Origin of the sequence: Microbacterium sp. NPDC057741, assembly GCF_042798735.1 — a bacterium.
Lineage (GTDB): Bacteria > Actinomycetota > Actinomycetes > Actinomycetales > Microbacteriaceae > Microbacterium.
Window position 1 is genome coordinate 168,166 of sequence record NZ_JBHVJW010000002.1, and the last position, 55,586, is coordinate 223,751.

Here is a 55,586-nt window from a genome sequence, read left to right on the forward strand (position 1 = left end):
CCGGCGAGCGTGTCGATCGCCTCGATCACGGTCGACCGGGTCAGTGCGGTCGCGTTCATCGCATCGGTGGCGGTGAACGCACCGGCGCTCCAGGCGAAGTCGAGCACGGCTCCGACGCTCGCACGCCCGGCAGCGGAAATCGTCATGGGTCTTGACCCTCCTCCCTCTCAGAGGGTACCGTCTAGCTCAGTTGATTTGGTGACTAGATTTAATCAAGGAATCTAGCGCGACGGAAGGACGACGGTGTCTCGACGATTGACACGGATGCGGCGCATGGTCGCCGCGGGGGCGGTGATGGTCCTGGGCGGGGCCCTGCTCGCCGGCTGCTCGGCCGACGGCCGCGAGACCATCCGCTTCACGTTCAGCAAGCGTGAGGCGATCGAGTACATGACCGACCTCGTCGGAAAGTACAACGCCTCGCAAGACAAGGTGCGCGTCGAGATCGACACCTCGGGCGTGGACGTGGTGTCAGCCAGCTTCGTCCGCGGCAACCCGCCCGACATCATGCTCGCCAACTACAACATGGAGATCTCCCGCTTCGTCGAGCGGTGCGCCCTCAGCGACCTGGGCGACACCGCCGCGGCATCCGAGATCAAGGACGACTACCAGCCGCTGCTCGACCAGTACGGCGTCTGCGCCGGCCGCACCAGCGCCCTGCCGTACTCGGTCATGGCCGCCTCGGTGATCTACAACAAGCAGATCTTCGCCGACAACGGCGTTGAAGTGCCCCAGACCTGGGAGGAGCTGCTCGCGGCCTGCGAGAAGCTGAAGCAGGCCGGAATCACCCCGTTCGAGGCGACGCTGAAGGATGACTGGACCGTCGGCCAGGGCTGGTTCGACTACACGGTCGGCGGATCGCTCGACGTGATCGACTTCTTCGACGCGATGAAGGCCGAGGGCACCGACGTCGGCCCCGACTCCGAGACATCGTTCTCGAAGGATTTCGCAGAGCCGATGGACAAGATGCAGCACCTGCTGAAGGCGTACATCAACAAGGATGCCGCGAGCCGCGGCTACAACGACGGCAACCTCGCCTTCGCCCAGGGCAAGGCGGCGATGTATCTGCAGGGTCCGTGGGCGTTCAGCGAGATCGCCAAGACCGCGCCCGATCTCGAGCTCGGCACCTTCCCGCTGCCGATGACCGATGACGAGGACGATCTCGCGGTGCGCGTGAACCTCGACCTCGCCGCGCTGATCCCGGAGGGGTCGCGGCACAAGGAGGCCGCCCGCGACTTCCTCGAGTACCTCTACCAGCCCGAGAACATCGAGGGGTACAACGCCTCGCAGCTCGGGTTCACCCCGACCAAGGATGCTCCGGCGCCCGACGATCCCCGCATCGAGGGGATGATCCCGTTCGTCGACGGCGGGCGCATCTACCAGGGCCCGTCCGTGCTGGTGCCCAAGACCATCCCGGTCTTCAACTACGCGCAGGCCATGGCGCTCGGCGCGGACCCGGCATCCGTCCTCGCGACGATGGATGCGGACTGGGCGCGCGTGGCGTTCCGCGCCCCGGTGCTGAAGGGCGAGACGAAGGAGTCCGCGAAATGACCACCACGTCCACCATCGTCACCGCCGGCGACCGCACGGCGCGCCGGAGCCACCGCCGGGTCGAGCCGATCTACTACTTGTTCCTGCTGCCGAGCCTGCTGCTGTTCACGCTCGCGATCACGGTGCCGGGAGTCATCGGCATCTTCTTCAGCTTCACCGACTCGATCGGCATCGGCGAGTGGAGCTTCAACGGCCTCACGAACTACGTCGCATTGTTCAGCGATCCGGCCATCCTGCAGAGCTACCTGTTCACCTTCGGCTTCTCGATCGCGACCGTGATCGTCGTGAACGTCATCGCCTTCCTGCTCGCGGTCGGGCTCACCTCCCGCATCCGGTTCAAGGCCGGGCTGCGCACGGTCTTCGTGATCCCGATGGTGATCTCGGGCATCATCATCGCCTACGTCTTCAACTTCCTGTTCTCGAACTCGATCCCGGCCGCGGGCTCCGCGCTGGGCATTCCGTGGCTGTCGACCAGCCTGCTCGCGAACCCCGACCTCGCCTGGACGGCGATCGTCGCCGTGACCGCGTGGCAGGCGATCCCCGGCACGCTGCTCATCTACATCGCGGGCCTGCTGTCGGTGCCCGGTGAGGTGTACGAGGCGGCGGCGATCGACGGGGCGTCCAAGACGCAGCAGCTCACCCGCATCACCGTGCCGCTGGTCGCCGGATACGTGGTGATCAACGTGATCCTCGGGTTCAAGGGCTTCCTGAACGCCTACGACATCATCGTCGGCCTCACCAACGGCGGGCCTGGCACCTCCACCCGCAGCATCGCGATGACGATCATCGCGGGCTTCAACGGCGGCGACTACGCCTACCAGATGGCCAACGCGACGATCTTCTTCGTCGTCGCCATCCTCATCTCCCTGCTTCAGCTCTCGCTGACCCGCGGAAGGAACGCACTCTGATGTCAACGCAGACACTCATCGCGATCGAGGCCGAGGCCGCCCGCGAGGGCAGGACCGGCCGGGCGGGCCGTGCTCCCCGCATCCGGATGGAGCGGGTGAACTGGTCGGGCACCGTCATCCTGATCCTGTGCGCCGTCACGGTGCTGCTCCCGCTGTACGTCACCGTCTCGATGGCGTTCAAGACCACGAATCAGGCGGTCGACGGCAACGCGTTCTCGCTGCCGGCACCGTTCTCGCTCGACGGCTTCGTGCAGGCATGGAACCTCACGAAGTTCCCGGTCGGCGCGGGGATCTCCCTGCTCGTCACCGCCGGAACCGTGGTGGCGACGATCATCCTCGCCGCCTTCGCCTCCTACGCCATCGTGCGCAACTGGGATCGCCGGCTGTTCCGGTACTCGTTCTTCTACCTGCTCGCGGCGATGTTCATCCCGTTCCCCGTCGTGGCGCTGCCGCAGATCCAGCTGACCGGCCGCGTCGGACTGGACAACCCCTTCGGCGTGATCATCCTCGCGACCATGTTCCAGCTCAGCTTCAGCGTGCTGCTGTTCACGGCGTTCCTGCGGTCGATCCCACTCGAGCTCGAGGAGAGCGCACGCATCGACGGCGCCAGCACCTGGCAGACGTTCTGGCGGATCATCTTCCCGCTGCTGGGACCGATGAGCGCCACGGTCGGCATCTTCGCCTTCCTGTACGCCTGGAACGACTTCATGATGCCGTCGCTGATCATCTCCGATCCCGCGCTGCAGACTCTGCCGGTGCGGCAGAACCTGTTCCAGACCCAGTTCAGCAACAACTACAACGTGTCCTTCGCGTCGTACCTGATGGCCATGGCCCCGGCCATCGTCGCCTACCTGTTCACCCAGCGCTGGGTGATGGAGGGCGTCACCCAGGGCGCCGTCAAGGGCTGAGGCCCCGAACCGATCCCCGAAAGAAGGAGAATCACCCACTCATGACTGATGCGATCCTCACCCAGACCCGCACGACGGATGCGGCGGCCTGGTGGCGTCAGGCCGCCGTCTACCAGATCTACCCGCGCAGCTTCGCCGACGCGAACGGCGACGGGATCGGCGACATCCCCGGCATCCTGTCGCGCGTCGACTACCTCGCCGATCTCGGGATCGACGCGGTGTGGCTGAGCCCGTTCTATCCGTCGGCGCTCGCCGACGGAGGGTACGACGTGGCGGACTACCGCGATGTCGATCCGCGGCTGGGCACGCTCGCGGACTTCGATGCCATGGTCGCCGCGCTGCACCTGCGGGGGATCAAGGTCGTCGTCGACATCGTCCCCAACCACACCTCGAACCTGCACGCCTGGTTCCAGGAGGCGCTCGTCGCGGGCCGGGGCTCGGCGGCGAGAGAACGGTACATCTTCCGGGAGGGGACGGGGGATGCCGGTGAGCTGCCGCCCACCGACTGGCAGTCGACGTTCGGCGGGGGAGCGTGGGAGCGGGTGGATGACGGGCAGTGGTACTTCCATCACTTCGCCGTCGAGCAGCCCGACCTGAACTGGGCGAACCCCGAGGTGCGGGCCGACTTCGTGAAGACCCTGCGGTTCTGGTCGGACCGGGGCGTGGACGGCTTCCGCATCGACGTCGCACACATGCTGACGAAGGATCTCACCGAGCCCCTGCCGCAGACGGCCGAGCTGGAGGCGATCCCGCGGGACGGCAACCATCCGCTGTTCGACCGTGACGACGTGCACGAGGTGTACGCCGAGTGGCGGCAGGTGTTCAACTCGTACGACCCGCCGCGCACGGCCGTCGCCGAGGCCTGGGTCGAGACCCCGGAGCGCCGTGCGAAGTACGCGTCGGCGGAAGGGCTCGGGCAGGCGTTCAACTTCGATCTGCTCGTGGCCGACTTCGATGCCGCGCAGTTCCGGACGATCATCTCGGACAACCTCGCGCAGGCGAAGGCGACCGGATCGTCGACGACCTGGGTGCTCTCGAACCACGACGTCACCAGGCACGCCACCCGGTACGGACTGGCTCCGCTCGACGGCCGTCGGGTCAAGCAGGGGGCCGAGTGGGTGGCGGCCGGCGGGCCCGAGGAGACACTCGACCGTGACGGCGGACTGCGGCGTGCCCGCGCGGCCACCCTGCTGCTGCTCGGCCTGCCCGGCAGCACGTACCTGTACCAGGGCGAGGAGCTCGGCCTGCACGAGGTCGCGTCGATCGGACCGGACCAGCGGCAGGACCCGGCGTTCTTCCGCGGCGGCGAGTTCGACGGGCTCGGGAGAGATGGATGCCGTGTGCCGCTGCCGTGGACGGTGGCCGGGTCGTCGTTCGGGTTCGGTGAGGATGGCGCGCACCTGCCGCAGCCGGACTGGTTCGCGGCCCACGCGGTGGATGCCGAGGCGGCGGATCCCGCGTCGACACTGAACCTGTACCGCGAGGCACTGCGGGTGCGGCACGAGCTGCAGACCGGCGAGGAGCTGGAGTGGGTCGAGACCGGCCGCGCCGACGTGCTGCACTTCACGCGCCCGAACGGCTGGCAGGTGGTGACGAACTTCGGCACCGAGTCGTACCCGTTCGAGGGTGAGGCCGTGCTGGCCAGTGGGCCGACGACGCCGGGCATCCTGCCGGCTGAGACCACGGTCTGGGTGGCGCCGAACGGCAGCTGAGGGACGCCCTTCGTCACTTCGTCTCGCTCCGCTCGCTCAGCACGGCGCTCGCTCCGCTCGCTCAGGGCCCGGGGATGCTCCGCTCGCTCAGGGCCCGGGGATGCTCCGCTCGCTCAGGGCCCGGGGACTCCGAGTCTCCGGCTCCTGAGCGAGGAGCGCCAGCGACGAGACGAAGGGCGCTGTTCCGCCCCCGCTTTTGAGAATGATTCTCATCTCCAGTAGTGTCGTTGTCATGAGGAAGACGGCATGGGCGATTCTGGCGGCGGCGACCATCGGCGCACTCGCGCTGAGCGGATGCTCGGCACCTGCGGCATCCGACGACGGACGCGTGCAGGTCGTCGCATCGACCAACGTCTATGGAGACATCGCGGCGACCGTCGGCGGTGACCGCGTCGCGGTGCGCAGCCTGATCGACTCCGTGGCGAAAGACCCGCACTCCTACGAGGCCAGCGCTCGCGACATGCTCTACGTCAGCCGCGCCGACCTGCTGATCGAGAACGGCGGGGGATACGACGCGTTCATGGATGACCTGCGCGGCGACGCGGATGCTCCGGTCGTGACCGCCTTCGACTTCTCCGGTCAGGCCGAGGATGACGACGGGCACGCCGATGCGCACGATGGCCACGGACACAGCCATCTCGAGGGCGTCAACGAGCACGTGTGGTTCGACGTGCACACGATGATCCACGTCGTGGAGCAGATCGAGAAGGACCTGTCCCGCATCGACAAGGCGGGCGCTGCGGAGTACGCGAAGAACGCAGATGCCCTGATCGCCGACCTCGAGGGTGTCGAGAAAGAGATCGACGTGCTGCACGAGAAGCTCGAGGGTACTCCCGTGCTCATCACCGAGCCGCTTCCCGGACTGCTCGCCGCATCCGCCGGGCTCGACGACGTCACCCCCGACGGGTTCGCCGCGGCCGTGGAGGAGGGCAACGACGTCCCGCCCGCGACGCTGCTCGCCGCGGTGCGCCTCATCGATGACGGCAAGGTCGACGCGGTGCTCAGCACCGTGCAGACCGAGGGCGCCGAGACGGTGCGGCTCGAGAAGGCGGCGAAGGATGCCGGCATCCCCGTCATCCGCTTCAGTGAGCTGCTCGAGCCGGATCAGTCGTACTCTGAGTGGATGCGCGCCGCCGTCCAGTCACTCAGCGAGGCGCTGACCGCGTGAGCGATCCCGTCCTGCAGATCTCCGGCGCGGCACTGCGCCGCGCGGACCGCGAGCTGTGGTCCGGTCTCGACCTCGACGTGCACCCCGGCGAGCTCATCGCCGTGCTCGGGCCGTCCGGTTCGGGCAAGACCACCCTGCTGCGCGCCATCCTGGGCCTGCAGTCGCTCTCGGCGGGCGACATCCGCTTCGAGGGCTCGCCGATCCACACCGGCAACAAGCGCGTGGGGTACATCCCTCAGCAGCATCCGTTCCCCGCCGACACGTCGATGCGTGCGCGCGACCTGGTCGCGCTCGGCGTGCACGGTACGCGATTCGGGCTGCCGCTGCCGCACCGCGGCGATCGCGAGCGCGTCGACGAGCTGCTCGCCGCGGTGGGTGCGACCGAGTTCGCCGACCGCCCCGTCGGTCTGCTCTCCGGCGGCGAGCAGCAGCGGCTCCGGGTCGGCCAGGCGCTCGCCGACGACCCGGCACTGCTGCTCTGTGACGAGCCGCTGTCGAACCTCGACCTCGCCAACCAGAGTGCCGTGATCGACATCATCCACCGGCAGCGCAAGGAGAAGGGCGCCGCGGTGCTGCTGGTCACGCATGACATCAATCCGCTGCTCGGCAAAGTCGACCGGATCCTCTACATCGCCTCCGGTCGCTTCGTGCTCGGTCGCCCGCAGGAGGTGCTGCGCAGCGACGTGCTCACCGACCTGTACGGCACCGCCGTCTTCGTGCTGCGTGCGGGCAACCGCCTCGTGGTCGTCGGGGCCCCGGATGCCGAGACGCGGCACGAGCACGAACACGACCATGAGCACGAGATCGGCGACGTGCCGGGAGGCTTCGCATGATCCCGCTCGCGCTCGACTGGAGCGACGTCTTCTCGTTCCAGGACTACGGCGAGCTGGTCGCCCTGCTGTCCAACTCGATCATCGCCGGTGCTGTCCTCGGCCTGGTCGGCGGACTCATCGGCGTCTTCGTGATGCAGCGCGATCTCGCGTTCGCGGTGCATGGCATCAGCGAGCTGTCCTTCGCCGGTGCCGCCGCCGCTCTGCTGTTCGGCGGCAGCGTGGTGGCCGGGTCCATCGGCGGGGCGCTCGTCGCCGCGATAGTGATCGGACTGCTCGGCACGAGGGCGCGGGAGCGCAACTCCCTGGTCGGCGTGCTGATGCCGTTCGGCCTCGGCCTCGGCATCCTCTTCCTTTCGCTCTACGACGGTCGCAGCGCCAACCGGTTCACACTGCTCACCGGGCAGATCGTCGCGGTCTCGAGTCCAGATCTGGGCTGGCTGATCGGGATCGGCGTCGTGGTGCTCGCGGGACTGCTGCTGATGTGGCGGCCGCTGCGCTTCGACTCGCTCGACCCGGTGTCAGCGGCGGCGCGTGGCGTGCCCACCCGCCTCGTGGGCCTGCTGTTCATGGTGCTGCTCGGGCTGATCGTGGCGGTCGCGGTGCACATCATCGGCGCGCTGCTGGTGATGGCGCTGCTGGTCACCCCGGCCGCCGCCGCGATGCGCGTGAGCGCGGGTCCGGTCGCGGTGCCGCTGCTGGCCGCGCTGTTCGGGTTCGTCGCCGCCGTCGGCGGCATCCTGCTGGCGCTCGCCGGCACCCTGCCGGTGAGCCCCTACATCACGACGATCTCGTTCCTCATCTACCTCGGATGCTGGGCCGCGCAGCGCATCCGCGGACGGGTGCGCCGCACGGCCTGACCTGTCGCCCCGCGCTCACGCGGTCGGGTCGCCGTAGCGCTCCGCGATGTCCTTCGACGAGGGCCAGCCCTCATAGGTCGCGTGCTGCGGCCATCCGTCGGGCACGTCCTGCCACTCCTCCTGGCGGCCGTAGGGCAGCACGTCGGCGATCGCGAAGGTGAGCATGAACTGCTCGGCGCCGCGGCCGGTGGTGTGCCAGGTGCGGTAGACGTCGTCGCCGTCGCGCAGGAACACGTTGTAGGCGAAGCCCTCGCCGGGGCCCGCGTCCACATCGGCGCCGAACGGACTGCCCGCCGACGAGAACCAGGTCATCTGATTGCCGACCCGCTTCTTGTAGGCGAGGATCTCGTCCATCGGCCCGTTCGTGACCGCGACGAAGCGGACGTCGAGCGGCTCGACGATGTCTGGCCGGGCGAACTGCGCGGTTCCGCCGGTGCATCCGGGACACTGCCAGGTCGCCCCGTCCGTCCACATGTGGTTGTAGACGACGAGCTGGCTGTGGCCGTCGAACATGTCGGCGAGAGTGACAGTCGATCCGTCCTCGGCGGTCAAGTGGTACTCCGGCATCTTCACGGCGGGCATTCGTCGGCGTGCGGCGGCGATCGCGTCGAGCTCGCGCGTGGCGGCCTTCTCGCGCACACGCAGGTCGGCGAGTGCGTCTCGCCAGGTCTGCTCGTCGACGACAGGGGGAAGCGCGGTCATGATCACTCCTATGTTCACGGCGTCCACATCTGATATGTTCACACCGTACACATCGAACGGCGGGAGGGCAAGAGCGTGGCCTATCATCACGGCGACCTCGCAGCAGCTCTCGTCGACGCAGGCCTCGACGCCACCCGAGAGGGCGGCATCGGCGCGCTCTCGATCCGCGAGGTCACCCGCCGCATCGGCGTCTCGCCGAACGCCGCCTATCGGCACTACCCGAACCTCGCCGCGCTGCGCGAGGCCGTCGCGACGGAGATCCTCGAGCAGGTCGCGGCATCGATGGCCGCCGGCGCGACATCCGATCCCGCTGCGCGGCTGCGCACGATCGGCCTCGCGTACATCGACTTCGCCCTGCAGGAGCCGGGCTGGTTCTCGGTCGCGTTCTTCGGCGGGCGTGCCCTCGGGCCGGAGGACATCGCGACCACGCCCGCGTTCCGCGCGCTCGCCGCCGCGCTCGGCGACCTCGTCGCACAGGGCGCGCTGCCGGCGGATGCCGCACCCGCTGCAGCCTGGTCGTGCTGGGCGACCGTGCACGGCTTCGCCGAGCTGTGCCTGCACGGACCGCTCGCCGCGACGCTGCCCTCCGAGCAGCGCCGCCTCGCGGCATCCGCTGTCGACGCGATCATCGCCGGCATCCGCGTGTGAGGCGCGGGGGTGGCACCGGGGAACCGGATGTGGCCCAGGGCGAACCCTTCGCCTTCGACCGAACCTCGTCCCGTCGACGGAACCAGGTATCGACGTCGACAACTGGTGCGCTCGTACGCAAAGGGTTCACTCGGCACCGCGCCGGCCCGCCTGGCGCGCAGATCAGACGGCGCCGCAGCCCAGGCATCGCACACCCACGCGGCCTAGACTCGGAGCATGGCTCAGCGGAACACCTGGCAGCGGGAACGAGTGCGCGACGCGCTCGGCGACACGCAGGGCTTCGTGAGCGCACAGAGCCTGCACGCGGCGCTCCGCGAGGCCAACACCGGCATCGGACTCGCGACGGTCTACCGCGCGCTCGCGGGCCTCGCGGCATCCGGTGAGGCCGACTCGCTGCAGAGCCCCGAGGGCGAGGCGCTGTATCGCGCCTGCACCACCCAGGGCCACCACCACCATCTGATCTGCCGCTCCTGCGGCCTCACCGTCGAGATCGAGGCCAAGGACGTCGAGCAGTGGGCGCAGCGCACCGCTGCGCAGAACGGCTTCCGCGACGCCGAGCACGTCGTCGACATCTTCGGCCTCTGCGCCGACTGCGCCGCCCGTCAGGACGCGCGCGCGTGACGGCCCGGATGCCCCAGCGCACGGAGCCCGTCGCATGAGCGGCAACGGCGACGCCCCTCTGACCCGCGCGCAGCTGCGCGCCCAGCGCGAGGCCGCGGAGGCCGCGGCGAAGGATGCCGCCGGGCAGCCGGCGGAAGCTGCGGATGACGGGCTGCCTGCGGTGCCTCCCGCTGAGCAGTCGGTGCCTTCGGCACCCGCGCCGGGAGCGCCTGGGACTGGCATGCCCGCGACGGATGCCCCTGTGGCTGGAGCACCCGTGGCCGGAGCACCCGTGGCCGGAGCGCCTGTGGCCGGAGCGCCTGCGACCGGCACTCAGGCGACCGAGGCGCCCATGGCCGATGCGTCCGCGACAGGCGGACCCGCAGCGGGTGCGCCTGTGACCGGCGTACCCGCGGTCAGTGCCCCTGTGACCGATGCCCCCGTGACCGGAGGCCCTTCGACCGGCGCCGCGGCACCCGTCTCCGGCCTCTCTGCCCTGAGCGCATCCGAGCGCGCGAGCCGGACGCCCATCCGTCCCGAGATCATGGGTCCGGACCCCGAAGACGATGAGCCGGTCGCGCCGGCGCCCGTCGAGAGCGAGCCCGAGCGCGAGCCCCGCATCCCGGCGATCGTGCGACGCCGTGGCATGGGCGGCGAGCCCATCCGCCCCGAGGTCATGGATCAGGAGCCCGACGCCGCCTCGGAGACCGACCCGCAACGAGCCGCCGTCTTCGCCGCTGCCGCTGCTGCTGCCGCGGCAGCCGAGGAAGCCGCCGCCGAGACCGCTCGAGGCCCGCGTCGCTCCCCGGCACCGGGCCCGCGCCGGTCGTCGGCATCCCAGTCGGAGGCGGTTCCGCCCGTCCCCACGCCGACGTCCCCGGTCTCGCGCCTCGACCCGGTGCCGTGGGAGCCGTCCGCCGAACCGGATTCCGACGGGTCGGCGTACAAGCGCCGACGCAGGCTCTACATCGTGCTCGCCGCGGTCGTCGCCGTGCTGCTGATCGCCGGCGGAGTGTTCGCGTTCGTGTTCTCGCAGTCGCTGCGCGTGCTCGGCGTCGACTTCGATCCGTCCCGCGCCATCCAATCGCCCGGTGCGACGCTCACCTTCGACACGAATCACGACCTGGGCGAGATCGACGCCTCGCAGGTGTCGGTCGAACCGGCCGTGCCGTTCACCGTGAAGACGGACGGCAGCAGCCTCGGCGTCCGGTTCACCGACGCGCTCGACGACAAGACGAAGTTCACAGTCACGGTCAAGGATGCCGCGACGAAGGGCGGCAGCCCGACGGGCGACCTGACCACGACCTTCACCACGCCCGAGTCGCAGATCTTCATCCTGCAGCGGAACGCGAAGAAGGACGACAAGATCTTCACCTCCGACCTCTCGGGCGAGAACGGCGTGCCGGTGTTCGCCAGCCCGAAGATCGTGGACTTCCGCGCCACCCCCGACAACCTCGTCGTCGTGGTCGAGGAGAAGGGCGGTTCCCGCCTGATCGTCATGGACCGCAAGGGCGACAAGCAGCGCGATCTCAAGATCCCCGGCGACGGCTACATCACCAGCCTGCAGGTCTCCGATCGCGGCGGGCTGGTCGGCTACACGTACTCCGACGCCGACCTCACCGAGACCAGCGGGCGGGCCAGTGTGCTGGTCACCCAGCCGCTCGACGGCTCCAGCGGACCTTCGATCGTGCAGGTCGACGGCAAGGACGTGGGTGTCTCGGACTGGGAGTTCGTGCCGGACTCCTCCAAGGCACTGTTCGTGGACTTCTCGAACGCCTTGACGCTCGAGGATCGGGCGGGCGACTCCCCGTCGCAGGACTTCGGCCTTGTGGCCGAGCTGCTCGGCACCACCCACGACGCGGCGATCATCGAGCGCACCGAGGGCGCATTCGTCGAGCTCTCGTTGAAGGACGGCGCGGAGCAGCCGCTGCCCGCGACCGATCCCGACTACGGCACGCCCTCCGAGATCGTGCCGTTCCCCGGTGGCACCCTGCAGCACGTCGTGCAGAGCGACGATGCGGGGGTGGCGACCGGGCAGGCCGTCATCCGCGTCGATCCGGACGGCAAGGCGAAGCCGATCTTCGAGGTCGGTGAGGACGCCTCGATCATGCAGATGTGCGCGTCGCCGAGCGGGCAGTACGCCGCCGTCACTGTCGCGCCCGACATCGCGAACAACCTCTACGACGAGATGCTGCTGCCGCTGCCGAAGACGCTGCACACGACGCTGCTCGACCTGCGCAGCGGCAAGCAGCTGGTGACGCTGTCCGGCTTCGACGTGTCCTGGTGCAAGAGCGCGCCTCAGCCGTGAGTGTGCTGCGCCCGGCGACCCGTGCCGACCTCGCCGGACTCCCGGCCGATGTCGCGCCCGGGCTGCTCGGCGCCGAGCTGATCACCGTCGTCGACGGCGGTCAGGTGCGACTGCGCATCACCGAGGTCGAGGCGTACCACGGCAAGGGCACGGGGGCCGTTCCGGACCCCGGTTCGCACGCCCGGATGGGACCGACCGCCCGCAACGCCTCGATGTGGGGTGAACCGGGGCACCTCTACGTGTATCTCAGCCACGGCATCCACTCCTGCGTCAACGTGGTGTGCGGCCCCGCGGGCGAGGCGGGCGGTGTGCTGCTGCGTGCCGGCGAGATCGTCGAAGGTGCGGATGTCGCCGCTGTGCGCTCCGGTCGCACCGGCCGCGACCTGGCGCGCGGGCCGGGCCGGTTGGGGCAGGTGGTCGGTCTGCGGCATGGGCTGCACGACGGGATCGATGCGATCACCGGCATCCCGCAGCACGGCGCGACCGCCGCGCTGCTGCTCGGCGAGCGGCTTGCCGAGATCGCGGCAGGGCCGCGCGTCGGCGTCGCCGGGCTCGCCGGCACGGATGCCTACCCGTGGCGCTTCTGGATCCCCGGCGACCGCACCGTGTCGCCGTTCCGCTGGGGCCGCGGTGCGGCGGAGGCGCACGAGGCGCGCTGAGGGACGCCCTTCGTCACTTCGTCTCGCTTCGCTCGCTTCGTCTCGCTTCGCTCGCTCAGTACGACGCTCGCTTCGCTCGCTCAGGAGCCGAGGGCGGGGCGCTTGCTCAGGATCCGTCTAATCGCAGCCGCAGGAGCGGCGCACGACCAGCGTGGTCGTGAACGCCCGGTATCCGGGCTCCGCATCTCCCGCATGCAGCAGGCGGATCGCCTCCTGTGCCATCTCGGCCATCGGCTGTGCGGCCGTGGTCAGCGGTGGCCAGGTGTACTCCGCCTCGGCTGTGCCGTCGAAGCTGGCGACGGCGACGTCCTCGGGCACGCGCAGTCCGCGCGAGTGCAGTGCGGCCATGAGACCCACAGCGACCTGGTCGGATGCCGCGAAAGCGGCGCGTGGCCGTTCCGCGGCATCCGCCAGTGCGATCCCCGCCTGATATCCGCCCTCATAGGAGAACGGCGCGTGGATCCGGGCCCCCAGCGGAAGACCGGCCGCCGTGAGCGCGTCTCCCCAGCCGCGCTCACGGTCGTCGAAGATGCTCGCGCTGCCGATGAACGCGATGCTGCGGTAGTCGTGCCCGATGAGGTGCTCGACTGCCTTTCGTGCCCCGTCGCGGAAGTCCGCGCCGAGGGCGGGCACGCCGACCGCGCCCTGGTACTGGTTGATCAGCACCACCGGGATGCCGAGGTTCTCGACCAGAGCCTGCTCGGCGGCGGTGAGCAGATCGGCGATGATGAGACCGCCGATCTGGCGTGCGGTGAGGTCGTGGATCTGGTCGGCCGCGGAGGTGTGCTCACGATCGGTGTTCACGATCAGCAGCGACCGGCCCTGCTGCGCGGCGGCCTGTCCGAGCGAGTGGCATAGCTGCGCGAAGAACGGGTTGCGACTGTCGACCACGAGCATGCCGAACATGTCGGACGAGCCCTTCGACAGCGCGCGGGCGGCGGCGTTCGGCCGGTAGCCGAGCACCCTCACCGCGTCCTGCACGCGCTCCTTGGTGAGGGGCGCGACGGGCTTCGGTCCGTCGTTGAGCACGTAGCTGACCACGGCCGTGCTGACGCCGGCGTAGCGGGCCACGTCCGCGCGCGTCACCGTCCGTGCGCGGGTGGTGTGCTCATCAGACATCGGATGCTCCGGGCGCATCGCCCAGGTCGGGAATGATCAGTCGCTCGCCGCCACGGCGGGCGGACTCGTGCGCGATCACGCCGGGAAGTGTGAACCGTGCGGCCTGCCAGGCATTCACCGGCGGCAGCGTCCGGTCGACGACCGCGCGGACGAAGTCGTCCACCAGGAAGTGGTGGCTGCCCTCGTGCCCGTTGTGCAGCGAGCGGATCTCGGCGGGGATGCGCTCGCGGTCGTGCACGGCGGCGTAGCCCGACACGAATGCGTCGCGCAGCGCCGGCGCGACGTGCGCCAGCGATGGGTCGTCGGGGGAGAGGGATGCGTGGGTGTCGATCTGCGCGGAGATGTCCTCCACGCCCTCCCTGTTCTGCCACACGGTGGTCAGCGCGAGCTGCTCGAAGGAGCCCTCGGTGCCGAACCAGCGGAATCGGGACTCGCGCAGGTGCGATGGGTAGCCGACGCGGCGGAACTCGTTGATGCGCATCGACCCGCCCGCGGCGAGCTCGAACAGCGCGGTCGCGTTGGAGAAGTCGTTGTCGAACTGGCTCACGGCCCTGTCGAACACCCCGTCACCGCGGTCGTCCACGACGCCGACCGCCGTGACCGCCGTGGCGTGGGTGGGCCAGGCGCCGAGCACCCCGCCGATGGAGTGCGTGGGGTACAGCAGCGGCGGGTAGCTGGCGGTGGCCTTCCAGTTCTCTCCGCCGGAGTACTGATAGGCCTCGTAGAAGCCGAGGTCCATGTCGTGCACGTAGTCGCCCTCGCCGTAGAACAGCCGGCCGAACTCGCCGGCGGCGAGCTTCTTGCGGGCGAACACCGTCGCGGGGTTGTAGTAGCTGGTCTCGCCCATCATGTAGGTCAGACCCGTCTCGCGCACGGTGTCGATGATCTCGGCGATCTCCTCGGCCGAGATGGCCATCGGCACGGCGGAGTACACGTGCTTGCCGGCGCGCAGCGCCTTGACGACGAGCGGGCCGTGCGTCCAGCGCTGGGTGAAGATGGCGACCGCGTCGACGGGCGAGGCGAGCATCTCGTCGAAATCGGCGAAGGTTCCGGCGAAGCCGGCGGTGCGCACGAGCTCATCGGAGCGCTCGGCGAGCAGGTCGGTGACGTACACGGCTGAGACATCGGGGTGGTGATGGAAGAGCGTGGCGAACTGACCGGAGAACTGGCCAGCACCGACGATGCCCAGAGAGAACGACATGCACCGAGTGTGACACTGCAGTTCTACGCGTGTCAACTGAATCGGAGACGCGGGATTCCGCGGAATAACGAAGACTATCTACCTCTTGCGCTTCTCAGGTCTACGCGGGTAACCTGACCGGCATCCGATCAGTGAGGAAGAACGATGAAGTCCACCCTTGCGGGCGTCGCGGCTCTCGCCGCCATCGCCCTTGCGCTCACCGGATGCTCCGGATCAGGCGATTTCGGTGATTCCGGCGGCACCGCGAAGCTCGAGATGCAGACCAACTTCGGTGCGACGGATCCGTCGCTGAAGGTTCTGACCGAGATCACGAAGAAGTTCGAGTCCGAGCATCCGAACGTGAAGATCGAGCTGGTGCCGTCCACCGACACCTACGAGGCCGACATGAAGGTGCGCCTCGCCTCCGGCGACGTGCCCGACATCTGGGCCACGCACGGATGGTCGCTGCTTCGCTACAGCAAGTTCCTCGAGCCTCTCGACAAGCAGCCGTGGGCGAAGAACTTCAACGAGGCGCTCGCGCCGGCGATGAAGAACGACAAGGGTCAATTCTTCGCCATGCCGATCGACACCGACGTCGCGGGCGTCATGTACAACCGCGATGTCCTTAAGGCCAACAGCATCGACCCGGCATCGCTGAAGAGCTGGGACGACTTCGACGCCGCACTGAAGACGCTGAAGGATGCCGGGATCACGCCGATCTCGTCGTCGGGCAAGGACAGCTGGTTCGCCGGCAACATCACCGACTTCATCGGATCCGGGGACTTCACGAAGGCGCAGTTCGACGGCTTCAAGGACGGCACCTTCGATGAGGCCGGGTACACGGACATCCTCGACAACGTGGCGACCTGGCAGAAGGCGGGCTACTTCAACCCCGACTACTCGGCCGCCACGACCGACGATCTCGGCCGCGCGCTCGCCGAGGGCAAGACGGGCTTCGTCTTCGTGCAGAACTACTTGGCGGCGACCGCCCTCGGCTTCAACCCGAAGGCGAACATCGGCTACATGCCGATCCCGTCCAAGGAGGGTAAGCCCTTCCTGGTCGGTGGTGAGGGGAGGGCCTACGGGGTCGCCAAGGATGGCGCGCACAAGCAGGATGCGCTGGACTACATCGCCTTCCTGGCAGAGCCCGAGAACGAGTCGAAGCTCGCCAGCTCGATCGGCGGCATCCCGGGTCTCACGGACGCGACCAGCGACCTCGGCATCCTGACCGAGAGCTACGAGACGTTCGTGAAGCCCGGCGACTACCCGCTGATGCCCTACTTCGACCGGGTGTACCTGCCCAATGGCATCTGGGACACCATGGTCACCACCACCGACGGTGTGATCACCGGGCAGATGAAGCCGGCTGACGCCACCAAGCAGATGAAGTCGAGCTACGACTCGCTGCAGAAATGACTGCCACCGCCTCACTGACGGTGCGTAGACGCAAGCGGGGAGCCGGGGGGACTCCCCGCTTCGCGGGGCGCGGGCTCAACCTGTTGTATCTGCCCGCCGTCGCGCTGCTCGGCGTCTTCATGCTCTGGCCGCTCGTCAACGGGGTCATCCTGTCGCTGACCGACTGGGACGGCTACACGCCCGACCGCTCCTTCGTGGGTGCGGCGAACTACCTGCGGCTGTTCCAGGACGAGAACTTCCGCACCGCACTGTGGAACACCGTCATCTACGGCGTCGGTTCGACGCTGCTGCAGCAGATCATCGGCCTCGGCCTGGCGCTCGCTCTGGACCGGGCCATCCGCGGCCGCAACGTCGCGCGCGCCATCATCTACCTGCCCGTGCTGGTGTCGCCGGTGGTCATGGGCACGATGTACTACCTGTTCCTCTCCTACAACTCGGGCGGGCTGAACGACCTCGTCATCGCGCTGGGCGGGGAGCGCACGGCCTGGCTGGCCGATCCCGGCCGCGCCGTCATGCTCATCGTCATCGTCAACTCGCTGCAGTTCGTCGGCATCTCGATGGTGATCTACCTGGCCGGGCTCCAGTCGATCCCCACGATGTACTTCGAGGCGGCCACGCTCGACGGGGCATCCGCCTGGCAGTCCTTCCGGCATGTCACGGTGCCGATGCTGCAGCCCGCGTTCGCGACCAGCATCGTGCTGAACCTGATCGGCGGGCTGAAGCTGTTCGACGTGATCCAGGTGCTCACCGGCGGCGGCCCCGGCTACTCGACCAACTCGGTGTCGACGCTGATCGCCAAGATGTACTTCGACAATCAGAGCGCAGGCTACGCGTCGGCCATGGGCGTCGCGCTGTTCGTGCTGATCGCCCTGTTCACCCTGGTGCTGAACACCGTGCTGAACCGCCGCCGGCTGGAGCAGCTGTGAACCGGCGGCTGTCGCGCGGTGGAATGTCGCTCGGGGCGAGGCTCGCGATCGGTCTCGGCCTGCTGCTGGCCGTGCTGCTGCAGCTGCTGCCGTTCTACATCACCGTCACCACCTCGCTGAAGGCGAAGAGCGACCTGTCCTCGCAGTGGATCTTCCCGTTCGGTGACTGGTACCTGCAGAACTTCGCCACCGCCGTGCAGCAGGGCCACATCCTGCGCGCGATCGGCAACAGCGCGCTGGTCACCGTGGTCTCGACGGTTCTCGTGTGCGTGATCGGCGCGCTCGCCGCCTATCCGCTCGCACGCCGCGCCACGGTCGGCAACAGGCTGGTGCTGGCCGGCATCATCGGACTGATCATGGTGCCGCCGCTGTCGATCCTGGTGCCGCTGTACTCGATGCTCGTGCAGATGAAGGGCGTCAACACCTACTGGGGCACCATCCTCGTGATGACCGCCATGCAGCTGCCGCTGGCGATCTTCCTCTACACGGCGTTCATGCGCGGACTGCCGATCTCGATCGAGGAGGCCGCGTCGGTCGACGGCGCGAACGCGGTGCAGGTGCTGTTCCGCATCGTGTTCCCGATGCTGAAGCCGGTGACCGCGACAGTGGTCATCCTCACCGGCGTCGCGGTGTGGAACGAGTACGCGCTGAGCGTCTTCCTGATGCGCAGTCCCGAGATGCGCACGATCGCGCCGGCGATCGGCTCGTTCTTCGCGACATCGTCCAGCGACCTGGGCGCCGCGGCCGCGGCATCCCTCATCTCGGTGCTGCCGGTGCTGGTCGTCTACCTGGTGCTGCAGCGCTACTTCATCAAGGGCATGGTGGCCGGTTCCGAGAAGTGATCGGGGCCGTGCTAGGATTGCTCTTTGTCTGCGCGCTCTCCTGCGCGCAGTTCGTGTGCTGGTCGCCGACCGGCACGCAGACAAGGGATCTTGGGTGAGGCCGTCCGGCCTCACGGTATAGAAGGAGTCACAACATGGCAGCAGTGTGCCAGGTGACCGGTGCTGTTCCCGGCTTCGGTCACAACGTCTCGCACTCGCACCGCCGGACGAAGCGTCGCTTCGACCCGAACGTGCAGAAGAAGACCTACTTCGTTCCGTCGCTCGGCCGTAAGGTCACGCTGAACGTGTCCGCCAAGGGCATCAAGGTGATCGACGTCCGCGGCATCGAGAAGGTCGTCGCGGACCTCCAGGCGAAGGGTGTGAAGCTCTAATGGCCAAGAAGGCACAGGACGTCCGTCCGATCATCAAGCTGCGTTCGACTGCGGGCACGGGGTACACCTACGTGACCAAGAAGAACCGCCGCAACACCCCCGACCGCCTCGTGCTGAAGAAGTACGACCCGGTGGTCCGCAAGCACGTCGAATTCCGAGAGGAGCGTTGATCCATGGCTAAGAAGAGCAAGATCGCCAAGAACGAGCAGCGCAAGGTGATCGTCGATCGGTACGCCGAGCGTCGCGCCGAGCTGAAGAAGGCGCTCGTCTCGCCGAACTCCACCGACGAGCAGCGTGAGGCCGCCCGCGTCGGCCTGCAGAAGCTGCCGCGCAACGCCTCGCCGGTGCGCGTGCGCTCGCGCGACGTCATCGACGGCCGCCCCCGCGGTGTCCTCACGAAGTTCGGCATCTCGCGTGTCCGCTTCCGTGACATGGCACACCGTGGCGAGCTGCCCGGCGTGACCAAGTCGAGCTGGTAAGCATCAGCTTGTGAAGGGGCGAGGATCTTCGGATCCTCGCCCCTTTCGCATGTCCGGAAGCATTTGGCCGGTGATGCGCCCTCCCGTCCCTGCGCACGCCGCGGAGGAGAACGCACACCGCGGAGGGTCGGATGCCGCATCCCAACCTCCCTGGGGTGCGAAGTCCTCCCCGATGTGCGAAGTCCCCGCGCGTGCAGTGGGGTGAACGCGCCAGTGGCCTGCGCGCTGCCGTGCGGCCATGCCGCGCACGCCCGGGAGGAGAACGCACGCCGCGAAGGGTCGGATGCCGCGTCCCATCCTCCCCGGCGGGCGAAGTCCTCCCCGATGTGCGAAGTCCCCCGCACGTGCAGTGGGGTGAACGCGCCGGAGGCCTGCGCGCTGCCGTGCGGCCATGCCGCGCACGCCCGGGAGGAGAACGCACACCGCGGAGGGGCGGATGCCGCATCCCGTCCTCCCTGGCGTGTGAAGTCCTCCCGCGTGTGCGCGCGTTGCGGAGGAGCGGACGGCGGCAAGCTCTCGCAGCGGGTGGGGAACTCGTCCTACACAGCCGGAGTTCCACGCGAGTTGTCCACCTGCCGTGGAATTCCGGAGAGGTGGCTGCCCAGGGGTGGGACATCGTCGAAGGCATGGACGTTGAGACCGAACTGAGGTCACGCGGCGGTATCTCCTCGCTGACCGCGCTCCGCGAGACCGGCCTGAGTGACTATCAGCTTCGTCGCGCGAAGGAGACCGGACTGATCAGGACCATCCGTCCCGGATGGGTGGCATCCAAGGGTGCAGATCGCATGAAGCTCAAGGCGGTTCGCGCCGGCGTCGTGCTGAGCTGCGTGACTGTCCTCGCACGAGAAGGTCTCTGGGTGCGCGATGCCTCGACGGTGCATGTGGCGGCACCGCCGCATTCCGGGCACGTGCGGGCGGGCAACGCCGTGGTGCACTGGAACCGCCCGATCGTGCCGCGCGACCCGGACGCGTGCGAGGACAGCCTGGTGAATGCGCTGGTCATCGCGGCATCCTGCCTGACGCCGGAGGATGCGATGGCCGTGTGGGAATCGGCGATGAACAAGGACCGCGCGACGGCATCCGAGTTGTCGAGACTGCCACTGCCTGCGTCGGCGCGTGCCGTACTCGAAGAGGCACGGCCGTTCGCCGATTCCGGGCTTGAGACGTTCCTGCCGAGGCGGCTGCGCTGGATGAACCTGCCGATGGTCCAGCAGGCGTGGATCCTCGGGAAACCGGTCGACCTGCTGATCGGCGACCGGCTGATCATTCAGATCGATGGCGGTCACCATGTCGGCGAGCAGCGCACCAAGGACATCGAGTTCGACGCACTGCTGAAGCTGAACGGCTATCACGTGATCCGGGTGGGCTACGACCAGGTCGTCAATCGCTGGCCGGAGGTTCAGGCGATGATCATGGCCGCCGTTGCGCAAGGGCTGCATCTCGCCGTATGAGGTGCGTTCTCCTCCCCGCCGTGCGCACGCCGGGGAGGAGAACACCCGCCGCGGAGGAGCGGACGCCGCAGCCCTTCCTCCTGCGTGTGCGAAGTCCTCCCAGGTGTGCGAGGCCGGCATCTGCGGGGCGTGCGCGTGTGACAGATGTGACGAATGAGGCGCGACACACCACGAAAATCACCCGAAACCCGCGAAATGACGCGGAAAACACACGTCCGGTTGGTACTGTCGTCACGGTCGTACCGACCAACCGGGGGGCAGCCGCCTTCCGCACACCAACGAATGCGACGGATCTCGTCGCTGGAGGATGACATGGCTGACAAGTCCATCACCAAGACCGAGCTCGTCGCGAGCATCGCTTCCGCAACCGGCCAGAGCCAGGCCACCGTCTCCGGTGTCCTCGACGCGCTGTTCGCTTCGGTCTCCGACGCCGTCGCCAAGGGCAGCAAGGTCTCGATCCCGGGCTGGATCGCGTTCGAGCAGGTGGCGACCGCTGCCCGCACCGGCCGCAACCCGCAGACCGGCGCCGAGATCAAGATCCCGGCCGGCAAGCGCGTCAAGGTGACCGCCGGCTCCAAGCTGAAGGCCGCCGTCAAGTAAGACCGCTGCGTCGCAAGGCCGCCGTCCTCCGGGACGGCGGCCTTCGTGCATCCCTGCCCGGTCTGCCCAGACGGGCGTCATGCCTGCAGGCAGAGACGACGTCGGTGGGCCGAATCGGGCCATCCTCGCCTGCATCCGGTCGTCCTGCCCGCAGGCGTGACAGGGTGCAGCCGCTGTACCGGCGGCATCCGGGGATGCGGGGACAACTTAGGCTGGAGGGGTGAACTCCTACCGCCTCGCGGGCATCGCGACCCTGGTTCTCGCCGCCTCCGCGGCGCTGGTGGTCGCCCTCGTCCTCGGCGGCGGTGCAGCCGAGCTGGTCTTCGCCGATCCCGGCGCGCTCGTGCGCTGGGCGCTGCCCGCCAGCAAGATGATCGCGAACCTCGCCGCCGCGGCGATGCTGGGGCCCCTGGTGCTCGCTCTGTTCGCGCTGAAGTCGGGTACCAAGAACTTCGAGCTCGCCGTCGACACGGCATCCGTGGGCGCGGCGATCTTCACGATCGCGTCGGCCTTCGGAGCGTTCTTCACCTTCCTCGCCGCCTTCAACGCCAAGCTCAGCCTGGGCCCGCAGTTCGGTGAGCAGCTCGGCCGTTTCCTCATCGAGCTGCCGCTCGGGCAGGCCTGGCTCGTCACGGTGCTGATGGGCGCGGCCGTGACCGTGATCGCCTTCGCCGCGCGCGGGTGGACGGCCGTGTTCTTCACGGCGATCCTGGCTGCGGCATCATTCCTGCCCAACGCCACGCAGGGCCACTCCGGCGACGTCGCCGGCCACAACATCGCCGTCAACGCGATCCTGCTGCACACCGTCGGCGCGGCCGCCTGGATCGGCGGACTGCTGCTGCTGATCGTGCTGCGCGGGCGGGTGTCGGGCCTGGCCACCTTGGTGCGCCGCTATTCGTCCATCGCCCTCGCCGCCTACATCGTGGTCGCGGTCTCGGGCATCGCCCGCTCCGTGGTCGCGATCGGCACCTGGGACGAGCTGCTCAGCCCGTACGGCCTGATCGTGATCACCAAGGCCGTGCTGCTCGGCACGCTCGGCCTGCTCGGCGCGGGGTACCGCACGCGGCTGATCCCGCATCTCGAAGGGGAGAAGCCGCGGCGCACGTTCTGGATGCTGCTTCTCTGCGAGCTCGCCCTGATCGGCCTGGCATCCGGCGCTGCGGCGGCCCTGGCCCGCACACCCCCGCCCGTGGGCGAGGAGGCGGCCATCGATCGTACGCCCGCGGAGCGTCTGACCGACTCACCGTTGCCGCCCGAGCTGACGCCGATCCGCTGGATCACGGCCTGGGACATCGACATCCTGTGGCTGGTCGTGGCCGGCTTCGGCCTCGTGTTCTACATCTGGGGCGTCATCCGACTGCGCAAGCGCGGTGACCGCTGGCCGATCCACCGCACGATCTTCTGGGTGCTCGGCATGCTCATGCTGGTCTGGGTCACCAGCGGTGCGGTGAACGCCTACCAGGAGTACCTGTTCAGCGTGCACATGCTCGGTCACATGCTGCTGAGCATGGCGATACCGCTGCTGCTGGTCTCTGGCGCGCCCGTCACGCTCGCCCTGCGCACGATCCGCAAGCGTGACGACGGCACCCGCGGCGGACGCGAGTGGATCATGTGGGCGGTGCACTCGCCGTTCGCGCGTGTGATCACGCATCCGTTCGTGGCGGCCGGACTGTTCGTGCTGTCGCTGTGGGCGTTCTACTTCACCGATCTGGTGCGCTGGTCGATGTACGACCATCTCGGACATGAGTGGATGGTCATCCACTTCCTGCTCACCGGCTACCTGTTCGTGATGTCGCTGATCGGCATCGATCCGGTGCCCTACCGGCTGCCCTACGCGGGCCGGCTGATCACGCTGATCGCCGTGATGGCGATGCATGCGTTCTTCGGCATCGCGATCATGATGCAGACGGGGCTGATCGTCGCCGAGTGGTTCGGCTCGATGGGCCGCACCTGGGGTGCGACTCCGCTCGAGGACCAGTACGTCGGCGGCGGCATCGCCTGGTCGATCGGCGAGATCCCGACGCTGATCGTCGCGATCACGGTCGCGATCCAGTGGTCGCGGTCGGATGAGCGGATGCAGCGACGCCAGGACCGTCAGGCGGATCGCAGCGGTGACGCCGAACTGGAGGAGTACAACGCGAAGCTCGCGGCACTCGCCGAGCGCGACCGCCGAGAGGCCGAACGGGAACGCGCCGGGTTCTGAGCAGGCGTCAGTCGGGGTCCTGGCCGCCGCCAGGAGAGCCGACCCGGATCGACGCGGAGCCGTCGGAGAGGATCGTTATCGTCCCGTCGACGGAGAACGGCACGTCCTCGGACACGTGCTCGATGGAGCCGTCGAACAGCGACTGGATGTCGACCTCGATGTGTGCAACCGCGTCGGACGGCTCGATCTGCCAATAGGCGCCGTCCGGTCTGACGCTGACCTTCGGCTGGGTGGTGATCGACCACTTCGGCAGCGAGTCGGGTGCGAGCCTGTTGCGCACCTCGAGCCCGAACGGGCAGGCGGTCGGCTGCAGCACCTTCTGCGACGTGCATTTCGTGAGGAACTGCTCGACGCGCTGCTGAACGACGTCGCGGAACTCCTTCGTCGGCTGCGTCTGCAGGTCGACCGGGGTGTGGGTGAGCGGGGCGTCGGCGAGCACGCTGACGCCGGGGGAGGAGGCGATCGGGGTGTCGACCGTCACCGAGTACACCCCGGGCGTGAACACCAGCAGGTGCAGCGGCTCGAGCGGTGTGGCCTCGGCGCCGGTGATCGCCACCTGGCGCCGGTCGAGCTCGAAGCCGTTCACGGCGAAGGTGTCGGCGCCGCGCACGACGAGTTCGACCTCGGCGAGCGGGCTCTTCGCGAACCGCCAGTTCGGAGTCACCCCAACCCAGCCGTCCTGGACGATGTCGAACACCGTGGTGCCCTCATGACCCGCGGCCTTGTAGTCGGCGGTGACGTGGTACACGTCGCCGTCCTGCTCGGTCTCGAGATGGATGTCGGTGAGCGGTGCGAGCGCGGCACCTCGCAGCAGCGCCTCGGACGCGTTGCCGTCGATGCCCGCGGCCTCGAGAGCGCTGCGGTCGACGGCGACGCCTGGCACACGCAGCGCATCGGCCGCGCGACCGGAGGACAGCATTTCGAGGTAGCGTGAGGCGAACGCCGAGGGGCTGTAGAACTGCTGGTACAGCGAGACACCGCCGGCTCCGAGCGCGGCGATCAGCAGCACTCCCACGAGGGCCAGGATCGTCAGATCGACGCCGAGGCGCGCACGCCGCGGCGCGCCCTCCTCCGGCTGCACCATGGCGTCAGTCTAAGAGCGGGCCGCTGGGACGAAGCCGAGCGCGAGCGTCGCCCCCGGCATCCGTCTTAACATGGTGGCGTGTCTCTGCCGCCGCTCTCCGAGGAACAGTCCGAGCTGTTCCGGCTGATCGAGGACTCCTCAGACCACGTGTTCATCACCGGTCGCGCCGGCACCGGCAAGTCGACGCTGCTGCAGCATTTCGCCTGGAACACGAAGAAGCAGATCGCGATCTGCGCGCCGACGGGTGTGGCCGCGCTGAACGTCGAGGGCCAGACGATCCACTCGCTGTTCCGGCTGCCGATCGGTCTGATCGCCGACGGCGACATCGAGCAGAACGATGGCACCCGGCGCATCCTGAACGCGATCGAGACCCTCGTGATCGACGAGGTGTCGATGGTGAACGCCGACCTGATGGATGCGATCGACCGCTCCCTGCGGCAGGCCAGGGGTCGCCGTGGCGAGCCGTTCGGCGGCGTCCAGGTCGTGATGTTCGGCGACCCGTACCAGCTCGCGCCCGTGCCGCCGCGTGGCGATGAGCTGCGCTACATCCAGGACCACTACCGCTCGTTCTGGTTCTTCGACGCGAAGGTGTGGACCGGCGGCCAGGCCGACGAGGGCGGGATGCTGGACATCGGCGCGCACGGCGCGAAGCTGCACGTGCGAGAGTTGGTGCACATCCACCGGCAGTCCGACGACGGGTTCAAGCAGATGCTGAACGCCGTGCGGTACGGACGGGTCACGGCGGAGATCGCAGGTGTGCTGAACGGGCAGGGTGCGCGCCCGGCCCCCGAGCCGGAGCCCGGTGAGGTGCCGATCATCACGCTCGCCACTCGCAACGACATCGTCACGCGGATCAACACCCGCCATCTGCAGGCGCTCTCGGGGAGGGAGCAGACCGCCGCAGCCGAAGTCAACGGCGACTTCGGCCGCGGTGAGGGGAACTATCCGGCCGAGCTCGAGCTGAAGCTCAAGGTCGGCGCGCAGGTGATGTTCCTGCGCAACGACACCGCGATGCAGGGCGAGCCGCCGCGCTGGGTGAACGGGTCGATCGGCACCGTCACCCGCATCCTGGGCGGATCGGTGCGGGTCGAGCTGGACGGCGAGGAGGTCGACGTCGAGCCGGCCGTCTGGGAGAGGTTCCGCTACGCCTACAACCCGGGCACCAAGACCCTCAGCCGGGAGGTCGTGGCCGAGTTCACGCAGTTCCCGCTGCGGCTGGCATGGGCGGTGACGATCCACAAGTCGCAGGGCAAGACCTACGACCGCGCGGTGATCGATCTCGGGTCAGGGGCGTTCGCCCCTGGACAGACCTACGTCGCTCTCAGCCGCCTGACCTCGCTGGACGGGCTGTACCTGAGCCGGCCCCTGCGGCCCAGCGACATCCGCGTCGATCCGGACGTCACGCGATTCATGCGCGAGGCATGGGAGGCGCGGCAGGGCGCGCTCCCAGCATCGTCATCCTAGAATCAGGGGCATAGTCACGGGAGAGGCATCCATGCAGCATCGTTCGTCGCGCCGTCTGCGCGCTGTCATCGGCGCGTCCGCGGCACTCGCTCTGCTCCTCACGGGATGCTCCGTCGGCGAGTCGACCTTCAGCTACACCCCACCCGAGCAGGTCGACGCGCACCTGCCGAAGGCGACCACCGACCAGATGCAGAACGCCGTGCAGGACGCGATGAAGGCCGCCGGTGCCTCCGGCGCGATCGTCGGCGTCTGGGCCCCGTGGAGCGGCACCTGGGTGGAGGCCTTCGGCACGCAGGGCGCCGGCAGCGACACCAAGGTGACGACCGACATGTCGTTCCGCGTCGCGGACGTCACCCGCATGATGACCTGCGACGTGCTGTACGGCATGGCCGACGCCGGCGACATCAAGCTCGACGCGAAGGTGCCGAAGTACGTCTCCGGCGTCGCCGACCTGAAGGACGTCACCCTGCTCGACCTGTGCAACGGCACGGCGGGCATCGGTTCGTCCGAGGCTGCCGCCAAGGCGGCTTGGCTGAACACCCCCGACCGCCAGTGGCAGCCGCTGCAGCTCGCGAGCTACGGTCTCGGCCAGGCGCGCACCGAGCCGCACACCGGGTACCGGGACTCCGACACCGCGTACCTGCTGCTCGGTCTCGCGCTCGAGCGCGCTTCCGGTCTGGATGCCCGCTCGCTGATCGAGCAGTACGTGACGGAGCCGCTCGCGCTGGAGAACACCCAGCTCCCGTCGAGCACGTCGGCCGAGCCGAAGCCGTCGCCCGCGCTGACCGGCAGTTACCTGCCGGCCGTGCAGGGCGGGTACGACTGCACCGCGCCCGTCAACATCACGAAGATGTCGTCGAGCGCCGGTTTCACCGACTCCGGTGCCACCTCGACGATCGAGGACCTGGGCCGGTACGCGCAGGCGGAGGCCCAGCAGGGACTTCGCGGCGAGAAGGTCGAGAAGAAGCGCTTCGACGCCCCGCTCAAGGTGAGCGCTGACGGCGCCTCCTGGTTCCAGGCCACCGGCGGTGCCTATGTCGTCGGCTCGATGATCGGTCAGCACGGCTGGACGCCGGGCTACGCCACCGCCGCCTACTCCGACCCGAAGACCGGATTCACGGTCGCGGTCACGCTGAACAACTCCACCTCGGGCAGCGTGATCGCCCGTGACCTGGCATGGCAGCTGGCTGCGCTCGGTTCGAAGGCACCGGCCGCGAAGGGGCAGAAGGCCCCGGAGTTCGCCCTGCCCTTCACCGCGGAGCAGTACAAGAACGAGATCGCCAAGTCGGCGGTCGTGTGCGTGGCGCCGCCCAAGAAGTGAGCTCGCGCCGCTCGGGTTAGGCTCGACCCGAGCGGGAGGTGCGGTCATGGCCATCGTCGACAACGGCATCTACGTCGCCGGCGTGCGCACCGAGAACCCGCGCAGCCTGGACGAGACGTTCGTGCGGATGCGGGAATGCGGCGGCATGGGCTGGATCGGCCTCTACCGCCCCGCTGCCGAGGAGCTGCGGGCAGTCGCCGACGAGTTCGGACTGCATGAGCTGGCGGTCGAGGACGCGCTGCGTGGGCACCAGCGGCCCAAGATCGAGCGGTACGGGGACGTGCTGTTCGTGGTGCTGCGCCCCGCGCGCTACATGGACGCCGAGGAAGAAGTCGAGTTCGGCGAGGTGCACATCTTCGTGGGGCCCGACTTCGTCGTCACAGTGCGCCATGCCGAGGCACCCGATCTGCACCGGGTGCGGAATCGCATGGAGTCGCAGCCCGCCCTGCTCGCTCTCGGCCCCGAGGCGGTGCTGTACGCCATCCTCGATGAGGTGATCGACGAGTACACGCCGGTCATGCTGGGCCTCGAGAACGACATCGACGAGATCGAGGCGCAGCTCTTCGTCGAGGACGCGGATGCCACGCAGCGGATCTACGAGCTGGCCCGCGAGGTGATCGACGTGCAGAAGGCGACGCAGCCGCTCACCGGCATGATCGACGCGCTGCTGCGCGGCGGCGAGAAGTACGCGGTCGATGAGGAGCTGCAGCGCTATCTGCGCGATGCTCAGGACCACGCGCTGCGCATTGCCGATCGGGTGAGCACATTCCGCAGCGTGCTGGACAATGCGCTCACGGTCGAGTCCACCATCGTCGCCCGCCGCCAGAACGAGGAGATGCGGCTGATGACCGAGGAGAGCATCCGTCAGGGCGAACAGATGAAGAAGATCTCCGGATGGGCGGCGATCCTGTTCGCGCCGACGCTGGTCGCGGGCATCTACGGCATGAACTTCGACCGGATGCCCGAGCTGCACTGGGCGTTCGGCTATCCGATGGCGATCGGGATGATGCTGGCGCTCGGCGTCGGCCTGTACGCCGTGTTCAAGAAGAACGAGTGGCTGTAGCCGTCACCAGCCCAGCGCCCCGGTCACCGCGATCGTCGCGAGCGACGTCAATGTGACCAGCGCCCACAGGATCGCACCGAGGGCGAGCGGGCGCCAGCCCGCACGACGCAGGGCCGGGATGTCGGTGGACAGGCCGATGCCGGCCAATGCCATCGCGATGAGGAAGATGCTGGCCTGCACGAGGAAGTCCCGTGGTCCCTCGGGGATGACGCCGAGCGAATTCACCACCGCCACGATCACGAAGCCGATCAGGAACCACGGCACGAGCTTCGCGATGCGGCGCGCGGTGAGGCGCTGCCCCGCGGCATCCTTCCGGGCCTCGATCACTGACAGGCCGATGCTGATCGGGATGATCATCAGTGTGCGCACCAGCTTGACGACGACGGCGAAGCCGAGTGCGGCGGTGCTGAACACGCTCGCAGCGGCGACCACCGAGCTGGTGTCGTTGATCGCCGTGCCGGCCAGCAGGCCGAAGGTGTGCGGGTCCATGTTCAGCGCGTGCCCGAGCAGCGGGAACAGGACGACGGCGAGGATGTTGAACAGGAAGATCGTCGAGACGGCGTAGGCGATCTCGGCGCTGGCCGCGCCGATCACCGGCGAGACGGCGGCGATGGCGGATGCTCCGCAGATGCCGGTGCCCACGCCGATGAGGGTGCGCAGCCTGCTCTCCACCCGCATCGCCTTGCCGATCCACCACGCGCCGAGCAGGCAGACGGCGAGAGTCGTCAGCATGATGGGCAGCGACTCGAGTCCGACCTGCACGATGCTGCCGATCGACAGCTGCACGCCCAGCAGCACGACGGCCAGCTGCAGCAGGAACTTGCCGGAGTACTCGACGCCGGGCCGGATGCGGGCGTCCGCCCGCTCCGGCAGCATCCGCCCGCGCAGCAGGGAGAGCAGAACGCCGATGATGATCGCCGGCACGGCGGAGCCGAGCACGGGCACGAGCCGACCGATGCCGGTGGAGATCACCGCGATCCCGGCCGTGACGAGCACGCCGGGGAGCACCTCGGCGCCGCGGCGGGTGAGCCGCAGCGGCAGGGTCTGCGGGGGAGAGAAGAGCATGATTCCAGCGTTCCTGTCGCGGGGCGTGGGCGGTAGACGGCGCGCGCCGATAGGGGTACAGGCTGGGGTTGTAGCATGGCCGGATGCGAGACGTTCCCGACCTCGACGCGCTCGAGCTGCTCGCCGCGGCCGCGCGACTCGGCTCGATCTCCGCCGCAGCGCGCGAGTGCGGCATCTCGCAGCAGTCGGCGTCGGCCCGACTGCGCAGCGTCGAGCGGATGCTCGGCATGGAGCTGTTCCTGCGCACGCCGCAGGGCGTCGTTCCGACCCCGGAGGGCGAGACCGTCGCATCCTGGGCAGGCGAGGTGCTCGCCGCCGCAGAGCGGTTCCGCGCCGGAGCCGAGACGATGCGCGATGAGCGCCGCCGAGAGCTGACCGTGGCGGCGAGCCAGACCGTCGCCGCACACATGATCCCGCGCTGGCTGGTCGCGCTGCGGGAGCGGCAGGTGCGTGCCGGACGGGTGCCGACCGCCGTGCGCCTGCTCACCGCCAACAGCGCCGAGGTCGAGCAGCTGGTGCGCGAGGGACGCGCCGAGCTCGGGTTGATCGAGTCGTCCGTCATCCCCGCAGGGCTCTCGCACACAACGGTGGGCACGGACGGACTGGCGCTGGTCGTCGCGCCGCAGCATCCGTGGGCGAAGCGGCGCGTGACGCTCGACGCTGTCGCCGACACTCCTCTGGTCGCCCGCGAGACGGGCAGCGGCACCCGGCAGGCGTGGGAGGACGAAGTGCGGTCGCGGCTGTACCGAGACCCGGCCGCGCCGATCGCGGTGCTGTCCACCACGGCGGCGGTCCGCTCCGCGGTCGCCGAGGGGCTGGGCCCGGCTGTGCTCTCGCGTCTGGCGACCGCCGACGACATCCGTCTCGGCCGTCTGGTCGAGGTGTCCTTGGCGGATGCCCCGCTGCAGCGCCCGATCACGGCGCTGTGGCGCGGCGGCGCGCGTGACCTGTCGCCGACCAGCCGCGACCTGATCGAGGTGGCGGTCGGTCGCAGAGACGCCTGACGGTCAGGGGCGCCCGTCGAGCGGCGGCCGAGGAGGCATTCGCTGGGGCGGAGTTCACGCGCTGGGGAGGAGGATCGTGTTGGATGTGTCCTCCCGTGCGTGAGAGTTCCGCCCGGACGCGTGGAGCCGCGACGATCGCACTAATCTGTGGGAATGGATCCCGCGCTGCTGGCCGTCTCTCACGGCACCTCCGACGCGCGGGGGGCCGCGGACGTGCGGGCGCTCGTCGCCGCAGTGCGTGCCGCCGCGCCGCACCTCGCGGTGCATGAGGCGTTCGTCGACGTGCAGGACCCGGATGCGGCCGCGGCGCTCGCCGCGATCAACGGACCGGTCGTCGTCGTGCCGCTGCTGCTCTCCAGCGGCTTCCACGTGTTCCACGACCTGCACGGGATCGTCGAAGGACGAGCGGATGCCGTGGTCGCCGACCCCCTCGGGCCCGACCCGCGTCTCGCCGGGGTGCTGGCCCGCCGGCTGCCGGCCGGCGACGAGGTCGTGATCGCGGTCGCGGGCTCGCGCGACGACCGCTCCGCCGTCGATGCGGAGGGCATGGCCGAGCAGCTCGCGGAACGTCTCGGGCGTCCGGTGCGCATCGGCTATCTCGCGGCGCGCGAACCCGAACTGGGGGCTCTGCTCGCGCAGCATCCGGATGCGGTGGTGTCGACGTATCTGCTCGCGCACGGGTACTTCAACGACCTCACTCGGAGGCGCGCCGCCGGGCATCCGATCTCGAAGCCGCTGCTGGACGGCTCCGAACCGCCCGCCGAGCTCGTGGAGCTCGTGCTGGAGCGCTTCAGTGCCGCTGCCGCACAGCTTGATCGCGCGCACGAATAACACGAGATCGCCTCTGAACCGCTTTTCTTTCGAAGCATGACGGGGCGTGACAGGCCTTGACGCCATAAGTCATTCGGCAGTTCCCCTGCGCGATCCAGCGATCTAGTGTCCTCTCGTGGCGATGCCTCCCGACGCATCGTGTAGGAGAGCGAACCATGACCGTTGAGCAGCAAGCACCCGTCCGCGGGGCGCGGACGCGCACCTCGAGGGCACCGTCCAAGCCGCACGGCCAGTGGGCGGTCGACGGCACGGAGCCACTGAACGCCAACGAGGAGTTCAAGCTGGCCGACGGCGGGCTGAACGTCCGTGAGCGCATCGAGCAGGTCTACGCCAAGGGCGGCTTCGCCTCGATCGATCCCACCGACCTGCACGGCAGGTTCCGCTGGTGGGGCCTGTACACGCAGCGCAAGCCGGGCATCGACGGCGGGCGCACCGCCCAGCTCGAGCCGCACGAGCTCGAGGACGAGTACTTCATGCTGCGGGTCCGGATCGACGGCGGACAGCTGACCACCGAGCAGCTGCGCGTGATCGGCGGGATCTCCACCGAGTTCGCCCGCGACAGCGCCGACCTCACCGACCGGCAGAACGTGCAGCTGCACTGGGTGCAGGTCGAGGACGTCCCCGAGATCTGGCGCCGGCTGGAGGCCGTCGGCCTGAGCACCACCGAGGCCTGCGGCGACGTGCCGCGCGTCATCCTCGGGTCGCCCGTGGCCGGCATCGCCGCTGACGAGATCATCGACCCGACCCCGCAGATCCGTGAGATCGCGGATCGCTTCATCGGAGACCCGACCCTCGCGAACCTGCCGCGCAAGTACAAGACCGCCATCACGGGGCACCCCAGCCAGGACGTCGTGCACGAGATCAACGACTGCGCGTTCGTCGCCGTCGAGCACCCCGAGCTCGGCATCGGCTACGACATCTGGGTGGGCGGCGCGCTCGCTGCGGTGCCGCGGCTGGGCGAGCGACTCGGCGCTTTCGTGGCGCCCGAGCGGGTCGGCGAGGTGTGGCACGGCGTCACGCAGATCTTCCGCGACTACGGCTACCGCCGGCTGCGCAACAAGGCCCGCTTGAAGTTCCTCCTCGCCGACTGGGGCGTCGAGAAGTTCCGCGAGGTGCTCGAGACCGAGTATCTGGATGCTCCGCTGCCGGACGGCCCCGCGGCCCCCACGCCCACCACGATCGGTGACCACGTGGGCGTCCACCGGCAGAAGGACGGCCGCTTCTACGTCGGCGCCGCTCCGCTGGTGGGCCGGGTGTCCGGCACGACGCTGACCGCACTGGCCGATCTGGCCGAGGTGCACGGCTCGCACCGCATCCGCACCACGCCCCACCAGAAGCTGCTGGTGCTGGACGTGCCCGAGGGCGAGGTCGACGGTCTGGTCTCGGGTCTCGACGCGATCGGCCTGTCGTCGCGGCCGAGCCTGTTCCGCCGCGGCACGATCGCGTGCACCGGCATCGAGTACTGCAAGCTCGCGATCGTCGAGACGAAGGTCAACGCCGCGCAGGCCATCCAGCAGCTCGAGGAGCGCCTCGGCTCCCTCGAGCCCGAGATCGGGCGCCCCATCACCCTGCACGTGAACGGATGCCCGAACTCGTGCGCCCGCATCCAGGTGGCCGACATCGGTCTGAAGGGACAGCTCGTGACCATCGACGGCGCGCAGGTTCCCGGATACCAGGTGCACCTCGGCGGCGGGCTCGCCGGAGTCGGACGCGGTGAGGCCGGCCTCGGCCGGACCGTCCGCGGACTCAAGGTGCCCGCCGACGGCATCGCCGACTACGCGGAGCGCGTCATCCGCCGGTATCTCGCCGACCGCGACGGTGCCGACGAGACGTTCGCGAACTGGGCGCACCGCGCGGACGAGGAGGCACTGCAATGAGCACTCCCGTGACGATCAGGCCCGCGCGCCGCTCGGCCGAGGCGCTGCGCGCGCTCGCCGAGCGCGGCGCACGCGAGCTGCGCAGCAGGGAGCAGGGCGAGGCGAGCCCCGCGGAAGTGGTCGCCTGGATCGCGGAGAACTTCGCCGTCTCCCAGGTCGCCGTCGCCTGCTCGATGGCGGATGCCGCGCTGCCGCACCTCGTCTCGCAGGATCTGCCCGGCGTCGACGTGCTGTTCCTCGACACCGGCTACCACTTCCTCGAGACGAGGTTCACCCGCGACGAGGTCGCGCGCGACCTGGACGTGAACATCGTCGACGTGAAGCCTGAGCAGAGCGTGCGCGAGCAGGATGCCGCGTACGGCAAGGATCTGTTCGCCCGAGACCCCGCCCTGTGCTGCGCTCGCCGCAAGGTCGAGCCGCTGCAGCGGGCGCTCGGCGACTACGAGGTGTGGTTCACGGGCGTGCGCCGCGACGAGGCTCCGACCCGCACCGACACTCCGTTGATCGTCTGGGACGAGCGCAACGGCCTGATCAAGGTCAACCCGGTCGCGAGCTGGAGCTTCGACGATCTCATCGACTATGCCACCGAGCACTCCGTGCCGGTGAACCCCCTCGTCGCGAACGGCTACCCGTCGATCGGCTGCGCGCCGTGCACGAAGCCGGTCGCCGCCGGCGAGGACCCCCGATCCGGCCGCTGGGCCGGACTGGCCAAGACGGAATGCGGGCTGCACCTATGAGCACCATCGACTCCTCCCCGGTCGTTGAGCGAGCGAAGCGAGACGAAACGCCTTCCGTGTCAGGACTCTCCGCTCTCGACCTGCTCGAGGCCGAGGCGATCCACATCATCCGCGAGGTCGTCGCCGAGTTCGAGCGGCCCGTGCTGCTGTTCTCCGGCGGCAAGGACTCCGTGCTCGTGCTGCACCTGGCGGCGAAGGCGTTCGCTCCTGGCCGGGTGCCGTTCCCTGTGCTGCACGTCGACACCGGGCACAACTTCCCCGAGGTGATCGCGTTCCGCGACGAGACGGTCCGCCGGCTCGGTCTCACGCTCGAGGTCGCCAGGGTGCAGGACTACATCGACGATGGCCGCCTGGCCGAGCGCCCTGACGGCACCCGCAACCCGCTGCAGACGCAGCCCCTGTTGGACGCGATCGCCCTCGGCCGGCACGACGCCGTGTTCGGCGGTGCCCGCCGCGACGAGGACAAGGCCCGAGCCAAGGAGCGCATCATCTCGCTGCGCGACGAGTTCGGGCAGTGGGATCCGCGCAACCAGCGCCCCGAGCTGTGGAGCCTGTACAACGGCCGTCACCTGCCAGGGCAGCACGTCCGTGCGTTCCCGATCTCGAACTGGACCGAGCTCGACGTGTGGCGCTACCTGGAGCGCGAGAACATCGCACTCCCGCCGCTGTACTTCGCGCACGAGCGCGACGTGTTCCGCCGCGACGGCATGTGGCGCGCGGTCGGCGAGGTCTCGCAGCCGCGGCCCGACGAGCAGGTCGAGCGTCGCGTGGTGCGGTACCGCACCGTCGGCGACATGAGCTGCACGGGCGCCGTGGAGTCGGATGCCGCGGATGCGGCATCCGTGGTCGCCGAGGTCGCGCGCTCCACCATCACCGAGCGCGGTGCGACCAGAGCGGACGACCGCATCAGCGAGGCCGCCATGGAGGATCGCAAGAAGGACGGGTACTTCTGATGACTGTCGACACTGAAAGCGAACGTCCTTCGTCTCGCGTAGCGGATCCTGAGCGAGCGGAGCGAGACGAAGGGCGCTCAGGAACCGGCGTGTTTGCGGACCCTGAGCGAGGAGCGCAGCGACGAGACGAAGGGCGTGCAACCCTGTTCCGGTTCGCGACCGCGGGTTCGGTCGACGACGGCAAGTCGACCCTGGTCGGCAGGCTGCTGCACGACGCGAAGGCGATCCTCGCCGACCAGCTCGAGCAGGTGCAGGCGACCAGCAGGCAGCGCGGGTTCGCGCACGGCGACTTCGATTTCGCGCTGCTCACCGACGGACTGCGTGCCGAGCGCGAGCAGGGCATCACGATCGACGTCGCGTACCGCTACTTCGCGACCGACCGGCGCAGCTTCATCCTCGCCGACTGCCCGGGCCACGTGCAGTACACGCGCAACATGGTCACCGGTGCCGCGACCGCCGACGCGGTGATCGTGCTGGTCGACGCGCGCAAGGGCGTCGTGGAGCAGACCCGCCGGCACCTCGCCGTCGTGTCGCTGTTGCGCGTGCCGCACGTGATCATCGCGGTGAACAAGATCGACCTGATCGACTTCGACGAGGACCGCTTCCTCGAGATCGAGCTCGAGGCAGAACGCGTCGCCGAGCAGCTCGGCCTGCGCGGCATCCACGTACTGCCCGTCTCGGCGCTCGAGGGCGACAACATCGTGGACCGCTCCGAGCGCACGCCCTGGTACAACGGCGACACGCTGATCCAGCTGCTCGAGACGCTGCCCAGCGCCGATGAGGCCGACGCCGTGGCATCCGATCTTCGCCTGCCGGTTCAGCTGGTGCTGCGCCCACAGGGCGGGCTGTCGCCCGAGATCGAGAATCCCGAGCGGTACCGTGACTTCCGCGGTTTCGCGGGGCGCATCTCGTCGGGTCGGGTGGCGGTCGGCGATCGCGTCGAGGTGTTCCCCGGCGGGCACCTCACGACGGTCACCGGCGTCTTCGTCGCCGGCGAGAGGGCGGATGCCGCGGCTGCGCCGCAGTCCGTGACCCTCACGCTGGCGCACGAGCTGGATGCCGCGCGCGGCTCCGTGATCACCGCGGCCGGCACTGCGCCGGACGGGCAGCGTGAGGCCGTCGTCGAACTGTTCCAGCTGGACCAGCGCGAGGTCATCGCCGGCGCGAAGGTGCTCGCCAAGCACGGCACCGCGACCGTGCAGGCGCTGATCGCCGAGGTGCTCGACCGCCGTGACCTGGAGACGCTGGACCACGAACCGGCATCCGTGCTGGCCGTGAACGAGATCGGACGGGTGCGCCTGCGCTTCGCGGCGGACCTGCCGCTCGAGCCGTACACGACCGATCGCGCGGGCGGCTCGCTCGTGCTCATCCATCCGGGCGACGGGGCGACGCTGGCCGCCGCGACCGTCGTCGCCCCTTGAAACCGCGGTTCCTGAGCGAGCGAAGCGAGACGAAGGGCGCTCAGGGACCGTCTGACCATCCACCCCGCAACACCTATGCCGAGGAGGCGAAAACCGTGAAGAATGCTCGCAAGACCACCGCTCTGACCGCCCTGGGACTGGCCGCCATGATGCTCGCGGGCTGCGCCGCGGCATCCGCCGATCAGGGCGCAGGCAAGGACGACCTCGACGAGCTGCGCCTGGGATACTTCGCCAACGTGACCCACGCACCCGCGCTCGTCGGCGTCTCGGAGGGCATCCTGCAGGACGCCCTGGGTGACACGAAGTTGAAGACCGAGGTCTTCAACGCCGGACCAGCCGCGGTCGAGGCGCTCTCGTCCGGAGCGATCGACGCCGCCTACATCGGCCCGAACCCGGCGATCAACACGTTCATCCAGTCGGGCGGGCAGTCGGCGAACATCATCGCCGGTGCGACGTCCGGCGGTGCGGCCCTGGTCGTGAACGACAAGATCGCGGACGTCTCGGACCTGAAGGGCAAGACCCTCGCGACGCCGCAGCTCGGCAACACGCAGGACGTCGCGCTGCGCAGCTGGCTGGCGGACGAGGGCCTGAAGACCTCGGTCTCGGGCGGCGGCGACGTGAACATCACGCCCACCGAGAACGCGCAGACCCTGACCCTGTTCCAGGACGGCAAGGTCGACGGCGCCTGGCTGCCCGAGCCCTGGGTGTCACGCCTCGTGGTGGACGCCGGCGCGAAGGTGCTCGTCGACGAGAAGGACCTCTGGAAGGACGGGAACTTCCCGACCACGGTGCTGCTGGTGCGCAAGGACTTCGCGAAGGAGCATCCGGAAGCCGTCGACGAGCTGCTCGCCGGGCACATCGCCTCGGTGCAGTGGCTCGACGACAACGCAGACAAGGCGCCGGCCGTGATCAACGGCGCGCTGGAGGATGCCACCGGCAAGGGCCTCTCCGACGCGGTGCTGGCCCGCGCTCTGCAGAACGTGACGTTCACCGTCGATCCGCACGCGGAGACCTTCGAGAAGCTCGTCAGCAACGGGCTGGCCGCCGGCACGCAGAAGAAGGGCTCGATCGACGGGCTGTTCGACCTGCGGGCGCTGAACGCGCAACTGAAGAAGGACGGCCAGGACCCGGTGTCGTCAGCGGGACTCGGAGAGGACTGATGGGCGCGCTCACCGAGGAAGCGGCGCGGGATCAGGCGCGGTCCGCCGCACCCGCGGGCCGGCTGACGCCGAGCTTCGACGGCGTGACGCCGCTGGCGGCGCCCGCTCCCGTCGTCGCCCCCTCGGTGCGCGTCTCGCACGTCACCAAGCGGTACGGCGCAGGTCCGGTGGTGCTCGACGACATCTCGCTGGACATCGCCCCCGGCGAATTCGTCTGCCTGCTCGGGGCGTCCGGTTGCGGCAAGTCGACGCTGCTGAATCTCATCGCCGGGCTCGAACCCGCGACTGCGGGCGAGATCGTCACGCCCGACGGCGGTGCGGCCGTCATGTTCCAGGAGTCCGCGCTGATGCCGTGGCTCACCGCTCGCAGGAACGTCGAGCTCGCGCTGCGGCTGCGCGGCCTGCCGCGCAGGGAGCGGCGCGAGGAGGCCGAGCGGCTGCTCGGCACGGTGAATCTCACCGAGGCGGCCGACAAGCGTCCGCATGAGCTCTCCGGCGGGATGCGGCAGCGCGTGGCGCTCGCCCGCGCCCTGGCGCAGGACCGTTCGGTGCTGCTGATGGACGAGCCCTTCGCCGCGCTGGACGCCATCACCCGTGACCTGCTGCATGAGGAGCTGGAGCGGGTCTGGCGCGCCACCGGGCGGACGATCGTCTTCGTCACCCACAACGTGCGCGAGGCGGCCCGGCTGGGGCAGCGGGTCATCCTGCTCTCCAGCAGGCCGGGCCGTATCGCGGGGGAGTGGCGCATCCGCAACACCACCGGGCGCCGCATCGAGTCGCCCGAGGTGGCGGCGCTGGCCACCGAGATCACCGCCGAGCTGCGGAAGGAGATCGCCCGCAATGCCTCGTGATGTTGAGACGCGTCGGGTCCTGAGCGAGCGGAGCGAGACGAAGGGCGCTTCGCTCGCTCAGGGTGCGGAGGGTCGGACCCTGAGCGACGAGCGGAGCGAGGAGCGCCGTACTGAGCGAGCGGAGCGAGACGAAGTGACGAAGGGCGCCCCGGACGAGCTGTCCACGCTTTCCGCCGGCCTCGATCGCCTGCAGTCCGATGAGGTGCAGCGCCGGTCCCCGGTGCGCGAGGTGCTCGCCAAGGCGCTGCCCCCGATCATCCTGCTGCTGGTGCTGCTCGCGGCCTGGCAGCTGTACGTCACACTTGCGAATCCGCGGCCCGACAAGGCACCCAGTCCGGTGCAGGTCGTGGCGGCGCTCGGCGACGCGTGGGCGTCCGGCCGCCTGCAGGAGGCCCTGGCTACCAGTCTCGAGCGCGGCGTGATCGGCTTCCTCATCGCGATCGTCATCGGCACGGCGCTCGGCATGCTGCTCGCCGAGGTCAAGGTGCTCCGCCGCGCGGCGGGCCCGCTGATCTCGGGTCTGCAGGTGCTGCCCTCGGTGGCCTGGGTGCCGGCGGCCATCATCTGGTTCGCGCTCTCCGACGCCACCGTGTACTTCGTGATCCTGATGGGCGCCATCCCCTCGATCGTGAACGGTCTGCTCTCGGGCGTCGACCAGGTACCGCCGCAGCTGCGCCGGGTCGGCACGGTGCTCGGCGCCAGCCGCTGGCAGCTCGCCACCGAGGTGGTGCTGCCGGCATCCCTGCCCGGGTACGTCGCCGGTCTCAAACAGGGCTGGGCCTTCTCGTGGCGATCGCTGATGGCCGCCGAGATCATCGCCACCGGCGGATCGATCGGCTTCGGGCTCGGCTCGATGCTGCAGCAGTCCCGCGAGCTCGTCGACCTGGCGTCGGTGCTCGGCACGATCCTGCTGATCCTCGCGATCGGAATCATCATCGAACTCGTGATCTTCGGCCCCCTCGAGCGGCGGATGCTGCGCAGCAGGGGCCTCATCCTGGGAGGTGCCAAGTGACCGGACGCGTCACCCTCGTCGGAGCAGGACCCGGTGATGCCGGGCTGCTCACCCTGCGCGGACTGCGCGCGCTGCAGCAGGCCGATGTCATCGTCGCCGACCGTCTCGGCGCCCGCGCGGTGCTGGAGCAGCTCGCCGCCGAGGGGTTCGAGCTCACCGCCGACGTGATCGATGTCGGAAAGCTGCCCGGCCACCACAGGGTGCCGCAGGACGGCATCAACGCCCTGCTCGTGCAGGAGGCCCAGGCCGGACGGAACGTCGTGCGCCTCAAGGGCGGTGACCCGTTCGTGCTCGGTCGCGGGCGTGAGGAGCAGCTGCATTGCGAGGCCGCCGGCATCCCGGTCGATGTCGTCGCCGGGGTCACCAGCGCGATCTCGGTGCCGGCCGCCGCCGGCATCCCGGTCACGCATCGCGGGGTCGCCGCATCCTTCACCGTCGTCAGCGCGCACGACCAGATCCAGCACCTGCCCGGCGGAGCCGACCACACGGTCATCCTGCTGATGGGTGTCAACACTCTCGGGCACTCGGCGCACGTGCTCGCCGCCGGCGAGCGCGGGGCGGACTGCCCTGTCGCGATCGTCGAGGACGGCTATGGCGAGGGCCAGCATGTGACGATCGGCACGCTCGGAACCATCGCCCACCTCGCCGCCGCGCGGGAGGTGCGCTCGCCCGCGGTCGTCGTCGTCGGCGACGTCGTGCGCCTGAGCCCGGATGCCGTCGCCGCAGCCCCGCCCTGGACCGACGCGCTGCTCACCCTCTCTTCACTCTGAGTACGAAAGAACCACCATGACCTCTCCTCTGCACCTTCGTGTCGCGATCGTCGGATCGGGCCCGGCCGGCATCTACGCCGGCAACCTGCTCGCGAAAGCCGTCTCCGAGCGCGGCGGCAGCGTCGAGATCGACCTGTTCGAGTCTCTGCCCGCGCCCTACGGCCTGATCCGGTACGGCGTCGCCCCCGACCATCCGCGCATCAAGGGCATCGTCACGTCGCTGCACGACATGCTCGATGCGTTCCCGGACACTTCGTCAGGCTCCGCGTCCGGGGAGCGCCGCACCATCCGCTTCATCGGCAACGTCGAGGTCGGCAAGGATCTCGGCCTCGACGAGCTGCGCGAGCGGTACCACGCCGTCATCCTCGCCACCGGTGCGATCCGAGACGCCGAGCTGGACGTGCCCGGCGTCGACCTGCCCGGCTCCTACGGCGCCGCCGACTTCGTCGCCTGGTTCGACGGGCATCCGGATGTCGCGCGCACCTGGCCACTGGATGCCGCATCTGCGGCCGTCATCGGCAACGGCAATGTCGCACTCGACGTGGCGCGCGTGCTCGCCAAACACGGCGAGGACCAGCGCAGCACCGACGTGCCGGACAACGTGCTCGCCGGCCTGGAGTCGTCCGCGATCACGGACGTGCACGTGTTCGGGCGCCGTGGGCCGGCCGACATCAAGTTCACGCCCATCGAGCTGCGCGAGCTCGGCGAGGTGCGCGACGTCGACATCGTGCTGCACGACGAGGACTTCGACGGTGTGGACGCGGCATCCGCGCCGAACAACCAGTTGAAGGTCATGCTGCGCACGCTGAACGGATGGCGCGACCGCGAGGTCGGGCAGGCGAGTCGCCGGCTGCACCTGCACTTCTGGCAGCGCCCGGTGGAGATCACCGGTGACGGCCGCGTCGAGGGGATCCGATTCGAGCGCACCCGCATCGAGGACGGGCAGCTCGTGGGCACCGGCGAGTTCCGCGACTACGACGTGCAGGCGGTCTACCGCGCGGTCGGCTACTACGGCACGCGCGTCGGGGGTGCGCCCTTCGATGAGCGACGCGGCGTGGTGCCGAACGACGCCGGACGCGTCGACGGCGAGCCAGGGCTGTACGCGACCGGCTGGATCAAGCGCGGCCCGGTGGGCCTGATCGGCGCGACCAAGTCGGACGCCCTGGAGACGATCACGAATATCGTGGCCGACGCTGAGGGGGGCGCGCTCACGGCGATCGAGGTCGACACCGACATCCTCGACCTGCTCGACGAGCGGGACACCGAGTACACCACCTGGGACGGCTGGGTGGCGCTGGATGCACACGAGCGCCACCTCGGCGAGACCCACCAGCACGCCCGTGAGCGGGTCAAGGTCGTGCCGCGCGAGGAGCAGGTCGCCGTCTCGCGCGACGGGGCACTCGTCCGATGACCTACGTGATCGCCCTGCCCTGCGTCGACGTCAAGGACAGGGCCTGCGTCGACGAGTGTCCGGTGGACTGCATCTACGAGGGCGAGCGTTCGCTGTACATCCACCCGGACGAGTGCGTGGACTGCGGCGCCTGCGAGCCCGTCTGCCCGGTCGAGGCGATCTACTACGAGGACGACCTGCCCGACGAATGGCAGGACTACTACAAGGCGAACGTCGAGTTCTTCGACGAGATCGGATCGCCCGGCGGCGCCGCGGGTGCGGGCGTGTACGACTTCGACCACCCGGTCATCGCAGCGCTCCCGTCGCAGGGAGAAGGCCATGACTGACGAGCCCTACGACGTGCTGATCGTCGGCGGCGGCCCGGCCGGTCTCTCCGCCGCGCTCAACCTGGGCCGTGCGCTGATGCGGGTGCTGCTGGTCGACGCCGACCGCCCGCGCAACGCGGCCACGCTCGTCTCGCACGGCTTCCTCACGCGCGACGGCGTGCCGCCGCACGAGCTGCGCCGCATCGCCCGTGAGGAGCTCGCCGGCTACCCGAACGTCGAGGTGCGCACCCGGCAGCGGGTGTTCGGCATCGAGGAATCGGATGCCGGATTCTCGGCGTCTCTGGGCCGTCGTTCCCCGGAGGAGACAGTGACCGCGCGGGCCGTGCTGCTGGCATCCGGTCTGCGTGAGACCCTGCCCGACGTGCCGAACCTGCGCGGCTTCTACGGGGTGAGCCTGTTCAGCTGCGTCGCCTGCGACGCGTGGGACCTGCGCGACCGCAGGCTGGCGCTGATCGGCGAGAGTGCCGACCTGGCCGCCCGTGCCCGGCTGATCTCGCGCTGGACCGACGCGCTCACCGTGTTCACGCACGGGTCCGACGCGATCCGGCCGGACGAGGAGGCCGAGCTGCTCGCGCAGGGGATCGCCGTGGAGCGCGCCCCGATCCTGGAGCTGAGCGGCGAGAAGGGCTGGATCACCGGCATCCGTCTCGAAGGCGGTGCCGAGTATGCGATCGACGGCGGCTTCGTGCAGCCGCGCTGGGATGCCGAGCTCGGATATCTGCGGGGACTCGCACCGGATGCGGACGACGAGGGGCACCTGGTCGTGGACCGCTCGGGGCGCACGTCACGTGCCGGCGTGTACGCCGCGGGCGACATCGCCTCACCCGGCCCGCAGCAGCTCATGGTCGCGGCCGGTGCGGGCGCCCGCGTCGCCGCGGTGATCGTGCACGACGCGGTCGGCATCACGACCACGCACTGAGACGGGGCGAGGTTCGACCCGGTGCCTGTGCGCGGCCTGAACACCGGCTTGGCGCGGATCAGCTCAGTACTCGCCCTTGACCACGAAGTACGAGCCGCGGATGGTGCCGGCCAGCTTGGACTTCTGACGGGCGAACTTGAAGTCGCTCAGCTCGTCGGGGACGTCCATCCCGTCGGAGAGCTTGAAGCCCACGGCCCGCTTGCCGCCCTCGGCCAGCTCGTAGAGCAGGTTGATCGCAAGCCCGGACTCGTAGAACACGTAGGACCAGCGGATGCCGGGAACCGGCGGCTCGGCCACTTCGAGCGCGGGGGAGGCGATGACGATGCCGCGCTCCTCGGCGAGCACACGGGTGACGAGGTCGAGGATCTCTGCTCCCTCGGAGGCCGGCATCGTGGTGAAGGCGATGTCGTACTTGTTGTGGAAGTAGCGCGCCTCGTTGGCGCGCAGGCCGGCGAGAGCGTCGGCGACGGGCGAGGACTCCAGGCCCACGGTGGACACGTTCACGAAATCGACGACGTAGGACATGGGTTCAGTCTGGCACCGCGAAGGACCTCGTCGCCGGGTCACTTCCGGTTTGTCCGTCAGGACGCGCCGTAGCGGGCCGCGATGGTTCGAGCGGCTTCCTCGATGGCCTTCTCTCGCTCATCGTCGGTCAATGACCACGTGCCGTGGACGAGGCGGGGCCAGAAGATCGACGACGCGATCATCCCGAGGAACTGGGCGGATGCGGTGTCGGGATCGTCGATCTCCGCGACCCCTGCCGCGTGCGCATCGCGAAGGAAGCGTGCCAGCGCCATGAGCACCGGCAGCGTCCCGAAGTCGAAGGTGCGCTTGCGCAGCTCGGGGAACCGGGGCGACTCAGCTATCACCGTGCGCATCAGCGCGGTCATCTCGGGCCGGAGCAGAAGCTCGCCGTAGGCCCGCCCGAGCGCCGCGAGGCCGGCGCGGAAGTCGTCCGCGGGCACGTCGATGGGAACCAGGTCGGGCGCCGCGCCTGCTGCGAGCACGGTCGCCTCGAACAGCTCTGCCTTGGTCGGGAACTGTTTGAAGAGCGTCGCCTTCGATACGCCCGCCTCCTGAGCGATCTGTGCGAGCGATGTGCGGTCGTAGCCGTTCTCCAGGAACAGGCGGGCGCCGGCGGCGAGCAGCGAAGCGCGGTTCGCCTCGGCCATCGCGCGATGGTATGCGGAATCGCCGCGTGTCATGTCACCAGTATCGCATAGAGGTGGGTGCATTGACTTACCTCTTGATTGACGGTTACGGTGTAGAGGTGAGTCAAACGACTCATATCTGAGGAAGGAGCAGCAATGGCCACCGTGATCGTCCATGCCACCATCACCCTCGACGGGTACCTCGCAGATCCGGACGGCGGAGTCGACTGGATGTTCGGCAGGCCTTCTGCTCCCGAGGACGATGCCGTCGTTGAGCGGGTCATGAACCGCATCGGAGCGGTCGTCGGGGGCGCGAACAGGACCCGGACGATCGAGGACGGGGAGATCCCGTATGGCGGCATGCTGAAGGTGCCGGTCTACCTGATGACCCACAGCGAGCAAGAGCCGATCCACCATGGCGGAACCACCTACACCTTCGTCGTCGACGACATCGAGGACGCCGTGGCGCAAGCCTCGCGGGTCGCCGGTGAGGGCTGGGTCAGCCTGCTCGGCGGCAGCATCTCGCGCCAGTGTCTGCGACTCGGGCTCGTCGATGAGCTCCATCTGGACATTGCCCCGGTGCTGCTCGGCAGCGGCATCTCCCTGTTCGAAGGTCTGGGACAGCGGATCGAGCTCGAGCGCCTCGAGACCTCCGCATACGCGAGCGAGACCCACCTTCGCTACCGAGTGCGCCGGTAGAGCCTCGTCGGGATCGGGCCTGGCGTGGCGAGGCGCGCTGCCGGTAGCGTCGGCCGGGTGCCTCCGCGCCGTCCGGCCGGGGTCCGTTGACAAAGGAGTTCCATGGTCTCGCGTATCGACGCCATCAACATCACCGCCCGTGACCACGAGTCGCTCGGCGCTTTCTGGAAGCAGCTGCTCGCGTTGCAGGAGGACCCGGACAACCCGAACAACCCGGGTGACCCGGTGACGGTGTACCTCACCGGTCCGATCGCCGTGCGCTTCGAGTTCCAGCCCGTCGACGAGGGCAAGGCGTTCGCGCCGCGCATCCACTTCGACCTGAACCCCGTCGACACCACCCGCGACGCCGAGGTCGAGCGGCTGCAGGAGCTCGGCGCCACCGTCGTCGCCGACCGCCGGCGCGAGAACGGCAGTGGGTACGTCACCATGAGCGACGTCGACGGGAACGAGTTCTGCGTGCAGCGCAGCCCGGAAGAGGTCGCGGCCGCGGGTCAGTGACTTCCGCTCTCGCGCGACGGCGTGCGGGGGAGTACGGTCGGAGCGCATGGGCGCGACGTACCACTTCGTGACCACGTTCCGCGTGGCAGGCGATCCGGTCCGCGTCTGGGACGTGCTCAGCGATGTCGCCGAGTGGGCACGCTGGTGGCCGGAGCTCGAGCGCGTCGAGATCGTCGCCGGTCCGGACGGTGCCGCGGAGGTCGGGTCGGTGCATCGGCACACGATCCGCACGTCGCTCGGCTACCGGCTGACCTACGAGATCGAGATCACGGCGCTCGACCGGATGCGATCCGTGGATGCCGCGGTGCGCGGCGACCTCGCCGGCCGCGGCCGGGCTGCCGTCGGCGCGGCATCCGACGAGGAGGCGGGCATCTGGTTCGCGTGGCTCGTCGAGACGACGAAACCGTGGATGCGCCGGCTGTCGCCGGTCGCCCGTCCGGTGTTCACCTGGGCGCACCACCGGTTGATGGCGGACTTCGGGTCCGGTTTCGCGGCGGCGGCCGGCGCACGGATCCTCGCGGTGGAGCACCTGGAGATCCGCCCGGGGGAGCGTGGGTTCCTGGTCATGCCGGAGGTTCCGGCATGACTCAGAAGGCGGATCGGGATAGTCTCCGGCCATGACGTCCAGAACGGCGATCGCGGCAGCGGCGCTGGTGCGCGACGGGCGGATGCTGCTGGTGCGCCGGCATCCGCGGCGCGAAGCCCACCCCGATCGCTGGGCGCTTCCCGGCGGGCACGTCGAACCCGGCGAGCGGCCCGACGAGGCCGTCGTGCGCGAGTGCCTCGAGGAGCTCGGCGTGCGCATCCGCGATCCGAGACCCATTCCGATGACCGTCGACCATCCTGGCCTCGACATGTTCGCCTTCCTCGCCACGGCCTGGGACGGCGAGCCCGCGAACACGGAGCCGGACGAGCACGACGACCTGCGGTGGTTCCAGCCCGATGAGCTCGCGGGGCTGCGCCTGGCGCATCCGGAGTCGCTCGCCGACCTCGTCGCGGCCGTCGAGACGGCAGAGGGATGACGATGCTGCGGGTCGGGTTCCTCGGCGCCGGACACATCAACGGTGTGCTCCGCACCGCGGTCGAGCGGACGCGCCCCTATCGGGTGGTCGGCACCTTCGGCCGCGAGGACGTGCTGCCCGGGTCGGCCGACGTCGACGTGATCGTGGAAGCCGCGACGCAGCAGGCGGTGCGCGAGCGCGTGCCAGGGCTGCTCGCGGGCGGAACCGACGTGATCCTGCTCTCGGTCGGGGCGCTCGCCGATCCCGCGCTGCGCGCGGCGGTGCTCGACCGGCCGTCCGCGGCGCGGGGCAGGCTCATCGTTTGCACCGGCGCGATCGGTGGGCTCGATCAGGTCAGGGCGCTGCGCGCGGCCGGTCCGCTGCGGACCGTCTCGATCGAGAGCCGCAAAAGGCCGGCGACGCTCGTCCAGCCCTGGATGCCCGAAGAGCTGCAGGCCGCGCTGCGCGCCAGTGACACCGAGATCGTGCTCGCCGACGGGCTCGCCGGCGAGGTGGCGCAGAGGTTTCCGGCATCCGCCAACGTCGCCGCCGCACTCGCGCTCGCCGCGGATGCCTGGGACTTCGCCACCGCACGGATCGTCGCCGACCCTGCGGCCGATCCGACCCGGCATGAGATCCACGCCGCCGGCGATCTCGGCGAGGTGCGCGCGGTCGTCGAGAACGCACCGTCGACGGAGCGTCCGCGGTCCAGCGCCGTGGTCGCCTGGGCCGCGCTGCGCGCGCTGGACGACTACGCCCGGCTGCGCGGATTCCCCGCCGTCCCCGGTGCGGCGTTCCTCTGAGGCTCTACTGCCAGATCGCGGCGTCGGGGTCGATGTCGTGCTTCCGTGCCGATGCGTCGATGATCTGCCGGAACCAGCGCGAGAGGCCCTCGCCGAAACCGTCGTAGTGCGCAGCGAATCCGGCATCCTGCTCGAACATCCGCCCCAGGCAGACCTGCATCTCGCGGGTGAGCGGGAAGAAGTTCGAGAACGTCTCGCGGTGCCGGTCGACCAGGGCGTCGGCCTCATCGCTGCCGGGCTGCACGCCGCGGGCGAGCGCATCGCCGAGGTCGAGCTGCAGCCTCGACATCGCTGCCGAGAGCTCCTGCCACTCGGCACGCGTGCGGGTGGCGGCCCGCTCGGCGAACTGCGCCCATTGCACCGTGCCGCCCCACTGCGCCTGCGCGATCCGCGCAGCATCCGGATCCCAGTCCTCGCCGATGATCTCGCGCTGCTCGTCGGCCGAGAGCGGGATGCCCCGCTCGTGGGCGGCCGCCATCGCCGCCAGCCGGTCATCCAGTCGCAGCAGCTCCTCGACGCGCTCGGCCAGCTGGGCGCGCTGCTCGCGCAGCGTCGCGGTGATCTCGGTGGTGGCGTCGTCGAGCACTGCGCGGATGGCGTCCAGCCCGAGGCCGATCTCTCGGTAAGCGACGACCCGTCGCACCCGATCGGCGTCGGCGCCGGTGTACAGCCGATAGCCCGCGGCCGAGCGTCCCGACGGCGATGCAAGGCCGATCTCGTCCCAGTGGTGCAGTGTGCGCACGGTGATGCCGAGCTCGCGCGCGAGTTCGCCGACGGTCTGCTCGGCGGAGTGCGGCTCAGTCATGTGCCTCATTGTCGCTCGCCTCTCCGCTGTCCCGGGGGTGATGACCTCGGAGCCCGCGGCGGGCAGCGGTCCGAACTCGAGGGTGTTGAAGAAATCGCTCATGCCCATCAGCGTGCTGCCTCACGCCGCGTGAGGGTCAAGCGCACGGCAGGCGAGCGTTGACGCTCCGTGATGTGAGCGCTAACATCGCAGGACGACGGATTCTGATTCTTACTGCTTCAATTCGTCAGATTCATGCACAACGGAGTGACCGACTCGGTCTGGGGACGTGGCTGGAACGCTCTCGGAACAGTTCAAGGAGCCGGAACACATGAAGCACACCGTGAGAGCCGGGGGTCTGCTCGTCGGAGCGGCTGTCGTCGTCGGACTCGTCGTCGCCCCGGGCGCCGCGCAGGCGGAAGGGACCGACGTGCACTACGTCGATGCCGCAGCGGGAGACGACAGCAACAGCGGCACGTCGCCCGGAGCGGCCTGGGCGTCACTCGACCGGGTCAATCAGGAGACCTTCGCACCCGGCGATGAGATCCTGTTCCGCTCCGGGGAGACGTGGACAGGAGCGCTGTCGCCCAAGGGGTCCGGAAGGGCGGGATCGCCGATCGTCGTCGGCAGCTACGGCACCGGCGAGAAGCCGCTCCTCCAGGGTGAGGGGCGAGTCGAGAGCGTCGTGCACCTGTACAACCAGCAGTACTGGGACATCGGCGGTCTCGAGATCACCAATCACGGTGCCGCGCCGGCGACGACTCCCCGGCGTGGTGTGCACGTGGAGGGTGAGGACGTCGGCGTCGGAGCGCGGACGGATCTCGCGAAGGTCTCGACGCTGTCCGGCATCCGCCTGCACGACCTCTACATTCACGACGTGAACGGCGAGGACAAGAAGGACGGCGGCGGCAGCGCCGGCATCCAGGTCAGCGTGAAGATCGCCGGGCTCGACGACCAGAACCACCCGGCGCCGGATGCCGCGCACCAGCGCACCCGCTTCGACAAGGTCACGATCGAGGACAACGTCATCGAGAACGTGTCCCGTTCGGGCATCATCACCTGGAGCGACTGGAAGAACCGCCCGGAGCTCGGCGACGGCATCGGGTACGGCGAGAGCGCGCTCACGCCGTTCACCCCGTTCACGAACGTCGTGATCCGCGGCAACGAGCTCGCGCACATCGGCGGCGACGGCATCGTGCCGCACATGACGAAGGACGCGCTCGTCGAGCGCAACACCCTCGCGGGATTCAACGAGACCTCGACGGGCTACAACGTCGGCATGTGGACCTGGGACGGCGACGGCACGCTCTACCAGCGGAACGAGGTCTCCGGCGGCCACTCCACGCGCGACGGCAACGCCTTCGACTTCGACCACGCCTCGCGGGGCATCGTCTACCAGTACAACTTCAGCCACGACAACGACGGCGGCGCGCTGCTGCTCTGCGCCGACGGCAGGGCGGGCGGCGTCTACGACGGAACCTTCCGGTACAACGTCAGCCAGAACGACCGGTACAAGCTGTTCACGATCTGCGGCGGGGCGAACCTCTACAACATGAAGATTCACAACAACGTCTTCTCCGTCGCGCCCGGGATGAGCACAGGCATCCTCGACGCGCAGGGCGGTCGCAACGACGTGACGCTGAGCAACAACATCTTCTACAACCTCGGAACCGGCGGATACACCGCGAAGCCAGGGTGGACCTACGACAGCAACGTCTACTACGGCCCCGACGCGCCCTCGTCGTCGGTGATCCCGGATGCCCGCGCCCTGACGTCCGACCCGATGCTCGTCGCACCGGGCACGGCGACCGGCGTCGACGACCTCGACGGCTACAGGCTGCTGAAGCGGTCACCCGCTCTGCGCAGCGGAGCGAAGATCAGCGGCGGTGAGCGCGACCCGTGGGGCGTGGTGATGCCCGGCGGCATGCCCAACCGTGGCGTGTACGCCGGACCGGGTGAGGCCGCCCGCGGCTGAGCCGCGGGACGACGACTTCCTCCTGCCGGGTGATGCCACAAGGCTCCCCGGCAGGAGGATGCCAGCCCTCAGGCTCCTGCGGGCTCCAGCTTCGCCAACCGCAGCCAGGTCTCCACGACCGTGTCCGGGTTCAGCGACACCGACTCGATGCCCTGGCCGACCAGCCACTCCGCGAGCTCGGGGTGGTCGCTCGGGCCCTGACCGCAGATGCCGACGTACTTGCCGTGGCGGCGGCACGCCTCGATGGCCATCGACAGCAGCTTGAGCACGGCGGGGTCGCGCTCGTCGAAGGTGTCGGCGACGAGTGCGCTGTCCCGGTCGAGGCCGAGCGTCAGCTGGGTCATGTCGTTCGAGCCGATCGAGAAGCCGTCGAAGTGCTCGAGGTACTCGTCGGCGAGCAGCGCGTTGGTGGGCACCTCGCACATCATCACGACCCTCAGGCCGTTCTCCCCGCGGCGCAGCCCGTTCTCGGCGAGCAGCTCGACGACCGCCTGCCCCTCGGCGACCGTGCGCACGAACGGCACCATCACCTGCACGTTGGTCAGCCCCATCTCGTCACGAACGAACTTCAGCGCCTCGCACTCCATCTCGAAACACTCGCGGAAGTCGGGCGAGACGTACCGTGACGCACCGCGGTACCCGATCATCGGGTTCTCCTCGTGCGGCTCGTAGCGCTCGCCGCCGAGCAGGTTGGCGTACTCGTTCGACTTGAAGTCGCTCATCCGCACGATCACCGGTTCCGGCGCGAAGGCGGCGGCGAGCATCGACACGCCCTCGACCACGCGCTGCACGAAGTAGTCCCGCGGCGACGGGTACGCGGCGATCCGGGCGTCCACCTGGCGCCTCAGGTCGTCGGGCAGGGTGTCGCGCTCGAGCAGCGCGCGCGGGTGGATGCCGATCTGGCGGTTGATGATGAACTCCAGCCGCGCGAGGCCCACGCCGCGGTTCGGCAGGCGTGAGAACGAGAACGCCTGGTCGGGCGTGCCGACGTTCATCATGATCTTCACCGGCGATTCCGGCATCCGATCAAGCTCTGTCTCCTCCTCGCCGAAGGCGAGGATGCCCTCGTAGACGAAGCCGGTGTCGCCCTCGGCGCAGGAGACGGTGACCGGCTGGCCGTCGCTCAGCGCGCGCGTCGCGTCGCCGGTGCCGACGACGGCGGGGATGCCGAGTTCGCGGGCGATGATCGCGGCGTGGCAGGTGCGGCCGCCGCGGTTCGTGACGATGGCGGATGCCCGCTTCATGATCGGCTCCCAGTCGGGGTCGGTCATGTCCGCGACGAGGACGTCGCCGGTCTGGAATTCGCTCATCTGCGTGGCATCCCGCAGGATGCGCACCGGGCCGGCGCCGATGCGCTGTCCGATCGCGCGGCCCTCGGCCGCGACCGGGCCCCTCTCCTGCAGGCGGAACCGGTGGATGACGTTGGCGGACGCCCGCGACACGACGGTCTCGGGGCGGGCCTGCAGGATGTACAGCTGGCCGTCCACGCCGTCCTTGCCCCACTCGATGTCCATCGGACGGCCGTAGTGCTCCTCGATGATCAGCGCGTGCTGCGCGAGCTCGGTGAGCTCGGCATCCGTGATCGAGAACAGCACACGCTGATCGGCCGGCACATCGACGAAGGCCGTGCTCGCGCCCGCCTCCTTGGACGCGGTGTAGCGCATGGCGATGGCCTTCTCGCCGACCGCGCGCTTGAGGATCGCGGGGCGTCCGGCGCGCAGCGCGGGCTTCGAGACGTAGAACTCGTCCGGGTTCACGGCGCCCTGCACCACGGCCTCGCCGAGTCCGTAGGAGCTGGTCACGAACACGGCCTGGTCAAAGCCCGACTCGGTGTCGATGGTGAACATGACGCCGGAGGCCCCGACGTCGGAGCGCACCATGCGCTGTACGCCGGCAGAGAGGGCGACCTCGTCGTGCTCGAAGTCCTGGTGCACGCGGTAGGCGATCGCGCGGTCGTTGTAGAGCGAGGCGTAGACGCTGCGGATGGCGGCGATGATGTTGTCGATGCCGCCGACGTTGAGGAACGTCTCCTGCTGGCCGGCGAACGAGGCGTCCGGCAGGTCCTCCGCCGTGGCCGAGGAGCGCACCGCCCAGGTGACGGTGTCGGGCTCGGCATCCGTCGCCACAAGGCGGTCGTAGGCGGTGCGGATGTCGGACTCGAGGTCGGCCGGCAGCGGGTGCTCGGCGATCCAGGTGCGGATCTCGGTGCCGACCAGCGCGAGACGGGTGACGTCCTCGACATCGAGTCCGGCGATCGCGTCGCGGATGCGGCCGCGCAGGTCGCCGTGCTCGAGGAAGCGGCGGTACGCGTCGGCGGTGGTGGCGAAGCCGCCGGGAACGCGGACGCCGAGTTCGGAGAGATTCGAGATCATCTCGCCGAGGGAGGCGTTCTTGCCGCCCACCTGGGGCAGGTCGGTCATGCCGATCTCATCGAACCAGAGGATGTTGGTCATGAGGTGCTCTTTCGTCTGAAGGGGTGGTCAGCGGCGGAGGCCGAGGGTCTGCAGGATGACGGCGGACATCTCCTCGACGCTCTTCGTCGAGGAGTTCAGGAAGGGGATGCTGTTGCGGGCGTAGAGCTTCTCGGCACGGCGCAGCTCGGTGGTGCACTGCGCGAGGCTGGAGTACCGGGAGTCGGGACGGCGCTCGTGGCGCACCTGGCTGAGGCGCAGCGGAGTGGTCGTGAGGCCGAAGCAGCGCGCGGAGTACTTCGCGATCAGCGGTGGGAGGTCCTCGGTGGGGAAGTCGTCGTCGGTGAGCGGGTAGTTGGCGACGAGCAGACCGTACTGCAGGGCCAGGTACATGGTCGTCGGGGTCTTGCCGCAGCGGCTCGGGGCGACGATGATCACGTCGGCCAGATCGAGGGCGCGGGCGCTCTGCCCGTCGTCGTGCTCGATGGCGTACTCGACCGCGCGCATGCGGGCGAAGTACTCGGTGGTGTCGCCCAGCATGTGGAACTGGCCGAGCTGCTCGGATGCGGTGGTGCCGAGAGCCTGCTCGAGCTCGCCGAGGTGCCCGCTGAGCAGGTCGATGTGCGTGGCCGGGACGGCGGTGACCACCGCGCGGACTCCGGCGTTCTTCGCCGTGGTGAACACGATCGGCTCGAGCCCTGACGCGTCGTCGGTCGCGATCTGCCTGGCGACGTTGGTCGCGGCATCCACCGTGTCGACGAACGGGATCGTGTGCTTGCGGAACACGAACCCGGGGAAGTTCGCCAGCAGGGCGTTGCCGAGGGTCTCGGCGGTGATGCCCGTGCTGTCGGAGACGAAGTACGCCGAGCGCACCGGGTGGGTGGGCGCGGCAGCGGTGGCGGCCATGCCACGACTCTAGGTGGCAGAGAACGCGAACTTTCACCACAGGAAGGGTTCAAGATTCCGGGAATTTAACCGAAACGCAAAGCCTGTCGAAGACGGCGTCCGATTGGCAGGATGGCGGGTGGGAGGAGGTGCCGGCATGGCCGCATCCTGGTGGCGGCGGGTGCAGAGCTCGGTGCGCGACGCGTCGTGGGCGAACGACGCGAACGACGGCATCATCTCGACGGCGGGACTCCTGCAGGGTTTTGCGGGGGCGGGTGCCGGCGATCGGCTGCTGCTCTTCGCGGCGGTGGCCACGCTGATCGCCGGCGGTCTGAGCGCCGGTGGGGCCAAGTGGGCAGAGACCGCCTCGGAGCGCGAGGAGGAGCAGCGGATCGCCGCGGAGGAGCGGCGCCAGGTGGAGAGGGATCCGCGGCGCGAGCGCGCGGTGCTCGCCGCGCACTGGGAGGAGCAGGGGCTGTCGCACGAACTCGCCGAACAGGTCGCCGATCAGCTGAGCGCGCACGACGCCGTCGGCGCGCAGCTGGACGCCGAGCACGGGATTGAGGAGCTGATGCCCCGTGCGGCGCCGCTGCTCGCGGGGCTGAAGACGATGATCGCGTTCATGATCGGGTCGGCGATCCCGCTCACGATCACGTTCGTCGCGCCGGTGGCCATCGAGGAGGCCGCGATCATCACGGCGGTGGTCCTGTCCTTGGTGCTGACGTCGCTGGTCGCCGCAGGCGTCGGCCGACTCTCGGCACGAAGGATGTTGGCGCGCTCGCTCGTCGTGGGCCTCGGCACGATGGGCGTGAGCTACCTCGCTGGTCTCGCCTTCTTCTAGGCGGGCGGACGTACGGTGGAGTGCACGCCCGATGGAACCGGGGTGGGCTCAGAACGGAGAGAACGACATGTCGTCGAAGGTCGCACTGGTCACCGGTGCTTCGTCAGGTATCGGGGAGGCGGCGGCGCGGAGTCTGCGCGAGGTCGGGTTCACGGTGTACGCGGCCGCGCGGCGCGTCGATCGCATGTCCGAGCTGCAGGCCACGGGGGTCCGTACGATCGCGCTCGACGTCACCGACGACGCATCCGCCAGGGCCGCCGTGGAGAAGATCATCGCTGAGCAGGGCCGGATTGACGTGCTCGTGAACAACGCCGGATACGGGTCCTACGGCGCGCTGGAGGACGTGCCGCTGACCGAGGCGCAGGCGCAGCTCGACGTGAACGTGCTCGGGCTCGCGCGCATGGCGCAACTGGTGCTGCCGCAGATGCGCGCGCAGCGCAGCGGGACGATCATGAACGTCAGCTCGATGGGCGGGAACTTCACCACTCCGCTCGGATCCTGGTACCACGCCAGCAAGTACGCCGTGGAGGCCATCAGCGACGCGATGCGCATGGAACTCGCGCCGTTCGGCATCGACGTCGTGGTGATCCAGCCCGGGTCGATCCGCACTGAATGGGGCGCGATCGCGGCCGAGAAGGTGCTCGAGACGTCGGGCGGCGGGGCGTACCGGAGTCAGGCCGAGGCGGTCGCGAAGACGCTCGGAAGCAGCTCGCTCCCGAACGCGCGGATGACCTCGTCACCCGATGTCGTGGCGAGGGCAATCGTCAAGGCCGCCACCGCGCGGCGCCCGAGGACGCGGTACCGGATCGGTTTCGGGGCGAAGCCGCTCGTGTTCGCAAAGCGGATTCTGCCCGACCGCGCCTTCGACCGGCTCATCAAGCGAGGGACGGGCGTCAAGAGCTGACGTCGGATGCGGATGACGCGGCGGCCCGGGGAGCGATGACCCTCTCGTAGAGAAGCGCCCACGCGGCGAAGACCGCGCAGCCGAGCGCGAACGGCGCGAGAATCCGCCGGGGTGACCGCCTGGCGACAGCCACCAGCGCCGACGCGGCGGTGAGGTTCATCGCACCCCAGCAGAGATTCGCAGCCGGTCCGGAGTCGGGGCCGGCGAGCGGGGTCAGCAGATGGCCCATCCTCGCGGCGGTCACCAGATGAGGCGTGCTGTTGGCGGCGAGGACTCCGCCCGCGAAGGCGGCCCAGCGGCGATCGGTCGTTCCTCTGCTTCGACGCATGGTGCCAGTATCGTCTCCGATCACGCCCTGCGCGTCCCCCTGGGGGCGGATACTCGAGTGGGAGTGGGCTCTCGTCGTGTCAGGTGCTCGCGGCCGTGATCACCGAGTCGAAGGCGCCGGAGAGCGAGGCCGTGACGGAGTCCGGTTCGCCGAGATAGCCGTTCACCATCGCCCCGTCGCGCAGGATCATGAGCTGACGCGCGGTGGTCTCTGCGTCGGGCGCCTCGGCCTCGGCCGCGATGGCGGCGAATTCGTCCAGCATCCACTGCCGGTGCTCGGCGACGACGGCGCGCACGGGATCGGCCGGATCGGAGAACTCCGCGGCGGCGTTGATGAACGCGCAGCCTCGGAATCCGGGACTGCAGCTCGCCGTGCCGATTCCCGTGGCGATCGCGCGCAGCGTGCCTGCTGCGTCGCCGGGGCTGTGCAGTGACTCGAACCACGCACGCTCTGCCGCGGCCTGCTGCTGCAGGTATGCGACGACGAGGTCGCTCTTCGTGGGGAAGTGGCGGTAGAAGGTGACCTTCGTGATGCCGACCTGCGCGATGATGTGGTCCGCGCTCGTGGCGCGGATCCCTTCCGCATAGAACAACTCGTTC

The 55,586-nt window shown here is 69.3% G+C and carries 57 protein-coding genes (2 of these 57 only partly in view); 44 read left to right on the forward strand and 13 right to left on the reverse strand.

What is annotated here, in order from left to right:
- Nucleotides 1-146, reverse strand: the start of a protein-coding gene (locus ACFVDO_RS07805) for an ROK family protein (RefSeq protein ID WP_378855157.1). 1,057 nt of this gene lie to the left of the window's left edge; 146 of the gene's 1,203 nt are visible here — the first part of the coding sequence; its start codon is at nt 144-146; its stop codon lies beyond the left edge, outside the window.
- Nucleotides 147-264: 118 nt separating this feature from the next.
- Between ACFVDO_RS07805 and ACFVDO_RS07810 the strand changes: the two genes are divergently transcribed.
- The 7 genes from ACFVDO_RS07810 (at nt 265) to ACFVDO_RS07840 (ending at nt 7,934) form a co-directional block, all read left to right on the forward strand.
- Nucleotides 265-1,548, forward strand: a complete 1,284-nt coding sequence (locus tag ACFVDO_RS07810) for an ABC transporter substrate-binding protein (protein ID WP_378855155.1) — start codon at nt 265-267, stop codon at nt 1,546-1,548.
- Entirely contained in the window at nt 1,545-2,456 is a 912-nt protein-coding gene (locus tag ACFVDO_RS07815; RefSeq protein WP_378855153.1) for a carbohydrate ABC transporter permease, read from the forward strand. The genes ACFVDO_RS07810 and ACFVDO_RS07815 overlap by 4 nt, the downstream gene beginning before the upstream one ends.
- Nucleotides 2,456-3,364: a carbohydrate ABC transporter permease gene (locus tag ACFVDO_RS07820; RefSeq protein WP_378855151.1), complete on the forward strand. Its 909-nt coding sequence runs from the start codon at nt 2,456-2,458 to the stop codon at nt 3,362-3,364. The genes ACFVDO_RS07815 and ACFVDO_RS07820 overlap by 1 nt, the downstream gene beginning before the upstream one ends.
- A 41-nt stretch (nt 3,365-3,405) precedes the next feature.
- Nucleotides 3,406-5,076, forward strand: a complete 1,671-nt coding sequence (locus ACFVDO_RS07825) for a glycoside hydrolase family 13 protein (RefSeq protein ID WP_378855149.1) — start codon at nt 3,406-3,408, stop codon at nt 5,074-5,076.
- Nucleotides 5,077-5,308: 232 nt separating this feature from the next.
- Complete coding sequence (locus tag ACFVDO_RS07830) at nt 5,309-6,244, forward strand: metal ABC transporter substrate-binding protein (RefSeq protein ID WP_378855147.1); 936 nt, start codon at nt 5,309-5,311, stop codon at nt 6,242-6,244.
- Nucleotides 6,241-7,077, forward strand: a complete 837-nt coding sequence (locus tag ACFVDO_RS07835; protein WP_378855145.1) for a metal ABC transporter ATP-binding protein — start codon at nt 6,241-6,243, stop codon at nt 7,075-7,077. Before ACFVDO_RS07830 ends, ACFVDO_RS07835 begins: the two co-directional genes overlap by 4 nt.
- A complete protein-coding gene (locus ACFVDO_RS07840; RefSeq protein WP_378855143.1) occupies nt 7,074-7,934 on the forward strand; it encodes a metal ABC transporter permease in 861 nt (286 codons plus the stop codon). The genes ACFVDO_RS07835 and ACFVDO_RS07840 overlap by 4 nt, the downstream gene beginning before the upstream one ends.
- 15 nt (nt 7,935-7,949) lie before the next feature.
- Here ACFVDO_RS07840 and ACFVDO_RS07845 read toward each other — a convergent pair whose 3' ends face one another.
- A complete protein-coding gene (locus tag ACFVDO_RS07845; RefSeq protein ID WP_378855141.1) occupies nt 7,950-8,636 on the reverse strand; it encodes a DUF899 family protein in 687 nt (228 codons plus the stop codon).
- A gap of 75 nt (nt 8,637-8,711) precedes the next feature.
- Here ACFVDO_RS07845 and ACFVDO_RS07850 point away from each other — a divergent pair, with 75 nt between their 5' ends.
- From ACFVDO_RS07850 to ACFVDO_RS07865, 4 genes are all read left to right on the forward strand, one after another.
- Nucleotides 8,712-9,284, forward strand: a complete 573-nt coding sequence (locus tag ACFVDO_RS07850; protein ID WP_378855139.1) for a TetR/AcrR family transcriptional regulator — start codon at nt 8,712-8,714, stop codon at nt 9,282-9,284.
- 216 nt (nt 9,285-9,500) lie between these two features.
- Entirely contained in the window at nt 9,501-9,905 is a 405-nt protein-coding gene (locus tag ACFVDO_RS07855) for a Fur family transcriptional regulator (RefSeq protein ID WP_378855137.1), read from the forward strand.
- A gap of 34 nt (nt 9,906-9,939) precedes the next feature.
- Nucleotides 9,940-12,192 carry a hypothetical protein gene (locus ACFVDO_RS07860; protein WP_378855135.1) on the forward strand — a complete coding sequence of 751 codons (2,253 nt, stop codon included), beginning with the start codon at nt 9,940-9,942 and terminating at the stop codon, nt 12,190-12,192.
- A gap of 2 nt (nt 12,193-12,194) precedes the next feature.
- A complete protein-coding gene (locus tag ACFVDO_RS07865; RefSeq protein ID WP_378855405.1) occupies nt 12,195-12,851 on the forward strand; it encodes a DNA-3-methyladenine glycosylase in 657 nt (218 codons plus the stop codon).
- A gap of 117 nt (nt 12,852-12,968) precedes the next feature.
- Here the strand turns inward: ACFVDO_RS07865 and ACFVDO_RS07870 are convergent, their stop codons facing one another.
- Together ACFVDO_RS07870 and ACFVDO_RS07875 are read right to left on the reverse strand one after the other, a co-directional pair.
- Nucleotides 12,969-13,970: a LacI family DNA-binding transcriptional regulator gene (locus tag ACFVDO_RS07870; RefSeq protein WP_378855133.1), complete on the reverse strand. Its 1,002-nt coding sequence runs from the start codon at nt 13,968-13,970 to the stop codon at nt 12,969-12,971.
- Nucleotides 13,963-15,171, reverse strand: coding sequence for a Gfo/Idh/MocA family protein (locus ACFVDO_RS07875; RefSeq protein WP_378855131.1), 1,209 nt, complete (start codon nt 15,169-15,171; stop codon nt 13,963-13,965). Before ACFVDO_RS07875 ends, ACFVDO_RS07870 begins: the two co-directional genes overlap by 8 nt.
- Before the next feature lie 144 nt (nt 15,172-15,315).
- Here ACFVDO_RS07875 and ACFVDO_RS07880 point away from each other — a divergent pair, with 144 nt between their 5' ends.
- From ACFVDO_RS07880 to ACFVDO_RS07920, 9 genes are all read left to right on the forward strand, one after another.
- On the forward strand, nt 15,316-16,566 hold the full coding sequence (locus ACFVDO_RS07880; RefSeq protein WP_378855129.1) for an ABC transporter substrate-binding protein: 1,251 nt from the start codon (nt 15,316-15,318) through the stop codon (nt 16,564-16,566).
- Nucleotides 16,563-17,492, forward strand: a complete 930-nt coding sequence (locus ACFVDO_RS07885; protein ID WP_378855127.1) for a carbohydrate ABC transporter permease — start codon at nt 16,563-16,565, stop codon at nt 17,490-17,492. Before ACFVDO_RS07880 ends, ACFVDO_RS07885 begins: the two co-directional genes overlap by 4 nt.
- Complete coding sequence (locus ACFVDO_RS07890; RefSeq protein ID WP_378855125.1) at nt 17,489-18,334, forward strand: carbohydrate ABC transporter permease; 846 nt, start codon at nt 17,489-17,491, stop codon at nt 18,332-18,334. Before ACFVDO_RS07885 ends, ACFVDO_RS07890 begins: the two co-directional genes overlap by 4 nt.
- Before the next feature lie 134 nt (nt 18,335-18,468).
- Nucleotides 18,469-18,705 carry a 50S ribosomal protein L28 gene (gene rpmB / locus ACFVDO_RS07895; protein WP_378855123.1) on the forward strand — a complete coding sequence of 79 codons (237 nt, stop codon included), beginning with the start codon at nt 18,469-18,471 and terminating at the stop codon, nt 18,703-18,705.
- A complete protein-coding gene (gene rpmG, locus ACFVDO_RS07900) occupies nt 18,705-18,875 on the forward strand; it encodes a 50S ribosomal protein L33 (protein ID WP_046014935.1) in 171 nt (56 codons plus the stop codon). Before rpmB ends, rpmG begins: the two co-directional genes overlap by 1 nt.
- Nucleotides 18,876-18,878: 3 nt before the next feature.
- The gene (rpsN, locus tag ACFVDO_RS07905; RefSeq protein WP_116243600.1) at nt 18,879-19,184 is read left to right on the forward strand and encodes a 30S ribosomal protein S14; all 306 of its coding nucleotides are present in this window, start codon (nt 18,879-18,881) and stop codon (nt 19,182-19,184) included.
- Between the two features lie 479 nt (nt 19,185-19,663).
- Nucleotides 19,664-20,635 carry an endonuclease domain-containing protein gene (locus ACFVDO_RS07910; protein WP_378855121.1) on the forward strand — a complete coding sequence of 324 codons (972 nt, stop codon included), beginning with the start codon at nt 19,664-19,666 and terminating at the stop codon, nt 20,633-20,635.
- Between the two features lie 312 nt (nt 20,636-20,947).
- A complete protein-coding gene (locus ACFVDO_RS07915; RefSeq protein ID WP_378855119.1) occupies nt 20,948-21,235 on the forward strand; it encodes an HU family DNA-binding protein in 288 nt (95 codons plus the stop codon).
- Between the two features lie 220 nt (nt 21,236-21,455).
- Nucleotides 21,456-23,438: a cytochrome c oxidase assembly protein gene (locus ACFVDO_RS07920; RefSeq protein WP_378855117.1), complete on the forward strand. Its 1,983-nt coding sequence runs from the start codon at nt 21,456-21,458 to the stop codon at nt 23,436-23,438.
- A gap of 7 nt (nt 23,439-23,445) precedes the next feature.
- Here the strand turns inward: ACFVDO_RS07920 and ACFVDO_RS07925 are convergent, their stop codons facing one another.
- On the reverse strand, nt 23,446-24,522 hold the full coding sequence (locus ACFVDO_RS07925; protein ID WP_378855115.1) for a hypothetical protein: 1,077 nt from the start codon (nt 24,520-24,522) through the stop codon (nt 23,446-23,448).
- A 78-nt stretch (nt 24,523-24,600) separates the two neighbouring features.
- Here ACFVDO_RS07925 and ACFVDO_RS07930 point away from each other — a divergent pair, with 78 nt between their 5' ends.
- The 3 genes from ACFVDO_RS07930 to corA are packed head-to-tail and all read left to right on the forward strand — an operon-like array spanning nt 24,601 to nt 28,370.
- On the forward strand, nt 24,601-25,986 hold the full coding sequence (locus ACFVDO_RS07930) for an ATP-dependent RecD-like DNA helicase (RefSeq protein WP_378855113.1): 1,386 nt from the start codon (nt 24,601-24,603) through the stop codon (nt 25,984-25,986).
- Nucleotides 25,987-26,017: 31 nt separating this feature from the next.
- Nucleotides 26,018-27,307 carry a serine hydrolase domain-containing protein gene (locus tag ACFVDO_RS07935; protein WP_378855111.1) on the forward strand — a complete coding sequence of 430 codons (1,290 nt, stop codon included), beginning with the start codon at nt 26,018-26,020 and terminating at the stop codon, nt 27,305-27,307.
- Between the two features lie 46 nt (nt 27,308-27,353).
- Entirely contained in the window at nt 27,354-28,370 is a 1,017-nt protein-coding gene (gene corA, locus ACFVDO_RS07940; RefSeq protein WP_378855109.1) for a magnesium/cobalt transporter CorA, read from the forward strand.
- Between the two features lie 3 nt (nt 28,371-28,373).
- Here the strand turns inward: corA and ACFVDO_RS07945 are convergent, their stop codons facing one another.
- The gene (locus tag ACFVDO_RS07945) at nt 28,374-29,435 is read right to left on the reverse strand and encodes a YeiH family protein (RefSeq protein WP_378855107.1); all 1,062 of its coding nucleotides are present in this window, start codon (nt 29,433-29,435) and stop codon (nt 28,374-28,376) included.
- 83 nt (nt 29,436-29,518) lie between these two features.
- On the opposite strand from ACFVDO_RS07945, the gene ACFVDO_RS07950 reads away from it, so the two are divergent.
- The 13 genes from ACFVDO_RS07950 (at nt 29,519) to ACFVDO_RS08010 (ending at nt 42,707) form a co-directional block, all read left to right on the forward strand.
- Nucleotides 29,519-30,439, forward strand: a complete 921-nt coding sequence (locus ACFVDO_RS07950; RefSeq protein WP_378855105.1) for a LysR family transcriptional regulator — start codon at nt 29,519-29,521, stop codon at nt 30,437-30,439.
- A gap of 153 nt (nt 30,440-30,592) precedes the next feature.
- Nucleotides 30,593-31,270, forward strand: coding sequence for a sirohydrochlorin chelatase (locus tag ACFVDO_RS07955; RefSeq protein WP_378855103.1), 678 nt, complete (start codon nt 30,593-30,595; stop codon nt 31,268-31,270).
- Nucleotides 31,271-31,425: 155 nt separating this feature from the next.
- The gene (locus ACFVDO_RS07960; RefSeq protein WP_378855101.1) at nt 31,426-33,147 is read left to right on the forward strand and encodes a nitrite/sulfite reductase; all 1,722 of its coding nucleotides are present in this window, start codon (nt 31,426-31,428) and stop codon (nt 33,145-33,147) included.
- Nucleotides 33,144-33,884 carry a phosphoadenylyl-sulfate reductase gene (locus ACFVDO_RS07965; protein WP_378855099.1) on the forward strand — a complete coding sequence of 247 codons (741 nt, stop codon included), beginning with the start codon at nt 33,144-33,146 and terminating at the stop codon, nt 33,882-33,884. The genes ACFVDO_RS07960 and ACFVDO_RS07965 overlap by 4 nt, the downstream gene beginning before the upstream one ends.
- Entirely contained in the window at nt 33,881-34,837 is a 957-nt protein-coding gene (cysD, locus tag ACFVDO_RS07970) for a sulfate adenylyltransferase subunit CysD (RefSeq protein WP_378855097.1), read from the forward strand. The genes ACFVDO_RS07965 and cysD overlap by 4 nt, the downstream gene beginning before the upstream one ends.
- Before the next feature lie 89 nt (nt 34,838-34,926).
- Entirely contained in the window at nt 34,927-36,258 is a 1,332-nt protein-coding gene (locus ACFVDO_RS07975) for a sulfate adenylyltransferase subunit 1 (RefSeq protein ID WP_378855095.1), read from the forward strand.
- A 95-nt stretch (nt 36,259-36,353) separates the two neighbouring features.
- Entirely contained in the window at nt 36,354-37,418 is a 1,065-nt protein-coding gene (locus tag ACFVDO_RS07980) for an ABC transporter substrate-binding protein (RefSeq protein ID WP_378855093.1), read from the forward strand.
- The gene (locus ACFVDO_RS07985) at nt 37,418-38,269 is read left to right on the forward strand and encodes an ABC transporter ATP-binding protein (protein WP_378855091.1); all 852 of its coding nucleotides are present in this window, start codon (nt 37,418-37,420) and stop codon (nt 38,267-38,269) included. The genes ACFVDO_RS07980 and ACFVDO_RS07985 overlap by 1 nt, the downstream gene beginning before the upstream one ends.
- A 133-nt stretch (nt 38,270-38,402) precedes the next feature.
- Nucleotides 38,403-39,281, forward strand: coding sequence for an ABC transporter permease (locus tag ACFVDO_RS07990; protein WP_378855089.1), 879 nt, complete (start codon nt 38,403-38,405; stop codon nt 39,279-39,281).
- Nucleotides 39,278-40,051, forward strand: coding sequence for a uroporphyrinogen-III C-methyltransferase (gene cobA, locus ACFVDO_RS07995; RefSeq protein ID WP_378855087.1), 774 nt, complete (start codon nt 39,278-39,280; stop codon nt 40,049-40,051). Before ACFVDO_RS07990 ends, cobA begins: the two co-directional genes overlap by 4 nt.
- A 16-nt stretch (nt 40,052-40,067) precedes the next feature.
- Entirely contained in the window at nt 40,068-41,462 is a 1,395-nt protein-coding gene (locus ACFVDO_RS08000; RefSeq protein WP_378855085.1) for an FAD-dependent oxidoreductase, read from the forward strand.
- Nucleotides 41,459-41,788, forward strand: a complete 330-nt coding sequence (gene fdxA / locus ACFVDO_RS08005) for a ferredoxin (protein WP_378855083.1) — start codon at nt 41,459-41,461, stop codon at nt 41,786-41,788. The genes ACFVDO_RS08000 and fdxA overlap by 4 nt, the downstream gene beginning before the upstream one ends.
- Nucleotides 41,781-42,707 (forward strand): NAD(P)/FAD-dependent oxidoreductase, encoded by a 927-nt coding sequence (locus ACFVDO_RS08010; RefSeq protein WP_378855081.1) that lies wholly within the window; start codon nt 41,781-41,783, stop codon nt 42,705-42,707. Before fdxA ends, ACFVDO_RS08010 begins: the two co-directional genes overlap by 8 nt.
- Before the next feature lie 63 nt (nt 42,708-42,770).
- Here ACFVDO_RS08010 and ACFVDO_RS08015 read toward each other — a convergent pair whose 3' ends face one another.
- Nucleotides 42,771-43,232 carry a phage tail protein gene (locus tag ACFVDO_RS08015; protein WP_378855079.1) on the reverse strand — a complete coding sequence of 154 codons (462 nt, stop codon included), beginning with the start codon at nt 43,230-43,232 and terminating at the stop codon, nt 42,771-42,773.
- 56 nt (nt 43,233-43,288) lie between these two features.
- Nucleotides 43,289-43,879 carry a TetR/AcrR family transcriptional regulator gene (locus ACFVDO_RS08020; RefSeq protein ID WP_378855077.1) on the reverse strand — a complete coding sequence of 197 codons (591 nt, stop codon included), beginning with the start codon at nt 43,877-43,879 and terminating at the stop codon, nt 43,289-43,291.
- A gap of 135 nt (nt 43,880-44,014) precedes the next feature.
- Here ACFVDO_RS08020 and ACFVDO_RS08025 point away from each other — a divergent pair, with 135 nt between their 5' ends.
- The 5 genes from ACFVDO_RS08025 (at nt 44,015) to ACFVDO_RS08045 (ending at nt 46,859) form a co-directional block, all read left to right on the forward strand.
- On the forward strand, nt 44,015-44,557 hold the full coding sequence (locus ACFVDO_RS08025; RefSeq protein WP_378855075.1) for a dihydrofolate reductase family protein: 543 nt from the start codon (nt 44,015-44,017) through the stop codon (nt 44,555-44,557).
- A gap of 102 nt (nt 44,558-44,659) precedes the next feature.
- The gene (locus ACFVDO_RS08030) at nt 44,660-45,055 is read left to right on the forward strand and encodes a VOC family protein (RefSeq protein WP_378855073.1); all 396 of its coding nucleotides are present in this window, start codon (nt 44,660-44,662) and stop codon (nt 45,053-45,055) included.
- Nucleotides 45,056-45,101: 46 nt separating this feature from the next.
- A complete protein-coding gene (locus tag ACFVDO_RS08035; RefSeq protein ID WP_378855071.1) occupies nt 45,102-45,641 on the forward strand; it encodes an SRPBCC family protein in 540 nt (179 codons plus the stop codon).
- 31 nt (nt 45,642-45,672) lie between these two features.
- Nucleotides 45,673-46,077, forward strand: a complete 405-nt coding sequence (locus ACFVDO_RS08040) for an NUDIX domain-containing protein (RefSeq protein WP_378855069.1) — start codon at nt 45,673-45,675, stop codon at nt 46,075-46,077.
- On the forward strand, nt 46,074-46,859 hold the full coding sequence (locus ACFVDO_RS08045) for an aspartate dehydrogenase domain-containing protein (protein ID WP_378855067.1): 786 nt from the start codon (nt 46,074-46,076) through the stop codon (nt 46,857-46,859). The genes ACFVDO_RS08040 and ACFVDO_RS08045 overlap by 4 nt, the downstream gene beginning before the upstream one ends.
- A gap of 4 nt (nt 46,860-46,863) precedes the next feature.
- On the opposite strand, the gene ACFVDO_RS08050 is transcribed toward ACFVDO_RS08045, so the two are convergent.
- Nucleotides 46,864-47,766, reverse strand: coding sequence for a MerR family transcriptional regulator (locus ACFVDO_RS08050; protein ID WP_378886851.1), 903 nt, complete (start codon nt 47,764-47,766; stop codon nt 46,864-46,866).
- 208 nt (nt 47,767-47,974) lie between these two features.
- On the opposite strand from ACFVDO_RS08050, the gene ACFVDO_RS08055 reads away from it, so the two are divergent.
- Nucleotides 47,975-49,618, forward strand: coding sequence for a hypothetical protein (locus ACFVDO_RS08055; RefSeq protein WP_378855063.1), 1,644 nt, complete (start codon nt 47,975-47,977; stop codon nt 49,616-49,618).
- A gap of 68 nt (nt 49,619-49,686) precedes the next feature.
- Here ACFVDO_RS08055 and ppsA read toward each other — a convergent pair whose 3' ends face one another.
- Entirely contained in the window at nt 49,687-52,071 is a 2,385-nt protein-coding gene (gene ppsA, locus ACFVDO_RS08060; RefSeq protein ID WP_378855061.1) for a phosphoenolpyruvate synthase, read from the reverse strand.
- Nucleotides 52,072-52,098: 27 nt separating this feature from the next.
- Nucleotides 52,099-52,935, reverse strand: a complete 837-nt coding sequence (locus ACFVDO_RS08065) for a pyruvate, water dikinase regulatory protein (protein ID WP_378855059.1) — start codon at nt 52,933-52,935, stop codon at nt 52,099-52,101.
- Between the two features lie 136 nt (nt 52,936-53,071).
- On the opposite strand from ACFVDO_RS08065, the gene ACFVDO_RS08070 reads away from it, so the two are divergent.
- Complete coding sequence (locus ACFVDO_RS08070; protein ID WP_378855057.1) at nt 53,072-53,755, forward strand: VIT1/CCC1 transporter family protein; 684 nt, start codon at nt 53,072-53,074, stop codon at nt 53,753-53,755.
- A gap of 67 nt (nt 53,756-53,822) precedes the next feature.
- The gene (locus ACFVDO_RS08075; RefSeq protein WP_378855055.1) at nt 53,823-54,659 is read left to right on the forward strand and encodes an oxidoreductase; all 837 of its coding nucleotides are present in this window, start codon (nt 53,823-53,825) and stop codon (nt 54,657-54,659) included.
- Here the strand turns inward: ACFVDO_RS08075 and ACFVDO_RS08080 are convergent.
- Both ACFVDO_RS08080 and ACFVDO_RS08085 read right to left on the reverse strand, forming a co-directional pair.
- Nucleotides 54,649-54,987: a hypothetical protein gene (locus ACFVDO_RS08080; protein WP_378855053.1), complete on the reverse strand. Its 339-nt coding sequence runs from the start codon at nt 54,985-54,987 to the stop codon at nt 54,649-54,651. The genes ACFVDO_RS08075 and ACFVDO_RS08080 overlap by 11 nt on opposite strands.
- A gap of 79 nt (nt 54,988-55,066) precedes the next feature.
- Nucleotides 55,067-55,586, reverse strand: partial view of a TetR/AcrR family transcriptional regulator gene (locus ACFVDO_RS08085; RefSeq protein ID WP_378855051.1) — the 3' portion only. 74 nt of this gene lie beyond the right edge of the window; 520 of the gene's 594 nt are visible here — the last part of the coding sequence; the start codon falls outside the window, past its right edge; the stop codon is at nt 55,067-55,069.

Bases quoted from the DNA above. Each gene is read 5' to 3' on its own strand.
- ACFVDO_RS07810 (WP_378855155.1), top strand. From the start codon at position 265: ATGCGGCGCATGGTCGCCGCGGGGGCGGTGATGGTCCTGGGCGGGGCC.
- ACFVDO_RS07815 (WP_378855153.1), top strand. From the start codon at position 1,545: ATGACCACCACGTCCACCATCGTCACCGCCGGCGACCGCACGGCGCGC.
- ACFVDO_RS07820 (WP_378855151.1), top strand. From the start codon at position 2,456: ATGTCAACGCAGACACTCATCGCGATCGAGGCCGAGGCCGCCCGCGAG.
- ACFVDO_RS07825 (WP_378855149.1), top strand. From the start codon at position 3,406: ATGACTGATGCGATCCTCACCCAGACCCGCACGACGGATGCGGCGGCC.
- ACFVDO_RS07830 (WP_378855147.1), top strand. From the start codon at position 5,309: ATGAGGAAGACGGCATGGGCGATTCTGGCGGCGGCGACCATCGGCGCA.
- ACFVDO_RS07840 (WP_378855143.1), top strand. From the start codon at position 7,074: ATGATCCCGCTCGCGCTCGACTGGAGCGACGTCTTCTCGTTCCAGGAC.
- ACFVDO_RS07845 (WP_378855141.1), bottom strand. From the start codon at position 8,636: ATGACCGCGCTTCCCCCTGTCGTCGACGAGCAGACCTGGCGAGACGCA.
- ACFVDO_RS07855 (WP_378855137.1), top strand. From the start codon at position 9,501: ATGGCTCAGCGGAACACCTGGCAGCGGGAACGAGTGCGCGACGCGCTC.
- ACFVDO_RS07860 (WP_378855135.1), top strand. From the start codon at position 9,940: ATGAGCGGCAACGGCGACGCCCCTCTGACCCGCGCGCAGCTGCGCGCC.
- ACFVDO_RS07870 (WP_378855133.1), bottom strand. From the start codon at position 13,970: ATGTCTGATGAGCACACCACCCGCGCACGGACGGTGACGCGCGCGGAC.
- ACFVDO_RS07875 (WP_378855131.1), bottom strand. From the start codon at position 15,171: ATGTCGTTCTCTCTGGGCATCGTCGGTGCTGGCCAGTTCTCCGGTCAG.
- ACFVDO_RS07880 (WP_378855129.1), top strand. From the start codon at position 15,316: ATGAAGTCCACCCTTGCGGGCGTCGCGGCTCTCGCCGCCATCGCCCTT.
- ACFVDO_RS07885 (WP_378855127.1), top strand. From the start codon at position 16,563: ATGACTGCCACCGCCTCACTGACGGTGCGTAGACGCAAGCGGGGAGCC.
- rpmB (WP_378855123.1), top strand. From the start codon at position 18,469: ATGGCAGCAGTGTGCCAGGTGACCGGTGCTGTTCCCGGCTTCGGTCAC.
- rpmG (WP_046014935.1), top strand. From the start codon at position 18,705: ATGGCCAAGAAGGCACAGGACGTCCGTCCGATCATCAAGCTGCGTTCG.
- rpsN (WP_116243600.1), top strand. From the start codon at position 18,879: ATGGCTAAGAAGAGCAAGATCGCCAAGAACGAGCAGCGCAAGGTGATC.
- ACFVDO_RS07915 (WP_378855119.1), top strand. From the start codon at position 20,948: ATGGCTGACAAGTCCATCACCAAGACCGAGCTCGTCGCGAGCATCGCT.
- ACFVDO_RS07925 (WP_378855115.1), bottom strand. From the start codon at position 24,522: ATGGTGCAGCCGGAGGAGGGCGCGCCGCGGCGTGCGCGCCTCGGCGTC.
- ACFVDO_RS07935 (WP_378855111.1), top strand. From the start codon at position 26,018: ATGCAGCATCGTTCGTCGCGCCGTCTGCGCGCTGTCATCGGCGCGTCC.
- corA (WP_378855109.1), top strand. From the start codon at position 27,354: ATGGCCATCGTCGACAACGGCATCTACGTCGCCGGCGTGCGCACCGAG.
- ACFVDO_RS07945 (WP_378855107.1), bottom strand. From the start codon at position 29,435: ATGCTCTTCTCTCCCCCGCAGACCCTGCCGCTGCGGCTCACCCGCCGC.
- ACFVDO_RS07950 (WP_378855105.1), top strand. From the start codon at position 29,519: ATGCGAGACGTTCCCGACCTCGACGCGCTCGAGCTGCTCGCCGCGGCC.
- ACFVDO_RS07955 (WP_378855103.1), top strand. From the start codon at position 30,593: ATGGATCCCGCGCTGCTGGCCGTCTCTCACGGCACCTCCGACGCGCGG.
- ACFVDO_RS07960 (WP_378855101.1), top strand. From the start codon at position 31,426: ATGACCGTTGAGCAGCAAGCACCCGTCCGCGGGGCGCGGACGCGCACC.
- ACFVDO_RS07965 (WP_378855099.1), top strand. From the start codon at position 33,144: ATGAGCACTCCCGTGACGATCAGGCCCGCGCGCCGCTCGGCCGAGGCG.
- cysD (WP_378855097.1), top strand. From the start codon at position 33,881: ATGAGCACCATCGACTCCTCCCCGGTCGTTGAGCGAGCGAAGCGAGAC.
- ACFVDO_RS07985 (WP_378855091.1), top strand. From the start codon at position 37,418: ATGGGCGCGCTCACCGAGGAAGCGGCGCGGGATCAGGCGCGGTCCGCC.
- ACFVDO_RS08000 (WP_378855085.1), top strand. From the start codon at position 40,068: ATGACCTCTCCTCTGCACCTTCGTGTCGCGATCGTCGGATCGGGCCCG.
- fdxA (WP_378855083.1), top strand. From the start codon at position 41,459: ATGACCTACGTGATCGCCCTGCCCTGCGTCGACGTCAAGGACAGGGCC.
- ACFVDO_RS08010 (WP_378855081.1), top strand. From the start codon at position 41,781: ATGACTGACGAGCCCTACGACGTGCTGATCGTCGGCGGCGGCCCGGCC.
- ACFVDO_RS08015 (WP_378855079.1), bottom strand. From the start codon at position 43,232: ATGTCCTACGTCGTCGATTTCGTGAACGTGTCCACCGTGGGCCTGGAG.
- ACFVDO_RS08020 (WP_378855077.1), bottom strand. From the start codon at position 43,879: ATGGCCGAGGCGAACCGCGCTTCGCTGCTCGCCGCCGGCGCCCGCCTG.
- ACFVDO_RS08025 (WP_378855075.1), top strand. From the start codon at position 44,015: ATGGCCACCGTGATCGTCCATGCCACCATCACCCTCGACGGGTACCTC.
- ACFVDO_RS08030 (WP_378855073.1), top strand. From the start codon at position 44,660: ATGGTCTCGCGTATCGACGCCATCAACATCACCGCCCGTGACCACGAG.
- ACFVDO_RS08035 (WP_378855071.1), top strand. From the start codon at position 45,102: ATGGGCGCGACGTACCACTTCGTGACCACGTTCCGCGTGGCAGGCGAT.
- ACFVDO_RS08040 (WP_378855069.1), top strand. From the start codon at position 45,673: ATGACGTCCAGAACGGCGATCGCGGCAGCGGCGCTGGTGCGCGACGGG.
- ACFVDO_RS08045 (WP_378855067.1), top strand. From the start codon at position 46,074: ATGACGATGCTGCGGGTCGGGTTCCTCGGCGCCGGACACATCAACGGT.
- ACFVDO_RS08050 (WP_378886851.1), bottom strand. From the start codon at position 47,766: ATGAGCGATTTCTTCAACACCCTCGAGTTCGGACCGCTGCCCGCCGCG.
- ACFVDO_RS08055 (WP_378855063.1), top strand. From the start codon at position 47,975: ATGAAGCACACCGTGAGAGCCGGGGGTCTGCTCGTCGGAGCGGCTGTC.
- ppsA (WP_378855061.1), bottom strand. From the start codon at position 52,071: ATGACCAACATCCTCTGGTTCGATGAGATCGGCATGACCGACCTGCCC.
- ACFVDO_RS08065 (WP_378855059.1), bottom strand. From the start codon at position 52,935: ATGGCCGCCACCGCTGCCGCGCCCACCCACCCGGTGCGCTCGGCGTAC.
- ACFVDO_RS08070 (WP_378855057.1), top strand. From the start codon at position 53,072: ATGGCCGCATCCTGGTGGCGGCGGGTGCAGAGCTCGGTGCGCGACGCG.
- ACFVDO_RS08075 (WP_378855055.1), top strand. From the start codon at position 53,823: ATGTCGTCGAAGGTCGCACTGGTCACCGGTGCTTCGTCAGGTATCGGG.
- ACFVDO_RS08080 (WP_378855053.1), bottom strand. From the start codon at position 54,987: ATGCGTCGAAGCAGAGGAACGACCGATCGCCGCTGGGCCGCCTTCGCG.